Below are 57,671 nucleotides of genomic sequence, written 5' to 3'. Positions count from 1 at the left end.
GATGTCTGATTCAGATTGAGTTAAATTATCTTCTAAGATAATATTTGCAGCATTATGAAGAGTAATAGAAGAGATTTCTTTTGTTTGTACTACAGTATAAATTATAACATGGGGGAATTGTTGAATTAAAAATGGTAGCGAACCAATATGGTCTTGATGAGCATGTGAAATAAAAACAAAATCAACCGGCAATTCATATAGTAGATTAAAATTAGGAAGAGCTTCAATTCCTTTTTTGCGGGGATGCATTCCACAGTCAAGTAAAATTCCTGTGCCATCAATGTTTAAATAAAAGCAGGAAGCTCCAACATCTTCTGCACCACCAAGAGCAATAAATTTAATCATCGGGAAACCTAATTATAAAATTCATATTCATATCTGGCAATAAATGCAGGACGCTCATCATTCGTATATCTTATCTCTTCTTTTTGTAATCCATTATTGTAGTAAGAGAATGTTATTCTAAATTGACGGGAACCATCTGATAAATACAATTTATCTTCAATTAGATTACCATTACTATCATACTTCATTTCTCGTGTTGTCTGGTTATCTTTTATTTCAATTAAATTTCCTCTGGAATCATATTTATAATTTATTACGTTGTTCCCTTGAATTCCTTTTTGAATCTCTTTAATAAGGTATCCATCAGAATCATATTCAAATGTTATTTCTGAAATTTGATTGCTTTCACCGTCTTTAATAACTGATCTGATTAAAAATTCTCCATCATATTCATTTTGCTGTTCAGAAGCAATGGTTCCTTTCTTAGTATAACTAATTGTTTTGATGAGTTTATTTGTTTCATTGTAATAAAATTCTGTTCTTAATTCTCCTGAACTTCTGTCATCGAGAAATTTTCGTAAAACCTCATGATTACTTTCATTATACCGGGACTCTCTTCTTCCTTTTAAATTACCATAACCATCATAAGTGTCCATGTATAACAAATTTCCATTTTCATCGTATTTGAATTCATAGCTCAAGTCAATATCACCTGTACTTTTATATCTAATGTGTTTTGTTCTATATCCTTTTTCGTCGAAAAATAGTTCTTCAACTAAAACCATGTTTTTAGGATAAGCATTATTCCTTCCAAAAAAACCAGCATATCTTCGTCGTACTTTTACTTTTAATTCCTTTGCTTTTTTAAGCTCTTTTGTATTTTGGTCGATTATTTCTTTTTTGTTTTTTGATGGTGTAACTGTATTACTTTTTACTGTTTGATTTTTGTTTTGAGTGTTCCCACATTGAACAATAATTGTAAGTGATATTAATGGAATAAAAATGAAAAATAAAAACAAAAAAATTTTTGTCAGCTTTTTCATATTAAAAAACCTTTTTTAATTTGGAATTTTGGTTGTAAGCTAAGATAGTTTTTCTTCAAGAGCATTCAAAGTTTTATCATCAATTACAGTTTGAATTCTATCAAAAAGTTCACGTTCTTCCATTCTTATATGTTTTTCGAGTGTGTAACCTAATTTATCAAGATAATTTTCATAATTTTCTTCTGATTTTATTTTATCAATAAGAAGCTTAATTTCAACATGTTCATTAATCATTTGTTCAAATAATTTATCTAAAAATGTATCTTTCCCCTGAAGTAATTTCATTAAAATGTTTTCTTCGTCATTAAAATGTTTGATTAGATAATTTTGAAAAAAGTTAATGGTGTAATCTTTCTTGTCAACTAAATTCGAAGGCATACCTTTATAATGAGGAGCACCTTTTTTAATAATTTGTGCAAGTATCAATCCATCGTGATGTTCTCTGGATAATCGAATTAAAGCTTTATGTCTTTTCATTTTCTTTTCTCATTAATCTTTCTCTGTATAATTGACCTATTTCTGCTCCAGCTATAAAAATGCATGATGAGTAAAACAACCATAGAAGAATTACTATAATTAAAATGAAAGCACCATAAAAAGGATTTTTCCCTAAGAAATTTTGAATGTAATACCCAAAAAATTTTCTGGCAACTTCCCATAAAACTGTAGTAGAAAGAGCACTGACTGCAGCCACTCGTTTAGGAAGTTTTTCATAAGGGATAAGATAGTAAAGCATAAAAAACAAAATAAGCAAAATTAGTAACGAACCAATCCACACAATTGTATTCCACATCTCACTTAATCTTACAAATGTTAGAAATGGCGAATTACCTGCAATTTCGAGAAATAGATTTAATGCTGGAAATATTAATGTTGAAAGTGAAATCAAAATAACAAGAAGCAAAACCATTCCAATATCTCTAAGCAATCCAATCAAAAAGTTCTTTTCAATTTTTGTATGAAAAATTTGGTTCAATAAAGTTCGCATGCTGCTAAAAACCCATGTAGAAGTTAGAAGTAATCCGAAAGCACCTATGTAGCCCGCAATATTTTTGTATTCAATAGCTTCTGGCAGACGGTTACTAATAATTTTTTTTGCAAAATTAGAATAATCAGGATAAGGTACAATTGTATCAATAATTTGATTTATCATATTTTGCAATGTTTGAGCATCAAAAATATTTCCCAGTAATGAAAAGATAAAAAGTATTAGAGGAATCAGACTCAATATTAATGAATAAGCTATTCCAGCTCCAGTCAAAAAAATATTATGTTCATCAATTTTATTAAATAAACCAGTTACATAATAACCAATTGTATGAAAGATTTCCTTTATCTTAATTTTTAGAAAAAATTTTTTTGCGGTCATTTTAAACATGAATGCTCATTTTATTTGGTATAGAATCGAAATAAAGATGAGATAAAAGTTGTAATGAAAAATCATATTGATCATTAACAATGAATCTTTGGGGAATAGTTTCTCCGATGAGCATATAAGGCGTAAAACTCTTAGAAGCAACTTTTTCAAAATTGCTTCTGTTTTCGGGACTGACAGTTACAATAACTCTCGATTGACTTTCGGAGAAGAATGAAAAATCTTCTCTGGTTTTTATGTGAATGTTTACTTTTGCGCCTATCATATTTTCAGGATTAAGAATGCAGCATTCAGCAAGAGCAGTAATTAATCCTCCTTCAGAAACATCATGAGCAGAATTAATCAACTTTTGATTAATTAATTGAAGCAATAGTGTATGTAAATCTTTTTCTGCCTGCAAATCAATTTTTGGAATTTTTCCTTTAACCAAACCATGAATTGTTTTTAAATATTCACTTCCTCCTATTTCTTCATAATCTTCTCCGAGGACATAAATTAAATCACCTTGATTTTTAAATTCTGCTGTTGTTACATTTTCTAATTTTTCTATCAATCCAACCATTCCTATAACAGGAGTTGGGTAAACTGCAGTATCTGGACTTTCATTGTAAAAGCTTACATTGCCACCTGTGACTGGAGTGTTAAAAAATCTGCATGCTTCTCCCATTCCTTCAATTGCTTGTTTAAATGTCCAGTACATTTCAGGCTTATAAGGATTTCCAAAATTCAAGCAATTTGTAATTGCAAGCGGAATGGCACCGGAACAGACAACATTTCTTGCAGCTTCTGCAACTGCTATTTTAGTTCCTTCTTTTGGATTTAGATAAACATATCTTCCATTGCAATCTGTTGAAGCAGCTATAGCTTTATTTGTTCCTTTAATCAAAATTACAGCAGCATCTGAACCAGGGCCAACAATAGTATTTGTTCTTACCATTGAATCATACTGTTCATATACCCATCTTTTTGAGGCTATATTTGGTGACGAAAAAATTTGTTCGAAAATTTCTGCAATGCTATCAGGTTCGGGCAGTTCATTACAATTAAAATTTTCTGCTTCTTTTATATATTCGGGTTCTTTTGTTTCGCGTATGTATACTGGAGCTCCTCCTCCAAGCACAAGTTCATAAGGTGGTATTTCAGCTTTCTTTTCACCATGATGATAAATCTTTAATAATTGTTCTTCCGTCACTTCGCCAATTATTTCGCAGTTTAAATCCCACTTTTCAAAAATTTCTTTTACTTTATTTTCATATCCTTTCTTTGCAACTACAAGCATTCTTTCCTGACTTTCCGATAGCATAATTTCATAAGCATTCATATCAGCTTCTCTTAATGGAACTTTATCCAGGTTTATAATCATTCCAGATTTTCCTTTTGCACTCATTTCAGAAGTCGAGCATGAAATTCCAGCAGCACCCATATCTTGAATTCCAACAACGAGATTTTGTTTTATAATTTCAAGTGTTGCTTCAAGAAGAAGTTTTTCGGTGAAAGGGTCACCAACTTGAACAGACGGACGTTTGGATTCGGATTTTTCAGAAATTTCTTCAGAGGCAAAAGTTGCCCCATGAATTCCATCTCTCCCTGTTGAAGAGCCTACAATCATTACTGGATTTCCTGCACCTTTAGCTACAGCAGAAACAATTCTATTAGTATCTACAACACCAATAGCCATTGCGTTCACAAGAGGATTATTTTTATAAGAATCATCAAAATAAACTTCTCCGCCAACTGTTGGAACTCCAAAGCAATTCCCATAATCGGCAATTCCTTTTACAACACCTTCAAATAAATATCTTGTTCTTGCATCTTCGAGTGGACCAAAACGAAGAGAATTTAAGCATGCAATTGGCCGGGCTCCCATTGTAAAAATGTCTCTTAATATCCCACCTACACCGGTTGCAGCTCCTTGATATGGTTCAACTGCAGATGGATGATTATGGCTTTCAATCTTAAATGCAATTGCAAGTCCATCACCAATATCCACAAGTCCAGCATTTTCTTCACCTGCACCTACGAGTAATCTTCCACCAGAACGAGGAAGTGTTTTTAATAATGCTATGGAATTTTTGTAGCTGCAATGTTCACTCCACATTACACTGAATATTCCAAGCTCGGTAAATGTTGGAACTCGTCCTAATCGTTCACAAATCCAATTATATTCTTCTTCTGTTAAGCCATGGTCAAGGGCTAATTGTAGATTTACTTCAGGTTCTCTCATTTTTTATCAAATATTTTTCATTTGTTGAATCTAATATAATATATTTCAAGTTTTTAATCTTGATATGGTTTTATGATTAATAATAAAGTTTTTGAATCAAAAATTTTTTATTGTAATTAGAAATGATGTTATGATAAGCTTTAAAGCATATTAATAATGAACATTACAAGTCATATAAAATTTGCTTTTTGTTGATAAGAAAAATTTTATTAGCTGACTAAAAATTTTCAAATTACTTAATCAGTTTAGGAAAATTATTTTCGTTGCTAAGTTTATATCCAATATCAAACAGCATTTGAACTTCTTCAACCATTCCGCTTAAATCCCAATCATGGTTAAATTCATCTGTTACTTTGTGGTAATTATTTTTATTCCATTCTCTAGCAGCTTTTTGTATATCTTTTTTACCATCAATAGATTCTATTCCATGTCGAATGTAAATTGCTGGTATACCTGCTTTTACAAAATTATAATGGTCAGATCTAAAAAATCCGCCGCTTTCCGGATTGGGGTCTGGTCGAACAATTTTTCCTAATTTCTCTGCTTCTTCTTTTATGTATTTATCAAGTTCAGACATTCCATAACCAAGCACAGCAATATCTTTAGTTCTGCCAAAGATATTTAACCCATCAAGATTTATTGCTGCTATAATTTTATTCAAAGGAATGATGGGATTTTTAACATAATATTCTGAACCCAGTAATCCCTGTTCTTCTGCGGTGAGAGAAAGAATTGCAATGGAACGTTTAGGTTTTTCTTTTAATTTGGAGAAAGCCTCAGCAATTTGAAGAATTCCAGCAACGCCCGAAGCATTATCTCTTGCTCCATTAAAAATACTATCACCTTTCAATGAAGAATCATAACCAAGATGGTCCCAGTGTGCCATATAGAATACAAATTCATCTGCTCTTTCTTTTCCCGGCAAAATTCCAAGTACATTTCGAGTTTTTATGTGTTCAATTTTATTTTTAATTGTCAATGAAGTAGTAAGGCCAAGTGGTTTTGCTTTGAATCCTCTAACAGAAGCTTTTTTTAATTCTTCATCCAAATCTAATTTTGCAAGATTAAAAATTTCTTTTGCTTTATCATAAGTAATCCAGCCTTCAAACTTGCAGCGCGAAAAATTTTTATCTTTTTCTTCTATAAAATACTGTGGCCCTACTCTACCATTCTTTACAACTTCCCAGGGATAACTTGCAGCTTTTGTTTCATGAATTACAAAAACTCCGGCTGCGCCCTGTCTTGCTGCTTCTTCGTATTTATAAGTCCATCTTCCATAATAAGTCATAGCTTTTCCCTTAAATAAAGAAGAATCATTTGTGGCAAAACCAGGATCATTAACCATTACTAAAATTATTTTGTTTTTTACATCTATTCCTTCAAAATCATTCCAGTTGTATTCAGGTGCATTAATTCCATAACCTGCAAAAATTATTTCACAAGGTTTAATTTGAATCTCTTCTGTAACTCTTCTTGTAACTGCAACAAAATCATCACCATAATTAAGCTTTACTTTTCCATTTTTCCCTTTAACAATAATTTCTGAATTTACCAAAGGTGTCAATTCAACAAGATTAATTTCTTGGAGGTAACTTTTGCCATCTGCTGGTTCTAATCCTATTCTTTTATATTGTTCAATTAAATAATTAATTGTTTTTTCTTCTCCCTCGTGACCGAGAGACCTGCCTAAAAATTCGTCGGAGGATAATTTTTTAATATGTGCTGATAAATTTTTTTCATTTATAAAATTTCTTGCATCTTCAAAATTGTTTGATGAACAGGATACTATTAACAAAAAGGTTAAGAAGGCATAATAAATTTTCATTTTATTTTTCATCCATTTTTTTTTGATAATTTAATATATAAGAACCCAATAAGATTTCAAACTATTTTTAATGAATATTAATTATTACTGGATTATTTTCGATAATAAAAACAAAAAGAGGTTTTATAATGAGAGCTAAAATTTATTTTCTTGCATTTATATCAATTCTATTTTTAGAATCTTGTGCAACTGTGATAAATACAACCACACAAAATGTTGAAATAAAAACAAATCCACCAAATGCAAAAATTACAATTGATGGGAAAAAATTTGGCACAACACCTCAATCTGTAAATCTTGAACGAGGTTCGAACCATGTTATTAAACTTGAACTTGATGGATATGACACTTATGAAACCCAGATTACAAGAAAAATTTCAATCTGGTTCTGGGGAAATGCTTTTAATGGTTTTTTACCTGGAATGATAGTAGACATGTTTACTGGCTCTATGTATAATTTGTTGCCGGAATCAATAAATGTAGAACTTCAGCAAGCAAAAGCAGAACCTGCAAAAAAGAAATAAAGAGTTAATAATTATTCCCGAATATTTTTCTATATTTTTCATATAAAGAATCATCTTCCGGGACAGCACCTTCTATCATACAAATTTCGGTAGCAAATTCATTTGCTAATTTATTTATAGTATACAAGTCCAATTGAAATAAATAACCAATACAAAGAATGGCAGCAAAAGCATCGCCAGCACCAACTGTATCAACTACTTTATCTGTTTTAGTTTTATAGTGCGAAAAACTTTTTTTATCATAAAGTATTGCTCCTTTATTTCCAAGAGTTATACTTAATAAATCAATGTTAAATTCATTGCATAAATTTTCTATTGTTAATTCATCACTCATTTCCATATGCAGGATTTTTTTAATCTTGTTAAATTCTTCATAATTTATTTTGATTACATTACTTACTTTTAATGCTTCTTTAATCATTTCGTCAGAGAAAAAATTATGTCGCAAATTCAAGTCGCAAAAATATTTTATGTTTTTTCCGAATAATGATTGAATCGTCTTTCTCGAAATTTTACTTCGTTGTGATAAAGTTCCAAAGTATAAAATATCAGTATTGTTTTCAACAATGTTAATTATTTCATTATTTATAGTTAGAAAATCATAACAGCATTCAGATGAAATTGTAAAATGTGGAATTTTATTTTCATCTAATTCAACTTTAACTGTTCCAGTTGGATGATAATTATCTACAGAAATTAATTTTGTATCAAATCCAATTGAATTTAGATAGCTTAATATTTCTTTTCCATTTTCATCATTGCCCACACTCGATATAAAATTGGCTTTGCCTAAAATTTTCCAGACATGATAAATAAAATTAAATGGTGCCCCTCCCAATCTTTTTCTATTGGGATAGATATCATAAAGAATTTCACCAATTGCAGTAATATTACAGATTTTTGATTTGTCCATTTTACTAATTCTAATTTTTTATTTGATAAATTTAATAGTAATTCCAACAAACTTATTATTGAAAATTTCTTTTATGGCTTTATGTAAATGTATTTTTAAAAATTTATTCTAACTGACTTTCATTGATTTTAAAATTCGAAAAATTACTTTTTGGAAATACCCGCTTACTTTTTCATCATTAATTTTATTTTACAGATGAAATCTTTACCATATGAAACGAGGGTATAAAATTCGTTTTTACGATTCAATATAAAACAATAAATTCTTATAATAATCTGAAAAAAAATACCTCTCGGCATTTTAATTTTATTGATTATATTGCATCAATAAAAAGAACATATCTAATAAAGACATGAAAAAACAAAAAAATAAAATTAATCAATCATCCATTCCCACTGCTTTTAACCCTTGGCATCATGTTGAGTACGGAAGTGATGCACCGGAAATTGTAAATGCAATCATTGAAATACCACAAGGTTCAAAAGGCAAGTATGAGCTTGATAAAAAAAGTGGATTGCTCAAATTAGACAGAGTTCTTTTTTCGGCTGTTTATTATCCAGCTAATTATGGATTTATTCCTCAAACACTAAGTGACGATGGAGACCCTCTAGATATTTTAGTTCTCTCATCAATAGAAGTTGACCCTCTTTGTATTATTGAAGCAAAAGTTATTGGTTTAATGAGAATGGTTGACGACGATGAAAAAGACGATAAAATTATTTCAGTAGCTAAAAATGATATTTCATTAAATTACATAAACGAGTTAAAACATCTCCCTCCTCATACTACTATTCAGCTGAAAAGATTTTTTGAAGATTATAAAAAATTAGAACATAAACATGTTATTGTTGAAAAATTTTTCGGAAAGAAAGAAGCTTACAAGATTGTCAGTGATTCTATTAATCGATATAAAAAAGAATTTGGCATTAAATAAGAAAGCAATACCTTTTGCTCTTTAATAAATTCAATTGTTCCATTTTTTCTATTTTATTGGGTAGAAATTTATTTCTCGCAAAGACGCCAAGTTTATTTTCAGCTTAGCAAGAACTGTTTTTCATTTATTCTTTTAATTACTACGTTCAGAAAGACATACGAAGGAAAGACAATTTAAAAGCTTATATTTCATTAAGTGAAATAATTAATTAACTAACTAACATCTTTCTTTCTATATTTCCAGAAAAAATAAAATGGCAGCCCGCTTGATATAAGAATTAATCCCATCATTGCATCCTGAGTATCGGAAAAGATTGAGTTAATCAGAAATAAAAATGCTGCACAAACAAAAATTAAAGGAGTATAAGGGTAGCCCCAAATTCTGTAAGGTCTCTTTTCGTTTGGCATTTTTTTTCTGAGAATAATTATTCCAAATGCGCCAAGCATGTAAAAAAGCCAAGATGCAAACATTACATAATCAGTAATTGTATCGAAAGTTCCTGAAAGCACAAGAACACAGGACCAGATTCCCTGAACTATTAGAGCAACGTGTGGCGTTCCGAAGTTTGGATGTACTTTACCAAGACTTTTGAAAAATAAGTTAGCTCTTGCCATTGCAAATGGAACTCTTGCTGTTGCAAGTATACTTCCATTTAAGGCACCGAAAGTAGAAATAATAACAATTAGAGAAATTATTGAACCACCTTTAGTACCGAAAACTTTTTCGGCTGCAGAAGCGGCTACTAATGGAGATTTTGCCATTTCATTTATTGGTAAAGCATAAAGGTAAGCTAAATTTATTAATACATAAACAAAAATGACTATCAATACACCGAACAATAAACCAAGCGGAACATTTCTTTGTGCATTTTTTACTTCTCCAGAAACAAAAGTTATATTGTTCCATGCATCGTAGGCCCAAAATGCACCTGCAAATGCTAATCCAATTACACTAAAAAGATTTTTTGCTGTTGAAGGAGGTATATTAAAATTTGTGTAAATATTTGATGTGCTTCCATTTCCAAACAAAAAAAGAATTAATGCAAAGACAATGATTACGGCAATTTTAATGTAAGTCAAAATAGTCTGTACTGTGCCGCCAAATATTACACCAATATAGTTTATGGAAGTCAAAATAATTATAGAAAAAATTGCTACCGTTTTAACTCCAAAATCTACAAATGGATAAATCTTTCCGACAAGTGGAAAATAAAATGAAAAGTTTTGCCAGACATCTGGGAGTTGATATAATTTTATAAAATAGCCAATATATTCTGCAAAGACATAAGCTATAGCTGCTTGACTTCCAGTTTGAATTACGGATAATATTGACCACCCGTAAATATAAGCTGTAAAATCACCATACATTTTTCTAAAATAAACATATTGCCCGCCTGTAGCCTCAATCATTCCAGATATTTCGGCATTTACAAATGCCCCAATAAGTGTAATTAAACCTGCAGCAATCCATATTAAAATTAAGAGTTCGGGGGAGCCTAATTGTTCTGCCATAGTTGATGGTTTTCTAAAAATTCCAGAACCTATCATCGAACCAGTAACTATCATAATAGAAGCAGTTAGACTTAAACCTCGAACTAATTCGGTTTTTCTATTCTTCATAATTTGGATTAACCCTTTAGAATGAATAAAATTTTATCGAATTAGTATTTTATTAAGTTGCTAAGAAAATAAAATTAGGATAGAATTCCAACAGGAAATATTTTTTGTTTATCCATGAGTTTTATTAGATTGTCATTTGAAATTTTTCCATTCATTTTCTTTTTAAAGTTTGTATGAGAATTAATTTATAGGACTAATCTGTGGAAACATATCTAATTGTTCTTATAGTTCTTATAATTTTAGCATTGACTGATTTAGTTGTTGGAGTAGCAAACGACGCCGTAAACTTTTTGAATTCAGCAATTGGTTCAAAAGTTGCTCCACGCCATATTGTTTTAATAGTTGCATCACTTGGTGTTCTTATAGGAACTCTTTTTTCAAGTGGAATGATGGAAATTGCAAGGAAAGGCATTTTTAATCCTGAAATGTTCAATTTTAGCGAAGTCATGGCAATCTTTGTAGCGGTAATGATAACAGATGTACTTTTACTTGATTTTTATAACACTTTTGGAATTCCTACATCTACTACTGTATCTTTAATTTCTTCTCTCTTAGGTGGAAGTGTTGCAATATCATTTATTAAAATTTATCAAGCTAATAAAAACTGGGATTTAATAGGAAGTTATATTAATATAACTCGCGTCTCGGCTATCTTCTCGGCAATTTTGTTTTCTGTTATAATTTCTTTTTTAGTTGGTTCAATAATTCAATTTATATCAAGATTAATTTTCACATTCAATTATGAAAAGCGTTTTAGAAGATATGGTGCAATATGGAGTGCATTAGCTTTTACTTCAATTACTTATTTTATTTTTATAAAAGGCGCGAAGGGTTCCTCATTTTTAAATGATGAAATTATAAATTGGATTACAAATAATTCTTCGATATTGCTTGGGGTGAGTGTAATCTTTTGGACTGTAGTATTTCAATTATTACTCTGGTTTACAAAAATAGATATTCTTAAACCAATTGTTTTAGTAGGAACTTTTTCATTGGCACTGGCTTTTGCAGCAAACGATTTGGTAAATTTTATAGGTGTGCCGCTCGCAGGTTTAAGTGCATATCAAATAGCAGCAAATAGTCTAAATCCGTTTGAAATTAATATGGCAGCCTTAAGAGAATCCGTTAAAGCAAATTCTTTTTTATTAATGCTTGCAGGCTTTGTAATGATAGGCACATTATGGTTTAATAAAAAAGCTCGAACAGTAACAAAAACAGAAATTAATTTAGGCAGACAATTCGAAGGCTACGAAAAATTTGAATCTTCTGCCCTGGCAAGAAGTATTGTAAGAATTGGGCTAAATATTGGCAACTCAATTAAAAAAATGTTTCCGAACAAAATCTGGAAAAAAGTAAATAAAAGATTTGATATTACTAAAGCCGAATACTTGAAGTATAATAAAAAAGATCGCCCCGCATTTGATTATATAAGAGCAACTGTTAATCTTATGGTTGCAAGTAGTTTAATTTCACTTGCAACGGCCTATAAGCTACCTCTTTCAACTACATATGTTACATTTATGGTAGCAATGGCTACTTCGTTTGCTGATAGGTCATGGGGAAGGGATAGTGCTGTTTATAGAGTAAATGGAGTTCTGACAGTAATATCTGGCTGGATTTTTACCGCTTTTATAGCAATAACAATAAGTGCAACTATTTCTTTTATTATCTATCATGGAGGAATTTGGGCAATAATTTTTCTGCTAATCTTTGTAATGTTTATTATAATTCGATCAAATCTTTTGCATAAGAAAAAAGAAAAGAAGATTGCAAAAATCGAAGCATCATTAATCGAAGCTGAAAAATCTTTTGTAGATGGGTCATTTAAAAAAGAAATTGAAGAATATCTTTATAATATAGAAAATATATATTCGGCTATTTATTCAGGTTTATGCAATGAAAAAAGAGGTAAACTGAAAAAGGTTCTTAAAGAAACAAAAGAATTAGAAATTCAAAGCATGACTATTATTAATAAAATGTTGTATAGCTTTCAATCTTTTGATGGTGATAGCTTTTTGAATGAAGAATTAAATTCTGGGAAAGCAGTTATTGCAATTGGTGATATTTCTTCGCTGCTTAAGGACATAGCAAAAACTGCTTTTGATCACATTGACAACAACCATTCTACTCTAACTGATGAACAAAAAGAAGATTTTAAACAGCTAAGAAATTTAGTATCCTCCCAAATTACGCTGATGGTAAATGCTAATAAGAATACATCGGCTGATTATGAAGATTTATCGGAAAAGATTAATGAATTTAAAAAGACACTCAAAAAACTTGATAGAAATCAAGTACAGTATATAAAGAAAGGCTCAGCAAAAATACGAACAAATCTTCTTTTCTTAAGTATATTATTCAAAACAGAAAGTATAATTAATAACCTGAATGAAATTTATTTTTTCTTTAATACATTAAATTATCACAAACTTTCTAATAAGTAATTATAATTTAATACTCAATACAGATATTTTAATGAAGCTAAGATTACCTAAACTTCACAATCAAATTGTAATTGGATTAATATTTGGTGCAATCTTTGGTTCACTTTTCAAAGTTCATACTAACCGACTGGAAATTAAATTACTTGAAAATAATAGCGAAAAATTTTTTGTTGTTGAGAACTGGGAAAAATTTGTTTTTATTGTTGAAAATGATTCTGTTTCATTTAATTCAAATCAACAATTAGAAATTATTTCTTACTTCAATAAAATTAAAGAGAAAAAACCTTCGATAGTTATTCATAATTTTTATAATGATAATAATTTCATTTACAAAAAATATTTAGAAAGCATAATTTCAATTAACAAAGAAAAGACAATAGCTCAATCAATCAAATGGATTGGCGAAATATTTATTAAGCTTTTGAACATGATTGCAGTTCCACTGGTTTTAGCATCTTTAATAGTTGGTGCTGCTAGTCTGGGGGATATAAAAAAATTTGCACGCATCGGAGCCAAGACTTTACTTCTATATGTTACTACATCTGCTATCGCCATTACTCTTGGGTTAATTGTTGCCAATGTTATTCGTCCTGGCGAAATTATGAATATTCAGACAAAAGAAAGATTATCGTCGATTTATGATACAGACATAAAATCAAAAATTCAGACAGAGCTTGATTTCAGTATTTCAAAAATGCTTGTTGATATTGTTCCGCGCAATCCTTTCTATGCAATTGTAAATTCAGAAATGCTTCAGATTGTATTTTTTGCAGTGATGTTTGGAATGGTTTTAACAATTATTAAAAAAGAAAAAGCAGAACCTGTAATTAATTTTTTTGATGGATTAAGCGAAGTGATGATAAAGTTTGTAGATGTAGTAATGATTTTAGCTCCAATAGGAGTATTTGCACTTATTGCAGCAACAGTTTCTGAATTTGGTTTTGATATTCTTCAAACTCTTATCTGGTATTCATTAACAGTTTTGATTGGTCTATTAATTCATGGATTTGGAGTTTATTCACTTATATTGAAATCTTTTTCTAAAATAAATCTAAAAGAATTTTTCAAAAGCATGAAACGTGTTCAAATAGTTGCATTTACTACAAGCTCAAGTGCTGCAACATTACCGGTAAATATTGAGGTATGTCAGAATAACCTGCGAATATCAAAAAGTATAACAAGTTTTGTACTTCCATTGGGAGCGACAATTAACATGGATGGAACAGCTTTGTATCAGGGAGTTGCTTCCGTTTTTATTGCTCAGGTTTTTGGAATGGATTTGAATATTATTCAACAATTAACAATTGTACTTACAGCTATACTTGCTTCAATTGGAACAGCGCCTGTGCCCGGGGTAGGAATTATTATGTTAATTGTAATTTTGAAATCAGTAGGAATTCCTGAAGAAGGTATTGCATTAATTATGGGAGTAGACAGAATTCTGGATATGTGCAGGACTGTTATCAATGTTACAGGGGATGCGGTTGTGACTTCTGTGGTAGCTTCCTCAGAAAATGAAATTAATATATATTAATTTCTTTTTGATTTTAATACACCGGCAAGACCTTCATAGGCAATTAATTCTGCATCAATAGAACCAATTAATACTTTTGTTTTTACCTTAACAGGTATTTTCAATTCATCATCAGTTAGCCAGATAATAATTGAACCTTCGCTTTTAAATAATCCGCCTTCTTTAACTACTGGCTCGAGGATAATACAATTAAATGTTCCAGCTGTTACACTTACTGATTCTTTTCCACGATAAATAACCTCAAGGGGATAAACTTTATCTTTATAGAAATTTTCGAGGTAAATTTTATCATTTATCTTCATTTTTGAATAGTCAAATGTGCGTGCAAGATAAAAAGCTGAAACAATATCATTTACATATTTTGGTATATCATAGGAACCTTCTGTAGTAATTGCTCTTCCTTTTCTCTGGTCAAAAAAAGCTGAAAAATCTCTCGAATATTTTCCTTCACGAATATGCTGTTCAAACCGCCATGGAAAAATTCCTTCAATGTCAATAAAAGTTTCGTAGCGGTCTCTTACTTTGTAAAATAAATCGAATGCAGGAACAGAACTAACTTTGAAAACAACATTAAAAACATCTCTGCCAGCTATTTTGGTAATTTTAGGAATCGAAAACTCTGCGATACCTGCGGTGATAAATCCATATTTAACATCGAATATTAATTTTTCTCCTTGCTTGAAAGCTTTGTTCTCAATTTTTCTGAAATTATCCTTTTGAGAAAATGATGTTGTAGCAGAAATCATAAGAACAAGTAAAATAATTTTATGAGTTAAAGAAAATTTATTTTGAAAAATTTTGATGTAAATAGATTCTGAAAAAAAGTTTTTGAAATGTTCAGTGTATTTTTTTGTTAGATAAAAATTCATGATAATCCTATTGTTTACCGTATAAAATTTTTTTTACTGCTTCGTATACATCTTCAACATCAATTGTATCCATGCAATTAATTTCTTTCTGAAAGTTAATACAACTTATCTTTGGCTTAAAAATTACTTTTTTGTTTGTGTAAGGTCCCCATCTCTCTTCAGAACAAGTAACAATATCTGGATAAAATCCAATCACAAATTTTCCAAGAGCAGCCGCAATATGAATTGGTCCAGTAGAATTTGCAATTAATAATTTGCATTTATCAATTAAGGCAATTAATTCTGATAAATTTAATTCTCCAGCAAAGTTTTTTGTTTTCTCGCTTACAACAAGTGTTTGACATAGTTCCTTTTCATTACTGCTGCCTGTGATTAGAATCTCAACATCAAGTTCATCTGAAATTTTTTTTGCAAGTTCCTTCATTTTGATAATAGGAAAATCAACAGAACTACCACCACTACCAGGATGAAGTATTAATATACTTTTGTTGGTTGAAATATTTCTTAACTCGAGAAGTTCATTTACTTTTTCAATACTTTCTGCTGAAGGAGTAAGTCCAAATTGAACATTGCCGGGACTTACTTTTTCGTCAATGCCAATTTTTCTTAATAGATGAACATTATATTCAAGTTCATGGTATTTTGCATCTTTGCGATGTTCAAAAATTTTTTTGTTAAATAAAAAAGAATACCATCGATAACCAGTTCCAATTCGAATTTTAATCCCGGACAAAAAAAGTATTAATGCTATTCTAAATGTTGGATAAGCAATTATACAAACATCAAACTTTTTTTTGAGTAGTTTTATATTTTCAAAAATTAACGCCTTTCCATTTTTTTCTTTCAAAATTATAATTTCATCAATATAAGAATTGTTTTTTGCAAGAGCACTTGTATAATTTCGTAGTAAAAAACTTACTTTTGATTCTGGAAAATATTTTTTAATTATTGAGCAGAGTGGGAGAGTTAGAACAACGTCACCAATTCTGTCTGTGCGGGCAATTAGAATATTTTTAGGTTTATTCATTTTTTAGATACAAAGGGATTATCTTTAATAAAATACCGCCATGGCAAATCTACTGATTTTTTAATTCCTATTCTTCTTGATGTTTCAATTTGGTTTCTTTCAATATCAGGTTGATATAAGATAAATATTTCATTATCTGTTAAAAGAACCCCATTTTCTTTTCGTGTTATATTAAATGCCTGACAAATTTTTGCTGGACCATTTGTTAAGTTAATTTTTTCTTTTTCAGAAATATTTTTTTTGCCAAATCTATTTAACGCCATAAATTCTATTCCTTTAATTGGCTCCATTGCACGAAGAAGAACAGCAGTTCCTTCATCAACTTTTCCAGTTACAACATTCGAACAGAAATGCATACCATAGGTGAAGTAAACATAAAGTTTTCCACCACCTTGAAACATAATCTCATTGCGTTTAGTTTTTCCATTAAAAGAATGTGCTGCTTCGTCAATTCTACCGTCGTAAGCTTCAACTTCAACAATTTTCCCGATTAAAAAATTATCTTTTATTTTACGAACAAATAATTTACCCAATAATTCTTTAGCAACAGTATGAACATCTCTTGTATAAAATTCGATGGGTAACTTTGCGTGATTAATCATATTGCTTAAGTGATTTAATGAAACTGTACACCATAAGAGTAGTGAAAAATTTATCTAAATTTTGAAAAGTATTTGTCTATTTCCTCTCTCAATTCAATACCTTCCCTTTCAAAACAATTTAATAATTCATTATATGACCCGGGACCTCCTAAAAAGTCCCAGAATTCTTCAGCTACTTTAAGTTCATTTTCGAGGTCAATCATTCCTTTTAATGTCCAGCGTTCATATGGTTTTGGTTCATAAGGATTATAAGGTATAGCAATATAAGAGTGAATTTTCGTATTCGGGTTTTTTGCTAAATATATTGCAATCCATTCTAATAATGTTCTTTTAAAATCTTTGAAATTACTGATGTTTGGTTTTGATGTCTTAATAACAAAAAAATGAATTTCACCGTCATTACTTTCAAGATATAAATCTACTTTTACGGTTTTTAATTTATTAAACTTACCTGATAAACAAACATTTCTTATCCTTTCAATTTCATCTTTTTTATCTGGATTTTTCCCAGTGGATAACTCGTTGATAATTTTTTGTATCTCGACTTGAGCTTTTTCACTTATTTTATTACCAACATAAAATTGTTTTTGTGAATAAGAAAACCTTGACTTTGCAAGTATTTCGGCTACTGGTTCAAATATTGAAGTGCCAAATGTAGTATTTAATGAATGAATAAAGGAATATAAAGCCATTCTATCTTGTCCCAGTAATCTAAAATGAAATGGCATACTGATAGTTTCTGGTTTGTATACTGAAAATTTTTTTCTAAGACTTTCTTTTATAACATTTTCTATTTTTTCTTGAAGTTCATTATCCCAGGACATTATAATTCCTTTAAATGAAAGATTGATTCAATAAAGACAGTATCTCTATCTTTTTCTACTCTATTTAAAACTGGTCTTTTGAATTCATTAACTATTTTCATTCCAGATAATTTTGCAATTTCTGGATAAAGATTGAACTTGTCATTAGCTACTAAAAAAACATCATAATTATTTTGTAAATAATTCTTACAATTAATTAATACCTGTGATATACCTTTTATATATGATTCTCTTGCCTCTTTTCCCTGTCCTTTGAATAGCGGACCAATTTCTAACTCATCTTTTCTTTCGTAGCTAAAAAGTTCATAAGCATAAGCATGTTGTTCATGATAGTCTATGAGCCCAACATATGGAGGACTTGTAAAAATACCTCTAATTTTTTGATTCTTTAGTATTTCAAATAATTGCGGGCTATATTTTTTAATTTCTTCAAAAATATTTATTTCTCTACTATCTCCGGTTAAACATATTTGATATGTATCAGTTCTAACTCTATTAAAAAGTTCAAGGCGATTAATTGTGTCAATAGTATAATGTTCCCACCATTTTAGAATTGAAAATAACGGTTTACATATTTTGCTGTGTTTTTTGCAGTAATATGGAGCTAATACAGGTTCTTTCAATGTAGCAAGATCAGCATGGGTAGTTGCTCTGCAAGATCTTACTGTTCTGCTTAAGATTATGTTTAATACTTTTTTGATTTCATTATTGTTTACTTTTGATATCTCTTCTGATAAATAATTGATTTGTTTTCTGACAGGTTCTACAAACCATTTATCTAAGAAAGTCATATTATTATCTTGTTTTACTTTGATACTATATCTGCTAATTAAATCGTAATAAATTTTTAAAAAATCTTTTTCTTTGATTAAAGAATATTCTTTTTCATTAATAATCCCTTTTTTAATATTTCTTTTGTAATCAGGTGTTTGGAAATATTTTGAGTTATAATTTGATAATTGAGTTGTCAACTCTTCATCAAATTTCAAAATATTTTGAATTGATTCCATATTTTTAATTTTTAATGTAAGATCATCCGTTATTCTTTTTATTTCTTGAAGATTGTGTTTTTCGACTTTAACATTACTTATTGTTGAATTGAAAAAAGAAATGTCTATGCCAATAGCATGAACACCTAACTCGTTTGCTTGAACTAAAGTAGTTCCGCTTCCGCAAAATGGGTCTAGTACAATATCGCCTTTATTAAAATAAATTTCTTTTTTAAACTCATCCGTATGTGAATCCAGAAAATATTCTACTAATTGGGGTATAAATTTCCCTTTGTAAGGATGTAATCTATGAACATGTTTTGTTCTTTCAGCCTCACTGTATTCTTCAAAGGATAAATGCCAATTAATTTTTGTACCTAAAATATTTTCCCATTTTTCTTTTTTATTTTTTGAATCATAATAGTTTTTCAAATCATTAATATCAATTAATGGATTACCGTTATTACCATATTTTTTAATTCTTCCATATTGTAAAAGATAAGAAATGTTCGATGGAGTTATTTTTCGGTTCAAATATTCTGATGCCCAAATGCTGGCTTCTTTAATACTTAGAAAAGTATTTTCGTCGTTATTAAATAAATCTCTCTGGCTCATACTAATAAACTTATTGATTCTACAAACATTAACTTGGGATTATTTTTCATTAACATTCTTATGCTAATCCTGTATCAATTATTTCACTTATCTCTTTTATTTTCGTCTTGTAATATTCAGATTTTTCTGGATAAAGCTTCATAAGTTCTTTATAAATTAAAATTGCCTCTTTAAAATTTTTTTGTGATTCATAAATCCTTGCTAAGGTTTCAGACACAATTTTTTTACCTGTATATTCTGGCACTTCTAATTCTGTTTGCAAATTGTCATCAGGCACATAGCTTATTCTTGCTTTACTTAGCTGCTCGGCTAAAATATCAAGTTGTTCTTCGATTGAATTGTCAATATCAACTTTGCTTTCATGCCATATTGCTTTTTTCTTTACTTCTTTCAATGAATTTCTTTCTTCTACTATTTTTTTAATTTTTGTTGAATAAAACTCTTTTGTCTCATCTGAATTTATAAATGAATTACCACGATTTACTAATTCCAATGCTTCTGTTTCGTTTCCATTGTAAGCTTTTGCAATTGCTAAAATAAAATATGCAGAAGGATATCGAGGAAATTTATCAAGTCCTTTTTCTATAATTTTTACAGCGTCGGCAATATTTCCCTCTTCGATAATTGAAGCTGCTACTCTTGCAAACAGAGGTGAATCGGGATTAAATTCATAAATTAATTTTATCTTATCAATTGAGAAATTTTTTTGATTCACTCAATTTAACTGTTGTTTTTTTATAAATGCTTGTCTAAGTGATAATATTGAAACACTTGCAAAACCAATAAAGAACATTAATTGGAAAGGAAGAGCAGCAATTTCCATAAAATAAATTGAAGCAATAACACCAATAAGGCAGTAAACAGCAAGTAATAATTCTACATAAGTGGATGCCTGAATTTTTATGTTTTTGAGATATTTATTTTTTAGAACAGTATCTTTTTTACTTTCTACTTTGAATTTTGGTGTTCTTACGAATTCACTTTTTCGGTTTAATAATCCTTCAATCACAGCACGCGTATTATTCAATGCAAAACCCATGCTGCCTGCCATGAATAATGGGAAGAGTGCAATTCTTTTTCTCCAATCTGGATGCACATCTTTTTGGGCAAACATATAGAATAAAAACGAACCAATAAATGCTATAACAAAAACAGCCATTATGTTAAAGAAATTCCAATAAGGTCCGGCATTTTTTATAAAGATTAATGGAACATTCAAAATTCCTGCAAGAAGAATAAATGGAAATACAATATTATTTGTTAAATGAAATGTAGAATGAATTTTTAGTTTGAGTGGTAAATTTGATTTCCAGACAAGCGGCAGAATTTTTTTTGCAGTTTCAATTGCTCCTTTTGTCCATCTGAACTGCTGTGCTTTTAACGCATTCATTTCTGCTGGAAGTTCTGCGGGAGTAGTAAAGTCGCGCAAGAAAACAAATTTCCAGCCTTTTAATTGAGCGCGGTAACTTAAATCTAAATCTTCGGTCAATGTATCGCCTTCCCAATTGCCAGCATCTTCAATACAATCTTTGCGCCATACACCACCGGTTCCATTAAAGTTTATAAAGAAGCCAGCTTTATTTCTTACGGTTTGCTCAATTACAAAATGACCATCAAGAGCTAATGCTTGAATTTTTGTTAGAAGTGAATAATCTTCATTTAAATGTTCCCAGCGTGTTTGAACCATTCCAACTTTATCATCATAAAAATATCGAAGTGTATTTTTCAAGAAATCTCTTTTAGGAATAAAATCAGCATCGAAAATTGCAATATATTTTCCTTTTGCAGTTTTAAGGCCTTCCTTCAATGCTCCAGCCTTAAAACCTTCTCGACTTGAACGACGTATATGTTTGATATCAAAACCTTCAGCTTGTTTTTCTTTTACTAATCTTGCAACAACATCAACAGTTTCATCAGTTGAATCATCCAGCACTTGTATTTCCAGTTTATCTTTTGGATAATCAATTTGACAAACAGCATTTATTAATCTTTCTACTACATATACTTCATTATATAACGGTAACTGAATTGTTACCATTTCTTCTGGTATTTCTTCTTTAGCTTGATGACTTTTTCTTCTATACTTCTGATGGTAATAAATCATAATAAATCCATGACTTCCAAAGAAAAGCAATACAGTTAAAGAAAAGATGTATACAAATAATACTATTTCATCAATTGCCATAGTAATTACCTCTTTAATTTTTTACCAATTAGATACGACTCCAATAAGTATATCTTCTGTTATTTTGTCTATTGTTTCCTCAATTGCTGATTTGCGTGCATTTATAATATCTTTTGCATCCATTTTATAATCTGTGTAATTCGAAAAATCTCTTTCAAAAATTATCTGGCGTTTAATTAAATCACGATAAACGACATGAACATTTATTGTTATGCGCTGTGCTGTGATAGTTTCATTTCCAGAAATAACAGCAGGAGCTTCTGATAAAGATGTTACTGTTCCTTCAATAATGCAATCAGAATTCATTCTATCTGTAACTTGAAGTGTGTTATCGTTAATAAATTTTTGAATCAACTGATTGGTGAGTTTATTGCTTAAATCTGGTTCACCGGAACCGCTTCTATCATTAAATGTAGGTATAGCAATAGTTCTTAAATGAGGAGGAACCGAAGCCCCAGTAAAAGAATATCTACAGCTTACTAATCCAATTAATAAAATCAAGATATAACTTATTTTTTTATTGAATACCATATTCTTTCAATTTTCTATAAAGTGTTCGTTCGCTAATATTTAATAATTTTGCAGCTTCTCTTTTATTGTTTCGTGTATATTTCATAGTATTGATAATTGCCCTTTTTTCAATTTCATTAAGAGGTAAAATTTCATCATTCTGAAAATTAATGGGTCTATAATTTACATCTTGATTATGATTCAATGCAATTTGTTTTAAATCCATCAAATCTTTTTTTATCTCAATTAAAGCACGGTAAATCATTTCTCTGTCAAGTGCTTCTGGTGAACGATTTAAATGCACAGGTAGATTACGAATTTCTTCTTCTTTTTTAATTTCAAGCAGGGGATAAAAAGCTTCTGCATCAAGAACCCCATTTTTATTTAATGCCACGGCTGTTTCAACAACATTTTTTAGCTCTCTTATATTGCCAGGCCAGTGATAATTTATTAAAAGTTCTTCTGCATCTTTTGTGAGTTTCGGAATAGGAATATTATTCTTATCCGAAAAGTTCTTTAGAAAATGATATGCTAATTCAATAATATCAATCTTGCGAGTTCTTAAAGGAGGTATATTTAAGGTTACAGCTTTGAGTCTAAAATACAAGTCACTTCTAAATTTTTTGGAATCTACTTCCACTTGAAGGTCTTTGTTTGTTGCAGCAATTATTCTAACATCTACTTTAGTTACAGTTTCGCTCCCAATTCTCATAAATTCCTTTGTTTCAAGAACACGTAAAAGTTTAACTTGTGTGGTTAAAGGCATTTCGGCTATTTCGTCAAGGAATAAAGTTCCACCATCTGCAATTTCAAAGTAACCTTTTCTATCTTCAATTGCACCTGTAAAAGCTCCTTTTTTATGACCAAATAATTCACTTTCAAGAATACCTTCTGGAATTGCTCCACAGTTTACACTGATTAATTCTTTGTTTGCTCGCTTGCTGTATCCGTGTATTGCTCTTGCAAAAACTTCTTTGCCTACACCACTTTCTCCTGTTATAAGAACAGTAATATCAGATTGAGCTACCTGCATAGTAATATCAATTAAATCTCGTATTTCTTTAGATTTGCCAATAATTCCAAATTTTTTTTGAAACTCTTCTATGGTCATATTAAAAAATCTTAAAATATTTTATGTAAAGATAAGCTTTTATGCATTAATATTTGCAGAATCAATTTATCTACTTAACAGCAAATTTTAGAATCATTCCATCATAACATAGAAGAATTTTTCTTTTTTCAGCTTCTGATAATTTTTTGTGCCAGTTTTTTAATTTCCTTTCTAGTGTATCATCAATGTGTGTTAATAATAATTTTTTAGGTTTAATTTTAATAAAAGCTTCATAAATTTCCTCTGGAATTATATGCATTGACTCGATTATCATTAAATCTATTTTTTCATTTTCAAAAAGGTATAAATCATTTTTGCTTCCAACATCTGAACTGTAAAAAATTTTTTTATTTTCTACACTTAAGAGAAAACTTGAAGATATAAATAATTCAGAAGGATAATGATTCAAAAATTCTTTCTGAACAATATGTGAATTTTGTTTTGCGATAAATTTAATTTCTTCATTTATCTGAACAGGTTCATCAAAATTAAATCCAATTATTTTAAGGTCAAAGTCAAGGTTCTCTTTTAACATATAGACAGAATTAATCAGTGAAACAAGTGGATTAATTAAATTTTTATGTGTAAAAATTTTTAATGGTCCACCATGTTCAGGCATATTTGTTCTGTTGTTTAATTTCATTTGAGTTATTAAAGCACCAATTCCAGTGAAATGATCAGCATGATAATGAGTAAATAAAATTGCATTAATTGAATTAAAATTAATGCCTTGTTTCAGTAGAGCTTTTGAAATTCCATCGCCAGCATCAACAAGCAGATTATGCCTTTTTGTTTTTAATAAGAATGAAGAATGGAACCGTTTTACACTTGTTCTGCCTGAACCTGTTCCAATAAAAATTATTTTCATATATGAATCCTTATTTTTATTTAAATTTAATTATAAAATTTGATTACTGAAATATGTTTATTGCTAAATTAATTTTGTTATATAAAAAATTATAAATGCTTTATAGTGAAATATCACTTTTTTATATTGAGATTGAAATAAATGATTAATTAAGTGAGCGAATTAGAAATTAACATATCGAGCGATTATGATGAAGTTGTAAAGGTCAATAATGCTGTTAATGACTTTTTAAGCAAAGAGGGAATTGAAGAATTAATCCGGAATGCCTTCGATATTTGTCTAACCGAAGCCTTAAATAATGTAATTAAACATGCTTACAAGGAAGAGAAAGGTAAATCTATTCAGGTGAGAATAATAAAAGATAAAAATTTTATTGAGGTGAACATTATTGATGAAGGCATGCCAAGAACAAATCTGGAAATAAAAAAACTTGATTATGACCCGGAAGATTTGGACAGTCTTCCTGAAAGTGGAATGGGACTTTTCATCATTCAACAATTGATGGATGAACTTGACTATTTTTCAATTAATGGAAAAAATTATTTCATACTTAAAAAGTGGCTTTATTAACTTAATAAAATCGGATGAAAAAATTTCTTCTTTTGATAAAATTCTTGTTGATTCTTTTTTTATCATCAGAATATATCCATGCACAATATTATAATTCTGATGATACATTAAGAAGTCAAGCTTTTAAATCCAATCAATCAAGAAAAACATACTTTAAAGCAAAATATCCATCATATTCATTGCTTGCAGGATATCTTCTTCTAACAGAAGCCAATAGGGGAGACCCATTTGCTCAGCATGAATTAGGATTAAGATATTTGCTTGGTCAGGGTTTTCCACCAGACACTGTTAAAGCAATTTATTGGATTAGAAAAGCAGTTGACCAAAATTTACCAAGCGCAAAACATAATTATGGGATTTTACTTTACAATGGAATAGGTGTGCCCTGGAATCCTTTTGAAGCTTATCTTAATTTTAAAAGTGCAGCAAATGCTGGATTACCAGAAGCTCAATTTGCTTATGCATTGATGCTAATGGATAATCTTGTAGTAAATAGAAATTATGCAGAAGCTTATAAACTTTTTCAAAGTTCTGCTAAAGCGGGTTTTCAACCAGCTAAAGATGCTTTAGAACAATTTAAGAAAAGTGGTTTTATTCCTCCTTCCGATACAACAGAGAGTGTTGTTAGTCCAGTTAAAGTTGAAGATGTTTCATTGATTAGTTCTGATTGGAATCTTGAATTCTTTGATTTTGAAAATGAAAATAAGAAAGAGGATAATTACGAATTGAATATTTTAACCACCAAAAACAGTAGAGAACTAAAAAAGTATTTTGGTATTGAAGAAGAAAATGAAAATATGAATCTTCCTGATACAAGTGGGAAATCTATTTTGTTGTTTGCAGCAGAAAATGGCAGTCCTGAAGCAATTTTAATTAAGGGACTTGCATACGAAAAAGGAATATTATTTGAAAAGGATTTGATAAAAGCTGCATCAAATTACCTGCATGCATATCGTCTTGGCTCATATAAAGCTGGAGAAATTTTTTATAAAATGATTAGAGATGAAAACTTTATTAATGTTTTGAAAGATAGAGCAAATAAAAATAATGCAGATGCTATGTATGTAATTGCCGGGGCAACAGCACTAGGATTTATAAATATTATAACAAATCAGCAAGCACTTGAACTCTTAATAAATGCTGTCACAAAAAATCATCTGCCTTCAATTATTGAACTTGGCTTATGTTATAGTTCAGGTTCAATTGTAAAGAAAGACATTCAAAAAGCAATTGAATACTGGAGACTTGCAAAAAATCTGGGAAGCAAAGAAGCTCTAATTAGAATAGCATTTGCACAAATTGTTGATTCTACATCGAGAAATAATTTAACAGACCAGATTGAAATTCTTATAAAAGCAGCAAATGAAGGCTCAGTTCTTGCTGAAGCTTATTTAGGTTATTGTTATGAAAAGGGAATTGGTGTAAAAGAGGACAAAGCAACAGCAGTTAAATTTTATCGAAGAGCAGCTCAAAGAGGAAATCAAACTGCATTTAATGCATTAAAAAAAATGTATGATGAGATAAGACCTGCTGACGAGGAATTTCAGGTGCTTGAAACTGAATGATTTCTTTTTATTACGACAAGTGTTAAATCATCGTTTTGAGGTGCATTCCCTCTAAATGAAATTATTGATTTTAATAATGCTTCTTTGATTTCTTCGGCTGATTTATCAACATTTTTCTCAACTACTTTTTTAATGTTTTCTAATCCAAAAAAATTTTTGAAAATATTCATTGTTTCAGTCACACCATCGGAATAAATAATAATAATATCATTAAGGTCAGGATTAATCTGTATTTCTGCCAAGGTTTTCTCAAACAAACCTCTATCGTTCATGCCAATTGCAATACCTGATGGATTAATTTCAATAAATTCTTTTTGATTGTTCTTATAGAGAAGAGCAGGAGGATGTCCACCCTTTACAAAATTTATTTTGCCATCTTTTTCAATTGATAAAATTGAGATTGTAAGAAAAAATTCTTTTCTCAAATTTTTTGAGAAATATTTTTTAAGATTTATAATTATATCTTTAATGTCTGAATAGTAATCAAGTAAAAAATAAATTATTGATTGAACCCGAACCATATAAAGTGCGGCAGCCATTCCTTTACCAGAAATGTCTCCAACTATTATGTAACTTTTTTCTTTTGTTTCGATTACATCAAAATAATCGCCGCCAACTTCTCTTGCAGGTTCGTAGTATGTTGAAATCTGATAATCTTTTATTTGAGGTGAATGCTTTGGTATCAAATCAAATTGTATTTTTCTTGCAATTTCAAGTTCACTTTTTGCAGTTAGTTTATCTGCAAGTTCGAAAGCGAGTAACAAATTTAATATGATGAAGGACAGTAGTAGATAAAGTGAGTTAGGTTCTGAATAACTTACTATGAAGAAAAAGAGTGCTATTAGATAAAAAATTCTTCTTGCAGGTGATAGTCTCAAAATAAATGCATTGAAAAGACTTCTAAGAAAAATTAAACCACGGATAAATTTATTTTTTGATGAGTCGGGTTTAGGAATATCACTTTTGAAAAATTCATATACTTCGCTGGCTTCCTGTTTAATTAATTTTTCAATTTCCTGATAACTTAAGTCACTTGTGTAAAGATCGAATATTCTTTTTATTGGATTTCTGTGAGCCAAATTTTCCTCATTGATTTTTTTATTCTGCACAGTTAGACGAGTTAATGTTTATTTTGTATTAAAATTAATTTTTATGTATTCTGTTTAAATTCATTTAAGTATGATTGAGAAAAATTCTTTACATTAATTGTTGTAGCATTATAATCTTATGTAAACATAATTAAAAAGCTAAATCTTTGGAAATCATAATCTACTTTTATATTTTTCGAGCAACTATGACTTAAATGCTGTCTAAATATCCATATTTATAAATTAAACAAGAAAAATAAAATGGTTTGGAAGATAACTTTATTTGTTTTAATGACATTTGTAATTATTGCGGGCATTACATTTCCAATTGTACCTCAACCGCAGCACTGGTATGAATTTCCAAACATACCGGGTCTTGAAGAAAAAGCAAAAATAATTTTCTTTCATGTTCCAACGGCATGGATTTCTGTAATTGCATTTTTAATGGCAATGATTTATGGAATAAAATATTTAAGAAATAAAAATCTGGATGAAGATGCAAAGTCTGCATCAGCATTGCAGCTTGGAATGGTTTTTTGCATTCTTGCAACTGTTACAGGTTCAATCTGGGCAAAGTTTACCTGGGGTGCATTCTGGCATTGGGACCCACGCGAAACAAGCATTTTTATTTTGCTTTTAATTTATGGCTCTCTTCTGGCTCTTCGTTCTGCAGTTGAAAATGAAGATAAAAGAGCACGACTTTCTGCAGTCTATTCAATAATAGCATTTTTAACTGTTCCATTCTTTATTTTTATTATGCCAAGAATAATGACGGGTTTACATCCAGGCTCTGCAAACGACGATAATGCTGGTCCTATTGTGGATTTTAAGATGAATTTTAATATGATGATGGTATTCTATCTTTCACTTATAGCATTTACAATTTTATACTGGTGGATTTGGAAAATTCGTTATAAAGTTATAATAATGAACGAAAATATTTCTAAAAAATTATAAGAGGTTAAAATTGGAAAACGGATTAATAAATTTTCTTGAGCAAAACTCAATTTATATTGTAATGTTTATTGTTCTTGTTGTATGGATTGGAATTTTTCTGTTCCTACTAAATACGGATAAAAGACTTAAAGAATTAGAGAAAGAAATAAAGGAGAAATAATATTATGAAAAATAAATATCTTTTTGGCGGAATTATCATTGTTGTTTTTCTTGGAATTATGATTTACTTGTTTACGCAAACTAATGTCCAGTATGAAAGCAGCTTTGTAAAAGTAATGCAGTCAGGTAAAACAGTCAAAGCAACAGGCACATGGCTGAAAGAAAGGAGTTATGAATTCGATAAAGAAAATAAAATTTTTTCATTTTATATTAAGGATGAAAATGGAAATATAATGAAAGTTGTTTATCATGGAGTAATACCAAATAATTTTGAATCATCAACAAGCGTGGTTGTTACAGGTAAATACTCTAATGGTGTTTTTCATGCAACAGATATTTTAACAAAATGTCCTTCTAAATATCAAGAACAAACTGTTCAAAAAGCCAAATCTTAATTAAAACGTCAGGAGAAATTATGATTGGGAATATATTTTTAACTCTTGCATTAATTGCAGGAGCTTTTACCATTCTGATGTATTATCTCACTTACAAAGGATATCAGAATACACTTGGGATAGCTCGTATAAGTTTTCATTTTACTGCAGTTATGGTAATGGCTGCAAGCGCATTGCTTCTTCATGCAATATTAACTCATCAATATCAATACAAATATGTTTATGATTACAGCAGCAGCGGATTGCCTACGGGACTTCTTATATCAACATTTTATGCTGGACAGGAAGGCAGTTTTATGCTCTGGGCTTTATTTTCTGTAATTATCGGTTTGATTCTTTTAGATTATACTTCAAAGCGCGGCGATTTAGAACCAAGAGTAATGATGGTCTACTCGCTATCAATTACTTTTCTTTTAATAATGTTGAATCCTCTTCTTAAGTCACCTTTTAATTATATCTGGTCTCAACGCGATTTTGTTGACTTAAAACACATTAACACTGCTTATCTTACTTTGCCATCTTTACAGAATTTTATTTTCAGCGACCCTCAATCAAATAAACATTTTATTCAGGTAAGCAAAGAACTTTATGCTATTCTTACTGCTAACAATATTAATATCGAAAATTTTATCATTCAGGGGAAAGGATTGAATCCACTATTACAAAATTTCTGGATGCAAATTCACCCGCCAATGTTATTTGTTGGATTTGCAATGTCAGCAGTCCCTTTTGCATTTGCCATTGCAGCATTACTTAAAAATGATTATAAAGAATGGATTAAACAAGCGCTGCCATGGGTTCTTTCTGGAACAATGATATTAGGCTTGGCAATTATGCTTGGGGGTTACTGGGCTTATGGTGTTTTAGGATGGGGTGGATATTGGGGCTGGGACCCGGTAGAAAATTCTTCTCTTGTTCCATGGCTCATTGGTGTTGCTTCAATTCATACAATGCTTGTTCAAAAGAAAAGTCAGGATAGGGATGGCAGCAGTAGATTCGTTAAAACAAATTTAATTCTGTGTATTATGACTTATGTACTAGTTCTTTACAGTACTTTTCTTACAAGAAGTGGAATACTCGGCGATGCTTCGGTTCATTCATTTGTTGACCCTGGGATGACAGTATATCTTTTCTTGATTTTATTTTTGATTCTTTTCGCTTTGCTTGGAATAGGAATGATTGTTTACAGATGGAAATATCTTACAGAACATTATACTTTTGAAGAAAATATTTTATCAAGAGAATTAGCATTGTTTACCGGCTCGGTTGCATTAATTGCATCTGCAATTATTATTCTTGCCGGAACAAGTGCTCCAATATTTGGACAAACAGTTGATACAACTTTTTACAACGAGCTTAATCTTCCAATAGCAATTATTATTGGTCTGCTTAATGGATTGAGTATAATCTTAAAATGGAAATACACAGAAAGCAAACAGTTGTGGAAACAATCAAGATTTTCAATTATTGCTGCATTAATTCTTACTTTGTTAATTTTTGTTTTAAGTGGCGTTAATAATTTTATGCTTGTACTTTTAACTTTCTCTTCAGCATTTGCACTTTTTGTGAATGGAGAAATTGCTTATTCAATACTTAGAGGCAGAAAAAGTTTTATTGGAGCTTATGTTGCCCATATTGGAATAGCTCTTTTCCTTGTTGGGGTTGTGGCAACAGGCGGCTACTCAAAACATCAACAAATTGATTTGGTAAAGGGAGAAAAGGTGAATCTCTTTGGCTATGAACTTACTTTTACCGGTTATCAGCCAATTGATGGTGGTAAAAAATATGCATTTAATGTCCTGGTTAAAAAGGGAAACTCCGTTCGTCAGGCTTCTCCTGTAATGTATATTGCAGAATTTAATAATAGCTTAATGCGAGAACCTGATATACTGGTTGGTCTAACAAAAGATTTTTATGTAGCTCCAATTGCTTACGATGAAACAAATTCTACTTCTAATTCCCCAGTTCAAATGAAAAAAGGGGAAACCTACAATTATAAAAACATTGAAATTACATTTATGAATTTTGTTTTGCCCAAAGATATGAGTGCAATGATGAGCGGAGAGAATTTTAGAATTGGTGTTAGCCTTAAACTTAATTATAACGGCAAATCGGAAATTATAGAACCATATATGGATAACACAGGAGAGGGACCACAATTTTATCCAGCAGAATCTAAAGAAGCAGATTTAAAAGTTTATATCAATAACATGAATGCTTCACAAGGTATGGTAGAACTTACTTTCAATTCATTATCAAGTGAATCGGAACAAAAATCAGTACCTAAAGAAATTCTGACTATTGAAGCAAGCATTAAACCATTTATCAGTTTAATCTGGCTGGGTGTTGTTGTAATGGTAATTGGATTTGTGATATCTGCATATAGAAGGTCAAAAGAATCTTTGTTGTAATGAAAAAATTTTTATTGATAATATTTTTAATTAAGATTGATGCATACTCTCAGAATATTGATATAACTGAAGCATTAAATTCTGTTAACTACGGAAACATTCAGAAAGCTGAGAGTATGCTTTTAAAATTCAAATCAGAAAATCCTTCAGACCCTTCAGTGTTATACCTTGATGCAATTCTTACTAAGAATGGGGAAGAAGCAATAAAAAAATATTTATACCTGTATGAAAAATTTCCTGATAGCAAATATTCTGATGCAGCTTTATTTAATATTTTCTCTTATTACTTTTCAATTGGACTTTATAAAACAGCAAATAAATATTTAGATGAACTGAGAAATAAATTTCCAGAATCTGCATTTCTAAAAAATGCAAATCGAAATTTACCTGATACTATCCCTGAAGAAAATCACAATAAAAAATTTACTATTCAGGCAGGAGCTTTTTTAGTTTTTGATAATGCAAAAAGATTGAGTGAGTTATTGAAAAAAGATGGTTATTACACAGAAATAACTACAAAAGAAGTTGGAGGAAGCATTTTAAATGTTGTTAACTGCGGACAATTTATAAGTGAAGAAGAAGCAAATAAAAAATTAATTGAACTTGAAGAGAAGTATAAAATAAAAGGTAGAATTGTTGTTTTAGATAATTGAAGTTATTCTTTTAATTTTTCAATTATGTAATTTGCACAATCATCAATTTCGTCGAAGCATTTTATTAATCCTGTTTTTCTATTTTCTTTTTTAATTTGTTTTTCCATTAGATTAACAATTTCTTTCCACATAGAACCGTGACAGGCAAATGGTTTTTCATTTAGTAAATTTTTATTTATTAATTCCCATACTACTGCGAGTTCGACAAGTGTGCCTGTGCCGCCGTTTAGAACAATGTAAGCATCTCCATATTTTATTAAGTTTTGCAAGCGTTCGAAGAGTGTTTTGCACTTAATTTCTCTGGTAAGATATTTACTTGGAATTGCATTGTAAACTTCAAGAGTTATACCTAATGCTTCAGCACCTTCTTCAAATGCCCCTTTTGAAACAGCATCCATAATTCCCTGAAATCCACCTGTGCAAACATTAAATCCATTTGCAGCTAACTTTTTGCCGAGTTGATATGCAATTTCATACTCATAATCACCGGGACGCGGATTTGAACTGCCGAAAACAGTTACAAATTTTTTCTTCATCAATAATTCACCTTTGGTTTATCAGCCTCAATCCATGCGGAATAGATTAGAGATGCAATTGAAAAAGCTGCTGCTTCAAATTTATTTATTGTCAGATATTTTGTTCGAAACCACAAGATGTTATAATAATCCGATTCATATTTACCATTGCTGATTTTAGCTGCATGCTTATCTGCAGAAAGTAGAATATCAACTTCGAAATTAGATTCAAAAATATAATTGAAAACAAAATCCGTAATATTAGTAACATAAATAGGTGGAATGATTTTCATATTTTTTTCTATATCGTCAAGATGCCGGTCAATCATTTCAATTTCATACCTAAAATGAATTCCTTTTTGAGAAGTAAGCTGTCCATTGTAATTTATTGTTGAATGAAGAGGTTGATGTCCATCTGCCACATAATGAGCAAGATCAGAAGTGTATAATAAAATTTTTTCTTTGTTATTCTCTTTAAATGCATTTACGAGATTTGTGTATGTAGTAACTGTAGCCCATGGTAAGATTCCCTGAGCGGTTACAATGCTGTCGCCGTAAATTTTTTTAAGAGAATCAATCGATAAAATCATATTTCCATTTAGAAATTCTTTGTAATAATCGATATCAATAAAATGTTTTTGAGGTTCTGAAGGGTCATCTTTTTTTCTATAATCCGGATCAATAGAATGTTGAATTATTGCTGATTTAAAATTGTCAGAAAAATTTATTTCCTTTTGTAGAATTAACAATGCTTGTTTTGTAATTAATTTGTGTCCATTATCTCCCCAACCAAAGTTCAGAATGGTCGGGAAAAAAATGAAAAGGTACAGAATTGTTTTTTTCATGATTATTGTCCTATGAATTGAGCAATTATGTTTCTTCTTCTTGGTCTGTTATCAAAATCAATTAAGACAATTTGCTGCCAGGTGCCGAGCAATAATTTTGAATCTAAAAATGGAATTTGAATTGAACCTCCTTGAAGTGAAGCTCTTACATGAGCATGGCCATTTCCGTCATGCCATGTATCATTATGATGATAATTGTGATTTGATGGTGCAATCTTTTCAAAAAACTCAGGATAATCTTTGAGAAGTCCAGGTTCATATTCAATTGTTGTAATTCCCGATGTTGAACCAGGAGCAAAAATTAGTACATTTCCTTCTTTCATACCGGTTTCATTTAATCGGGACTGAACTTCTGAAGTTATATCAACAATATCATTAAATCCATTTGTATTTACTGTGAATGTAAATGTTTTGATATACATATTTCTATACCTATTATAATAATTCTGCTTATAAATTTACAAAAATAATACGGGCAAAAACAGAAAGTGCAAGTAAAATTCTATTGAAGTTGTAATTCAATTATCTTATGAAGTTCAATTTATCACTTTTTCTTTCTTGATAAAGCAAAGCTTCCAAATCCTCCAACGATAGCAATGTAAAAACCAAAGTCGTACCACCAACCGGTATTATTAACTTCATAAACTCTGATATTATTATTAAATAATCCCCAGATGAGAGTAACGGGTGCAATCCATCCATGCCATACACCGGTAAAGAATCCTGCTTTTCTTGATTCATTGTAAGTTCCACTACCCGGTGCGCATGAAGAAAGAAAAATACTCATAGATATTATTGTAGCTAATATTATTTTTTTCATTATTTACTCCAGTAATAAACTAATTTTATAATTATTCTTCTACAGTTATAAATGAACTATTAATGATAAAATTTACTGTACTTCTTCAAGACCTTTAATTAGTAAATATATATGCATATTAATTTTTTGCTGGGAAATTTCTTTTGAAAAATACTTACTAAAAATTTTTTCATAGTCATCAGCATTATAATCATACCAATTATAACTCAACTTTTCTTTATTGAGAATTTTTTTGTTGTAAAATTGGCAAAGAGATTCAACAGCCTTATAAACTTTAGAAGCATTGTATTGAATATATTTTTTTATTTCATCATTAGTCCATACTAATGGAAAAAGTAAATGGGTACCTATTTCGTGACTTACAAAATCAAAAAAGAAATCTTCGTGGAAATTGTAATAAAACATATTTTTATCTACACTCATTGAATTTGCGCTGGGTCCTTTTTTATTTGGATAACACAAAAATATTTGATAATCTTTACTAAACTTTAACCCAGTAAAATTTTCCCATCTCTGAATAAGATTATTATCCTTAAAAACTTTATTCCAGTGTGAAATCTTTTCTTGTATTTCTTTCCTTTGGTGTGGCCATATATATTTTTCATATGAATCAATATTTCTAATAAATACTTCTGCTACGGTCTTGAATTCTTCATTAAGTGGTTTAATAAGTTTCTTATGAAGGGAGTCTGGTAAATTCAAAAAGAATTTAATATTAGACAGAATGAAATCTTCTGTATCAATCTTAAATTTTTGTAAGAACTCATTAAAATTATTCAACTCTAAGGCTTTTATTAAAATTCTATAATATTCGACAAACTCTTTCTTATTACTTAGCTCTAAATATGAAGGCAGAAAAAAACAAAAAAAAGCAAATTCGCCGGCTTTACCATCACCAAAAAATAGCCTTGATTCGAATTTTTTTAATATTGATAAATCATTAGTATCAATATATGAATGATATCGTTCATAGTACTCGGTATTCAATTTATACTCTCCAATACCAGCTAAACAATACATATGCAAAATATAATTGTTAACAAAATTCGTTTTGAAAATAATTTTACCTCTTTCTGAATTTTCTTTTTGTGAAAAAGAAATTGTATTAAGAATTATAACGAAAGTTAACGAATTGAATATTAACTTTTTCATAAATCCTATTTAGTTTGTTCTTCAAAATAATGTTTGATGCTAAAATCTTCATGATTATTTAATGCGTTCAGCACAAACTTAATTTGAAAATAGCCATATAAATTTGGAATATTTCCAATCTTTTTATAATTAGCATTAAAATATTCTGCTTCTGACAAATTGCCAAAGTCAATCTTCGGAAGCATTTCCAGAACTTGCTTTAATGATTTCTCAACATAATCTAATTTTTCGATATTCGCTGAATTTCTTCTAAAGAAAGTTACTGCAACTTCATTCGCTTCTTTCTCACATTGATAGGGATTCAAATCATGAATCATTGGACTAATATAATGACCAAGTTCATGAGCAATAAAAAACCAATTGAACATTAGAGTAAACTGTTCCTCAGCATTATCACCCCACCATGATTTAAAGATTTCTTTTTGTTCATTTGTTAAGTCTTTCCAATAAGGAACTATAATAACATTATTAGGTTTATCCAATTTAATTAAAAACGGCTCTGTTTGAATTTTTACTTTTGGAATATCGGGCATACTATAACCCTTGTTTTTAACAAACTGGCTGAAATCAGCAATAATTTTATTGGCATCTAATTCTAATGCTTCCTTGGTTTCATAATGTTTTAGAAAAAAATATTGACTGAAAACATTGTTAGAAAATAAAAAGACTAAACAAAGGAAGAAAAACGAAATTATTCCTGTTTTCTTACAATTGTGTATAAATTGATTGTAAATTCGAGTAAAAATTCCGTTACCTATTTTTTTTGAGTTTTTCATAATTAATTGACCTTTAATTTTCTTTTTGTAAATATTATTAATACTTAATCCTTTATTTTACAAATTGACCGAATATCACAAATTTATCTAAGAGAATTGATACTCAGTATGTGAATAAATTTTAATAACATACAACAAATAATAATTGCTAAATAAAGTTTTTAATTAAATATGATTTTAATAAACTATAAATTTTATTTTGCTATTGCTTACTATAAATTAAACTACTCAAAAGAACTTCCCGGCTCATTCTGTTATTTTATATATATTGCTTTCAAGAGAAGCCAATTATTAGGATCGATTAAGATATTTATTGGTTTTTCTTTTGATTCAAAAGTAAAAATCATTTGTTTGCCGCTAATGTTCACTCTCTTTATCTCTATTCCCTTTTCAGTTTCAATACCAATTTCTATTGGAATATTGTAAAGATTTTCAACTTGTGTTAGAATACAGCTAATCTTGTAATAATTTTCATCATAACTTACTTCTGCTTTCAAGGATATCACGGGTATACCTTTCCTTTCAAGCCACTCATCCCGCCACCATTTAAATGATTGTTTGCATCCATCTTCCAAAGCAGCAATAAACTCATCAATAGTAAATGTTCGAAATCGAAATTTCTTAAAAATCAATTTCATTGCTTCTCCGAATTTTTCGTCACCTACTATATAACGAATAATATGCATGAGCCAGGGATATTTACCGTGAACAATTTCTTGTGATGTATTCCCATTGAGTTCATAATATAAAACATCTTCCTGTGAGGGTAATGATATATATTTATTTCGGAAATACTGAAAAATTTTGGGAATTGGTTTTTGATATTTTTCATCGTACAGAAATTCTGCATAATCTCCAAAACCTTCCGTCCATTGAAAACTGCCAGGTCCATCACCACGTAATGTATAAAACCACCAAAGGAGTGCAGTTTCATGTGCATCATGTCCGGTAGTTGTAAATTCTTTTTCAAGATAGCTTGGACTGTAACCAATAAAACCTGGAAATGCAAGTCGTGCATAAATTCCTTCAAGGTTAATAAAACTAAATTGGTCAAATGGATAAGGATAATAAGTATCTGAATAGAATTTCAATATCTCAGTGCTTGTACTAAAAATCTGTTCTGAAAATTTTTGACATTCTGGATAAAGAAATGTCTGCATTTGTATTCCATTAATTTTCTTTTTTGTAACAATCCATCTTGAATCTGCAAAAACTGAAAAACAAACCGCTGGGTAAGTGGTTTTAAATATATGCTCAATGTTCTTCCCGAGCTTTCTGGTTCTTATTAATTTACCTGGAGCTATTACATGAAAATTATCAGGGAGAATTATTGTAGTTTTTACTTTGGACCAATGATTGTAATCAATAGGATAAAATTTATCTGACCATAATAAGAATAGACTGGAATCTGTGATTACATCTCTGTTTTCGTTGTTACTTTTTACTTCTACACCTTTTGTTTCAATAACAATTGAGAGATGTTTTTCAGGTTTTTGAAAGACGATAATAATCCATCCATTTTCTCTTTGTACATAAAATGGCGATGAATTAGATTCTATTTTTAATATTTCATAACAATCATTAAGCCCGAAATAAAAAGTATCTTTAAGAGCTAAATTGTTAATATTAATTGTTGTTGATATAAAAAGATTCTTGTTTGCAAAGTCAGGTAGGATATACAAATCATATTGTTTGATATCATACAAATTATTCTGAGCAAAGACTTTAGAATCAATAATTACTAAATAAAATAAGCAAGCGAATAATGTTCTAATGTTGAACTTATTACTTCCCATAATTTATTCACAATATTGATTAATCTTAAGATTGCTTTTATCTAATTAAATAATGTTCGTTAAAATGCTTCTGGAATACATTTTATCAAAAAGATTAATTAAGCTCTGTCATTTAGACTAAAAATTCTCTTAAAAGTTACTGTTCAATAATTAATTGAGAATTCTGAAAAATTCAACGCGTCATTATGTAATAATTTTATTACTTACATCATGGTGAACAAATTAAATGGATAATAATAATTTTTGTTAGAAACAAAACTTGAGTGGCGCTAATAAATTTGAAGTATAGATTTGTAGAAAAATTTATTCTGGTAAATTTATTCTGAACCAGTCAACATCAACAAATCCTCCAGTATTTTTTGTTGCATAATTAAATATACAAAACTTATTTCCTGTAAAAATTGAGAGATTAAACTGCATCAATAAAATATTGCCAATTTTAGAGAATGTGTTATTATCCAGACTATATGCAAAATAAGCTTTGCTTGAACCATATTCTGCCATAGCTCTTAAATAAACCACAGAAGAATTAATTTCAGTTGAATCGATTAAAGAACCATTGTTAACCATAACAACATATTTTTTACCATTATTGTTTTTGATACCGACATAAGCATAAGGGTCTTGAAATACAGCAAGTCCAGCGATATCCCCATCTTTCATGCTATCAACATGCATTTTGATTGTCGCAGTAGTAACAAAAGTTTTTGAGTAATAAGCAAAGATTCTTTGTGTTAAAGTATTGCGTGCTTCTTTCAAATTAGTAACAGTTTTTACAGTTTTTAGTCTTAAAAAACCTGGCCTTTCGTTCAGTGACCAATTTGATGGTTCTGGATTATGATTCCAGCCCCATTGTAATCCTAATTTTGTGCTGTCAAATTCATCGGATGTTGGCAATATTTTGATGGGATAATTCCTTCCAACATTTGGTTTTCTGAAAGTAATTACTCCTTTCCCATTAATGCCAACCATAGGCCAATCATCAATCCATGTTACAGGCTGCAAAGATGGGAAACGCCCAAAGGCGCCCCCATCTTGAAAAATTATTGACCACCATTCTCCAGTTTGTGTTTGAATAAGAGCTCCTTGGTGTAAACCTGTATCTAAATATGAATCATCACTTATTACAATCTTTTGTTCATATGGTCCATAAATATTTTTAGAACGAAGTGCAACCTGAAAACCATCTCTTCCGCCATATGTGCAGTATAGATAATAGTAGCCATTGATTTTATAAACATGTGTTCCTTCAAGACCGGGTCTAATATCACCAGTAAAGACCAAAACATCATCACCTATAGAATGGAAATTTGAGTCAAGTTCTGTAACATAAATTTTATTATAGCCATGAGCTACATAAATTTTACCATCGTCATCAAAAAATAATCCGGGGTCATAAAATCCTCTTGGAAGTTTTTTGATTTCCCATGGACCTTCTGGCTTTTGAGCTGTGCATAAAAAACCACCTTCGTCAAGTGTAATAAATAACAAATAGAATTTTCCATTATGATACTTTAAGCTTGTTGCCCACTGTCCATGTGAATACCTATTACAACCTTCAAGATTATAGCAGGGGCTGAAGTCAAATCTTTCTACTGCATTAGCACAATATTCCCAGTTAACGAGGTCGTTAGATTTAAGAATTGTAACACCAGGGAAAATAAACATCGTAGTTGTAACCATGTAATAAACAGAATCAACTCTTATTACATCAGGGTCAGGAAAATCAGAATAAATTACTGGATTGGTGTATGTTCCATCACCATTATCACTGCAAAGTTTTTGTGCTAATATATTGCTTAGCAGAAAAGTTAAGAATATAATTTTGTATAAAAATATTTTCATCTGAGTATAAAATTCATTCTATTTCATTAATATAAGTTTCTTTGTTGCTACAAATTTGTCGGCAGAAAGTCTGTAGAAATATATTCCAGAACTAAGATTGCTTGCATCAAACTGAACTTTATAATGTCCTGGTTGACGAATACCTTCAAATAAAGTAGCTACTTCCTGTCCAAGTAAATTGTATACTTTTAAGCTGATATAACTTGTGTAAGGTACATCATAGCTAATAGTAGTAGATGGATTAAAAGGATTAGGATAATTATTATAGAGATTAAAAGCTTGAGGAATTTCAAAATTATCATTTACAGATACAACTACTTTAACAGTATCAAGATACTCTCTTAACCATACTAATGCTGGTCTTTCAGTTCCATCAGGATTAATTAAGTAAGCACGTTGTTCATTTCTCCAGAGTCCGGGTCTCCATCCCCAAAGAGTTATTCCTTTAACTCCAGGGTGTTCATATAATACTGGGAATACCCTTTTGTATTCATTTAATTGAACATCATCTGTTGGTCCATCAATATCTAATTCTGTTACATAAACCGGTAAACCCGTAGATGCTAAGGAGTCGAGATTACGTTTCATTAATAAGGCAGTGGCGTTGGCTGTAGTAAATGCGTGTCCCTGCACACCTATAGCATCGATTAAATTTTGAGATTGAAGTAATCTTATAAGTTTAAGATACTGTGAAGTATTTGAAGTGCTATTAATAATGTTAAAATCATTAATCATCAATTTAGTTTTATTGGGGAAAATTTCACGAGCCATCTTAAAGGAATTAACTACCCAATCCCATCCAGTAGTCCCATTGCCTCCTAAAGCTTCTTTATAGTTAGCTCGTCCACTATTACCGTCAGGAGGATTATGACCAGGCAAGGGCTCATTTACAACTTGTAAGACGTCTATATCAGGATACCTATTTGCAACTGCTTGGAACCATTCACGAATTTCACTTAGCTGTTCTTCTTTTGTAAGTGAATTAATCCATGATGGTTGTTGAGCACCCCAGATAAGAACATGGAAGTTAAATGAAAAACCATTATCCTTTGCTAATTTGTATGCAGCATCTAATTCTGTCCAGTTCATGCTATTTCTTATACCTTCAACACTACCCCATTTGCCAGCATTTTCTGGAATTACCTGATTCCAGTAATATGCAAAATTTTCTCTTTGATTTGGACTGTAAATATTTCCAACATATTTAGGTTGTTTATGAGCCAAAGGAGGACCGGTCCAGGGAACAACAGGTTCAATTGGTTTAGATGAACCTGCTTGAAGACTATCAAGATTTTCTACAGTAAATAATAAATTAGCTTTTCCAAATGCAATCTTGTCAAAATCCAATCCATCTTCGCGGCTGGCAATTTGAAATGTTTTAGTAAGGCTGTCTAAGCTAACATGAAAAACATGTCCTTCTGCACCAGAATAAGTATTTTTAGAAACATTTACCCATTTCCAAACACCAGAACCCACAGAGCCAACATCATCAACAACATCAGAAGGATTAGAAAATCCAGCACCTCCGAGTCCATTTACAAATACCCAATCTGCTCTTGATGTGTCGTTTTTAATTCCGAATCCTCTTCCATAGAAAAAGCTGTCATCATTATATCCTCCAGAGCCGACACGAACACGTAAAAATAAATTGTAATGTCCAGAATCTGGAAATGTTACTTGATAAGTTGCTATTCTGTTACTATCACCAGGGGCAGTTTGACCTGTATAATTCACTGTTGTGGTAATGTAGGATATATTTCCTTCTTGTTTAATTACAAAATAGCTACCAAGTTTTCCAGACTCAGCTTCAACTACAACGGGTTTATCGCTTGCTTGAAGATTAGATTTGTTATTATACAAAAAAAGAATTTCGTCGGATGATAATGCTTTGTTGTAAATGTTAAATTCATAAATTTCTCCTCTCCATGTTGGGTCAGCGTCGTATACGCTTTTTGCAAGATAAGCAAAATTATTACTTATGTTTGCAATTTTATTATTTCCTGATAAAGGAGTTTTTGATTGAAGTTGTCCGTCGATATATAAAGTAATATTTTCTGCATCAATTGTACTTATCATTTGATGAACTTTGCCGTCATCTAATTCTGGACCATCCGCACCTGATTCACTTGCCCAGGGAGTTGATTCATCAAGACAGGAGATTGCTGCTCGACTTTTGTCATCACCTCTTGCAGGCGTAATGAAAAAATAATTAACACCAATTGTATTTCTTGTATTACCAAAAGAAGTAATCATATGAAAACCAGTATTACCATTAGGAACGGACTTAAACCATATTTCAAAAGTAAGAGCTTGATATTGATTAATTGAAATTGAATTCGCTGGCAATTCTAACCATGAGTTTGAAGCAGTTGTATTTAGTGCACCATTAGAAATTTTTGCACTGCCTTTTAAAGTTCCTGCAATTCCACTAATATTATCAACTGCGGTTCCATTATCAAATGTCCAAGAGTGAATTAGATTGCCTGTGCCAGGGTTAACCTGTGCAATTGAATCTAAATGAATAATAATTATTAAAAAACTAATTAAGGTAAAAATTTTTTTAACCATTTTTATTCTCCTTATATTATTTGAAGTATCTTCATAAGATTATTTTAATAAAATAAGTTTCTTTGTGTCAATATAGTTATTAGCTTTTAATTGATAAAAATATACACCTCCTGAATAATTACTTGCATCCCATTTGAGTGAATAATTACCTGAAATTAACTTTTCTGATAATAATGTAGTTACTTCTCTTCCAAGCAAATCATAAATTTTTAATGAGACATTTGAATCATAGGGGATAAAGAAACTAATATTAGTGCTATTATTAAATGGATTTGGATAATTTTGATAGAGCTGATAATTTTTGAAAGAACTTTCACCATATTCTTTAACAGATGTTAGAGTATCATAAGCATTTGAAAATCTAAACCAGTTTATTCTAAAAAGCTGGTCTGTACCGGCACCTACAAACTTAAAATATAAATCGTGATTACCACTTATTGTTGAATTAACTTTTGATGTAAAAATTTGATAATTATTCCAGCTTCCAGTGTTCTCAATTTTGCATTCTGCAATTTTTAATCCAGTATCAATTGAATCAAGCCAGACTTCAACTGTTCCACCTGTAGTATAACTCGATGCTGATATTTCAATTGAGTCAGGAGTTTTTTTGTAGTTACTGCTGCCAAATTCTACTCCGGCATACATTGCCCAATCATTATTATGAATACTGCTTAAATAGTTACTCATTGGACTTACACCAAGATAATTTGCAGGATTTTGAGCTGTAATTTTTGTATAAGCATCTCTATAAATGTAAAGGTCAAAATATGCTTCTTTACCTTTTACATAAAGACCCTGTTTATTGCCAGTAAAATTATTGTATTGTGTTTGTTCTCTGTCGATTGCTGTTGCATCAATTCCCTGTCCAATTTGTTTCCAGTTATTACCATCTTCACTGTAATAACCTGACATAAAATGTTCATCACGAATTAATTTCAGCCATACAATATTTCCAATGTTATTTTCAACTTCGTAATAAGTTTTGTCAAAACTAAAGGCTAAAACTTTTTTCCCATTGGAATTTACTGTGCTGTATACTTTAACAGTAAGAGTTTGAGGGCCATTGATTATCCACAAACCTGCTTCGTGAGAAGTTGATGATGGATTAAAATCTAATTTTGTTATTAAAGAATAATTATGTTCTCCATCATTTTTAATAATTGTATTTGGCTTAGTGCTGCTTTTTGGCGAAAGTCTTAACCATCCCGGTCTTTCAGTAAGTGAGTATGTATTTGAAGATGTATAACCTAAGAAAGACCATTCAGGATTAAGTTTTTCAGAATCAAAAAAGTCAGAATGCGGTACTGCCCAAGGGATTCCACTGCTTGGAAGTTTAGGAGCTTCAACACCATTATTAGATGGATATTGAATTACTGGAAATCCTTGCTCGTTATATTTTACCTGACAAAGTAAACCTTGTCTTCCCTGAGCATACCAGAGACTGTTTCCATGATAGCTATGTGCAATAACCCAGCTTGTACTATCATCGAGCAGAACAGCTGGAGAAATATGATTGGGAGTATTATAGAAATATCTTGGACCGGTAAAAATATTTGTACCAATTATTGTCCATTTAGATTTATCATCTGTTAAAGTATCACTGCGCATTACATATTGTGCACCAACAAGATGTTGTGCAAAACTATAGTAATAATAACCTTTGTATTTCCACATAACTGGGCCTTCAGCCCAGCCGTATGGGTATGGAGGTGGATTCAGCCATGTCAAATCAAAAACTTTTCCTGTTGGTTGACCATCATTACCTAATTCTACAATGTGATTATTAGGTTCTCCTGCTTTTGTAAGCAAATACCATTTGCCGGTATCTTCATCAATAAAAATAGAATTATCTACTCCTAAACCTTCAGTCATACCTGAAGGGACTCGCATTCGAGTTGGAGAACTCCATGGACCTTCAGGTTTATCCGCTGTAACAAAATACATACTTCCCCCACCTCTTCCGAAGAAATGCCAGTATTTTCCATTGTAATAAACCATGTGTCCGCCCCAAATTCCTCCGCCTGGACTATCACCATAGTCAGACCATGAAGCAGAAACTGGCTGTGCAATTACTTCCCAATGAACTAAATCCGTTGAACGATAAATTTTTGGTGTTGGATTAAATGAAGAACCAGAAGTATAAAAATATTTTCCAATTTTTGTTAATGTAGGGTCTGGATGATCGCCGGGAATAACAGGATTTATATATGTCTTAAATGAGATTGATTGAGAAATTAACGATGTAACTAAAATAAAATTAACGAATAATAAGAATAATAATTTTTTCATATAACACCTGATTTTTATAGGTGAATGAGTGTATGGGAATATCTAAGTGAATAATTCTAAAATTAATATAGTTAAAGGAATGAAAACAAAGATAGCCAGATATTGCCAAAAACTAACCTGATAGCGTCACTATTATCTAAGTTAATCAAATTTCCAATATTTACTTATACTCATATCTTTTCTATCATTTTGAATTGCTAAAAATATTTTTTCTTTTAATAAATGATGATAATGAAGACTAACCCAAATATTTTTCCACCTTTATCTTTGTTTATAATTTTTCTTTAAAACACCGTAAAAAAATTTATTCTTTCAGATGGATTGAATAATTATTTTTATACCAGATTAATTCAGTTTATTTAAAATATTTTGCTTATAAGATTCTTTGAAAATACTTTCTCCATCATGTTTATAATTTAATATTGTAATGCCCAGGGCTTTTAGTCTATTCTCTGTTGTGTTAATTCTATCCAGTGGGTCAGGATGAGTTGAAAGAAAAGTTGCAATTTTAGAACTTGATTGTGAAACTAATCCATCATCTCTAAGTTTTTCAAAAAAGAATTTTACTGCACCGGGATAAAATCTTGTTGAGCTAAGATATTTAATTGAATATTCATCACTTTCATCTTCATTGGCTCTGCTGTTTGCAAGAAGTGCTAAACCAGAAAATAAATTTGCTGCCAGTTCAGCTAATTGAGATGGATTTTCACCAAGTGCAATACTTAATATAATTGATATTCCATATGAAGCTGTTATTCTTTGTGTTGCATGTCTTCTTTCAACATGTGCAATTTCATGGCCAATTACACCAGCAAGAGCTGCTTCTGAATCAAGATATTTTAATAAACCAGTATATAAGTAAATGTAACCGCCAGGTAGTGCAAATGCATTTAATATACTGTCGTTCTTAATTATTTCTATTTGATAATTATATACATCACGCTTTTTAATTTCAGGTGATTTCAATATTTCACGAAAAATATTTTTATCAATGTATTCTTTTACTTCTTGATTATCATAAATTGGATATTCTTTTGTATTCTTTCGAATTTCTGAATCAAACTGTTTGCCTAAATTAACCTCATCATTGTCTGTGAATATATTAATGCCAGTAGAGCAAGCAGAAATGAAAATTATTGCAAGTATCCAGACTTTTAATTTTTTTATCTTCATAATTTATCCTCACTGATTTGTTGAGTTAAATCTCTTCTTAAGTAGATAAATAAAAACAGGGGCACCTATCAACGCAGTAATAGCTCCGACTGGTAATTCGGCAGGTGAGATAATTGTTCTAGCAATTGTGTCTGCAATTGTTAAGTATGATGCTCCAATAAAAAATGACGAAGTAAATACGATTCTGTTATCATTACCAAAAATTATTCTGCAAATATGTGGAATTAATAATCCTACAAATCCAATAATTCCGCTTACGGAAACAAGCGTTCCAATCATAATGCTGGTTAGAATGTAAGATGAATTTCGAAGAAGTTTTGTATTAATTCCCAGTTGTTTTGCATAATCCGAACCAAGACTTATAACATTAAACTTGTTTGATAAAAGAATTAAAATTCCTGAAGTTAAAATTGTAACAGGGATAACAAAAATGAGATTGTTTTTTTCTGCTAATGATAAATTGCCTATTAACCAGAAAATAGCTGTTCTAAGAGAATCGTTCATTAAAGTCATCATTAATAAAATTGCAGCAGAGAAAAAAGCACCAACCATAATGCCCGAAAGTAAAAGAACATTTGGTTCAAGTTCTCCAAATCTTCTTCCCAATATGAAAACTATTAACATAACAGATAGCGAGCCTGCAAAAGCAAGAAATTGAGTTCCGATAAAAGATAATCCTAAGATGAAAGATAGAATTGCTCCAAATGTTCCGCCACTTGAAATGCCAAGAATGTAAGGTTCGGCCAAAGGATTCATCAATAAAGATTGAAATACAGCACCAGCAATTGATAAACCTCCGCCAACCATAATTGCATAAAGAATTCGGGGTAATCTTATCTCTAAAATTATTTGAGATAAAAAATTATCTTGATTATTAAAAAGAATTGAGAAAATGTCAATAATATTAATCTTTACGCTTCCTATTGATAAACAAATTAATGATGTGATTAACAAAATGAAAGATAAAATTAGGATTCGGAAAATAAATCCGCCTAAAGTTAATCTTGAAGTTGTTTCCATAATTCATCTAAAAGTTCTTGAATGCCAAAACCACTTACAGCAGAAAAAACAACAACAGGAATGTTATCATCAATTTTTTTCTTTTTAATTTTTCTAATAGTTGAATCATCAGCTAAGTCTGCTTTAGAAAATCCGATTATGCGCTTCTTTTTGCTTAAGACTTTAGAATATTTTTCAAGTTCACTTATCAAGGTTTTATAATCTTTTTGATAATTTTCAGAAGTAATGTCAATCATTATTAACAAAATTTTTGTTCTTTCGATATGACGCAAAAATTTTAATCCAAGACCTTTACCTTTGTGAGCTCCTTCAATTATTCCAGGTATATCGGCTACAGTAAAACTTTGAAAATCTTTATAACGAACGATTCCAAGATTTGGTTCGAGTGTGGTGAAGGGATAATCTGCTATTTTTGGTTTTGCTTCTGATATAACAGAAATCAAGGTTGATTTGCCAACATTTGGAAATCCAACCAAACCTACATCAGCAATTAATTTTAATTCGAGTATTAAATTTTTTTCTTCTCCTTCTTTGCCAGGTTCTGCATATCTTGGTGTTTGATTTGTAGGGGTTGCAAAGTTTGCATTTCCTTTTCCACCTTTACCACCTTTAGCTGCAAGGAAAGTTTTTCCATCTTTGTCGAGGTCGCAAAGAACTTCTTCAGTTTCAGCGTCTTTAATTACAGTTCCAACGGGAACTTTAATAAAAATATCTTTACCATTTTTTCCATCTTTAAGAGATGAGCCACCGGGTTGACCATTCTGTGCGATATATTTTCTTTTGTATCTAACATCAAGAAGTGTGTTTAAATTTTTATCGGCAACAAAAATTACATTGCCGCCATTACCGCCATTACCACCGGCTGGTCCTCCTTTTGGTACATATTTTTCTCTTCTAAATGCAACTGCTCCATTGCCCCCTTTACCGGCTTTTACATAAATTTTTGCGTAATCTATAAACATATTATTGTGAGCTCTTAAAATATTCCGAGATAATTGATTTGAATTGTTCAGCTTCTTTTGAATTGGAACTGAGATTACGATTTAAAAGTGCATTGTCAATAATTTGATTAGCTTCTTCAATTGAATTGCTATTTGAAATTAATTCAAGAATGTTTGAAAAATCTTCAATGTCATAATCAAATATGGTTTCAATTATTTTTGTTATTTCTTTGTCTTCTAAGAGTTCGTTTATATTAATTGATTTAGTTTTTTTCTTGTTTTCCTCAGATAAATTTTTTTTTATGGTTTCATTTAAATCAGGCTCATAACTTTTTTCTTCTGAATAAATTGTTTCATCAGCAATTTTAAAAATAGATTCAAGTGTATCGTGATTATCAGCTTCTTCTTCAATTTTATTTTTTTCTTTTTCGAATTCATCTTCTTCATTTGACAATTCTTCTGGTTCATCTTTTATCAAATTTTTATTATCAAAAAATTTAGTTGAGATTGTAACTTCTTCTTCTTGTGCAGTAGATTCATCTTGTTGTTCCTCATCTCCTTCTTGATTTTCTATTTCTTCTTCTGATTCGTCAATAGGTTCAATCTCGTTGTCTTTGTCAACTCTTATTCTAAATTTTTGTGGTTTATAAGTGATTTGTATTTCCTCTTCATTTTTTTCAGCTTCAGATAAATTTTCACTTTCTAATTCTTCAGATTTCTGGATATCCTCACTTTCTTGGTTTAATTCTTCTTCGATATTAACTTCAGTATTTTCTAATTCAATTATATCTTCTTCAAAAGAATCTTCTTCATAAATATTTTCTTCGGGTTCTTTAATTTTAATTTCGTCTATAGATTCGATTGGTTCTTCAATAGTTTCAGGCTTTGGTCGCTCAGCTTCTTCAAGTTGTTTTTCTTCAGTTAAAATAGCATTAAATTCTTTTTGTATATCATTTATGCTGCATTTAATTGTTGAATCTTCACCAAATGCAATTCGGAGTCTTCTTAAATGCTGTTCTAAATTTTTTTCTTCAAGAAAAAGCTCTATTGCCTGAAGTGGAATTTTATTTTTTTGAAGTTCGCCGATATTGAAAAAATCTGCCATCGAGTTAAGAGCAGTTGATAAAATATTATTGAGATTTGTTTCAACACCTATTTTATCAATTTTGTCAAGAAGTTCTTCGAATTCTTGAAGATTCAAAGAAAGGATTTTTTTTGAATTGATGTATGAAATCAAAATTTTTTTTAGATAATTATAGTAATAAACATAATTTAAGATTTGTTTGATTTCTCCAGAGGTTCTGTGTTCACCCTCATCGTAAATAAATTTTTTAAGTGTCCATTTAGGTCGAACCAGATAATTGATTGTGAAGGAAGAAGCATGCAGAATTAATTTTGAGATATATTCAAAGGAAAGTCTTTTTGTTTTTTTTATTTCATCATTGATAAGAGAAAAGTAATAAGCGATTTTTTCTCCCGAGTAATCGAATATTGAATCTCTTAGAAGTTTTTGTCTATCTTCAAAAATAATATAATCAATTTCAGCCGAGATATAATTTAATATTGCCGGATGCAAATCCAATTTGGATAATTGTTCGAAAGTAAAATATGGGCCAAGCTTGCTCACCTTGTTAAGATTAAAGTCATAAATAAATTTTATTTCTCGTTCGAACATGATTGAGTTGAGTTCCCCAGAAATAATTTCACAATAAAGCTTCTCAATAATACCAAAAAGGTTAAAAAAAATCCCGACAAAATTTGTCGGGATTTATAAGTATCTAAGCTTCCACTTCTTCCGATTTTAATTTAGCCTTAACATATTCACGATTCATGCGAGCAATATTTCTAATTGAAATTCCTTTTGGGCATTCAGCTTCGCAGGCATAAGTATTTGAACAAGCCCCAAATCCTAATTCATCCATTTTCTTTACCATTGCTTGAACTCTTCTATACCGTTCAGGTTGACCTTGAGGCAGTAATGCAAGATGAGAAACTTTGGCACTTACAAACAACATTGCCGAAGCGTTTTTACATGCAGCTACGCAAGCACCGCAGCCAATACAAGTTGCAGAATCCATTGCTTCTGAAGCTACATCTTTTGGGATTGGAATTGCATTTCCATCAGGGGCACTTCCTGTATTAATCGAAATAAATCCACCAGCTTCCATAATTCTATCTAAAGCTGAACGGTCAACTATTAAATCTTTTATTACTGGAAATGCTTTGGCTCTGTATGGTTCAACCCAAATTGTATCCCCATCTTTAAAATTCCTCATATGCAATTGACATGTAGCAATTCGAGGTATCGGTCCATGGGGATGACCATTAATAACAATTCCACAAGTTCCGCATATTCCTTCACGACAATCACTTTCAAATGCAATTGGTTCTAGATTTTTGCTTTCGAGTTCGTTATTCAATTCATCAAGCATTTCAAGGAATGAAGAATCGGGTGAAACAGAAACTTTATATTCAACAAAACTTCCGGCAGCATGTGGTCCTGCTTGACGCCAGATTTTTAATGTTAGGTTTAATTTTTTCTCGTTCATTTTTTTACCCCTTAATTCCAAACTTTTATTTAATTACTTATAACTTCTTGTTGCTAATTGTACTGTTTCAAATATTAATGGCTCTTTGTTCAATTCCCATTTACCGACTTCTTTGAATTCCCATGCAGCTACATAGGCAAATTCTTCATCATTTCTTTTAGCTTCACCTTCTTCTGTTTGATATTCTACTCTAAAGTGTGCACCACAAGATTCATTTCGATGTAAAGCATCAATTGCCATCAATTCTGCTAATTCAAGATAATCTGCAACTCTGCCTGCTCTTTCCAAACATTGGTTAAGATCATTTGCACTTCCCACAACGTTAACATTTTTCCAGAATTCTTCTCTAAGCTCTCTAATTTCTTTAATTGCTTCTTTCAAACCTTGTTCACTTCTTGCCATTCCAACTTTATCCCACATTATTCTGCCTAATTGTTTATGAATGCTATCAACAGTTCTTTTTCCTTTAATAGATAAAAGTTTATGAACAAAATCTTCTATTTCATTTTTGACTTTATCAAATTCAGGGTGGTCAGTTTTAATAAGTGAAGGTTTTTCGCTTGCTAAATAGTTTCCAATTGTATAAGGGAGAATAAAATAACCATCAGCTAAACCTTGCATAAGAGCACTTGCACCGAGTCGATTTGCTCCATGGTCAGAAAAATTTGCTTCGCCTGCAACAAACAAACCAGGAATTGTACTCATTAAATTATAATCTACCCAGAGTCCACCCATAGTATAATGTGGTGCTGGATAAATTTTCATTGGTACTTCATAAGGGTTTTCCCCGGTTATAGTTTGATATATTTCGAATAAATTTCCATAACGTTCTTCAATAACTTTTTTTCCGAGTCTATTTATAGCATCTCTGAAATCAAGATAGACTGCTTCTTGTCCTTGAGCGCCACGACCTTCATCTACAACTTCTTTAGCAGCTCTTGATGAAATATCGCGGGGTGCAAGATTTCCATAGGTTGGATATTTTCTTTCAAGGAAATAGTCACGTTCTTCTTCAGGAATATCATTTGGATGACGCATATCTCCTTTAAATTTTGAAACCCAGATTCTGCCATCATTTCGTAAGCTTTCGCTCATTAAAGTCAATTTTGATTGAATATCACCATGCAAAGGCAAACAGGTTGGATGAATCTGAGTAAAGCATGGGTTAGCGAAAGCCGCACCTCTTTTATGTGCACGCCATATTGCTGTTGCATTACAATTCATAGCATTAGTAGATAAGAAGAAGACATTTGAATAACCACCTGTGGCAAGAATTACAGCATGAGCAGAATATTTTTCAATTTCGCCGGTTAAAAGATTTCTAACAACAATTCCTCTTGCAACTCCATCAATTACAACAATGTCAAGCATTTCGCGGCGTGTGTAAAGTTTAACATTCCCTAAATTGATTTGTCTATTCATTGCTGAATAAGCACCGAGGAGAAGCTGCTGACCTGTTTGACCTTTTGCATAAAAAGTTCTTGATACCAATGCACCGCCAAAAGAACGATTATCGAGCATACCGCCATATTCACGAGCAAAAGGAACACCTTGAGCTACACACTGGTCAATAATATTTCCACTAACTTCTGCCAGTCTATAAACATTTGCTTCGCGAGCACGAAAGTCACCACCTTTAATTGTATCATAAAAAAGTCTATAAACAGAATCACCATCGTTTTGATAATTTTTAGCTGCGTTAATACCGCCCTGTGCTGCAATACTATGCGCTCTTCTGGCACTATCATGGAATGTAAATACTTTTACATTGTAACCAAGTTCTCCTAACGAAGCAGCTGCTGAGGCACCCGCAAGTCCTGTCCCTACAACTATAATTTCATATTTACGTTTGTTTGCAGGACTGACAAGTTTCATATTAAATTTATGATTTTCCCATTTATCCTGAATAGGACCTTCCGGAACTTTTGAATCTAATTTTATCATTAGTTACCTCCGTAAAAAAATAAAAAGTAAATTGGTATTGAAGAAAATCCAATTACCATAATCAAAGTATAAATCAACCCTAACTTCTGAATAATTGGAAAATATTTTCTATTGTTCCAACCGAAAGTTTGAAATGCACTTTGAAAACCATGCATAAGATGAAATCCCAATAAAATCATTGCAATAACATAAAACAATGAATAAACCGGATTGCTAAAGGCTTCTACTAAAATTTGATAATAATTATGACTTAATGCTAAAGGGTGACCAAAATTAAATGCTATCCAGAATGTTTTTAAATGAATAATTAGAAAAATAAAAATTATGCTTCCGCTCCAAATCATTGTGCGCGAAAAAATATTTGTATTTTCTGAAGAAGCATTAATCTTATATTTCACCGGACGAGCTTTTTTATTTTCATACCATAATCTTATTCCATCATAAATATGAAATACAAAGATTAAGAGTAAAATTACTTCAATGACTCGCACTAATGGTTTTATTGTATCAAGATTTTTTACGACTGTATTAAAAATCTGGGGCCCACCAAAAAGTGAGAGGTTATTGATTAAATGGATAATTAAAAATAACATAAGACAAACCCCGGTCACAGCCATAAGAATTTTTTTACCAATTGAGGAGTTTAATGCATTTAAAAACCAGCCCATTAATATTCTCCTATATTTTGAATAATGTTATAAAGTAATTTTGTTTGGTAAGAGTCGAAATGAAATATTCCGTACGAGTTAGAGGAGCCACAGTTTTACACCAAAAATTATATAAGCACTATTTAAGATAAGTTTATTAAGTATCTTTTTCAAAGAGAAAATATTTAATAACAAAGGGAAAATTATATAAAGATTATACTGATTATGAGTATTGAGTTTATAAAAATTTTATTTAGAAAGAAAATTTTGAATTGATTAAATAATTATAGAATTATGAATGGAACTGAAAAAGTAAATGAATAAAGTTGAGAAATAGTAAATTCATTTAAAAATTCGAAATCAATCTTTGTTAATAGGCTTTTAGATTAGTTTTGTAAGTACAAAAAATTGTCATCAAAAAATTTTTTTAGATAAACGAAAATATTTTATATCTTAGAAATGTCGTTCTATAAAGTTTGCGGTGTCCGTTAGGACTTAATAGGGAAACCGGTGAAAGTCCGGTGCTGCCCCGCAACTGTGAGAGATGTAAAAGTCGTTTAACATTATGCCACTGCCTGCAGAGGAAGGTGGGAAGGCGTTAAACGATATCTCAAGCCAGGAGACCTGCCGCAAGTTCCAGTTTAATAAATCAACCTTCGCGGGTGAGGTTTGATTTACGAGTTAACATATCGTAATATCATTCAAACTTATCAACCCACGAAGTTACAACTTTTTAACAACTAAAATTTGTTTAACAAAAAAGGAGTAACTTCTATGAAAAATTTTTTATTCATCATTCTATTTTTTTATAGTCTTTTTGTATTTGCACAAACTGATACTCTTAAAACAACTTTATCGGAAGTTGTAGTTACAGCCAACAGAACTGAAACACCTTATTACTCAATTGCAACTTCAGTTACAGTTATAACATCAGAAGAAATCTCTCAAAAACATTATAACACAGTTGTTGATGTTTTAAGAGAAGTTCCTGGATTATCAATAATTCAGCAGGGTGGTCAGGGAAAAATTGCTAATCTTTTTATGAGAGGAGCAAATTCTAATCATACTCTTGTATTTATTGATGGAGTTAAAGTTAACGATGCTTCTTCTCCAAATAATGCTTTTGACTTTTCAATATTAAATACATCTGATATTGAGAAAATTGAAATTGTTAGAGGTCCACAAAGTACACTTTATGGCTCAGATGCCATCGCAGGTGTAATTAATATTATTACAAAAGGATTAAATAAAAATAAAAATTATTCTCTTTCACTTGAAGGAGGCTCAAATTCATTTTATAAAGGAAATGCTTCGTTAAATGGAAATTATGGAATTATTGATTATTATATTTCTGCTGCTAAAATAGGAAGCAAAGGAATTTCTGCAAGCAATTCAAAATATGGAAATTCTGAAAGCGATGGATTCGATAATAATTCTCTAACATCAAAACTCAATTTTAACTTCCTCGAAAATTTGGGAATAAATCTTCTTTATAAATACTCGAAGTTAAAAACTGACTTGGACCACAACGAAAAAAATGGCGATGACCCGAATTATAATTACAATGTTGAAGAACAGTTATATAAAGCTGAACTGAAAAATTATTTGTTCGATAAAATGTGGGAACAGTTTATTTCTGCCGCATTTGTTAAAAGAACAGCCAAAACAAAAGATGATGTTGATGAGATAAGACCTAATTCTTCATCTAATAGCTATAATCACTCAGAGAGAATAAGATTTGGCTGGCAAAATAATTTTTATTTTATCAAAAATAATTTGATAACAATTGGAATTGAATCAGAATTAGAAAAAGCAAACACAAGTTATTTTAGCACATCGGATTGGGGACCTTATGAGAGTGTATTCCCTGAAAAATCAATACGCACAACTGGAATTTATTTTCAAAACCAATTTAATCTTGCAAATTCTTTATTCACATCAATAGGAATTCGCATTGATAAGAATGAAAAATATGGAACTATCACTACTTTCAGATTTGCACCTGCTTATTATTTTCATTCAACAAATACAAAATTGAAGATGAGTTATGGTTCTGGTTTTAAAGCTCCTTCGTTGTATTATTTGTTTGACCCTCTTTTTGGTAATCCAGATTTAAAACCTGAGAAAAGCAGAGGCTGGGAGTTCGGTATTGAACAATTTTTAATGAATAGTAAATTTTCTTTTGGTATAACATATTTCAATCTAAATTTAACCGACATGTTTGGATATGATGCGAATTTTAAAACTGTTAATATTGCAAAAGCTTCTTCAAAGGGATTAGAAATTTATTCAACTTTATCAGATTTAAATGGAATTTCATTTAATGTAAATTATACTTATAACGAAACTAAAGATGAATACAAAAACAGCAGTGATTATAATCAGCAATTGCTGAGACGACCAAAACATCAGTTTTATTTGAGCATTGGATATCGATTGAATGATAAAATTTTATTGAGTTCATCATTAAAATATGTCGGTAAACGAGATGACAAAGATTTTTCGTTCTATCCTGCAAAAAGAGTAACAATGAGTGATTATTCTGTTGTAAATGTTTCGGCAACATATAAATTGTTAAATAATGTTGATATTTATGGAAAAATAGAAAATTTATTTAATAAAGATTATGAAGAAGTATTGTATTACGGAACATTGGGCAGAACCTTTTATCTGGGATGTAATTTCAGGTTATAAATTTTTTTCTTGAAAAGATTTATAAAATCTTGGGGTTGTTTCAAAAGTTCAGAATATGAAAATGTTATAGCTAAAATTGATAACTGCATTTAAGATTTTGTTTTTCCTTTACTAATAACATATATAATTGAACTGATGAGACAGCCTCAAGATTATTTGAACAACCCTTCAATTTCGTTTTTAGTTAATTCTCTTACTTCACCAAATTTTAAGTCTCCAAGCAAAATATTTTTTATTCTAACTCGAACAAGACGCAATGTAGGAAATCCAACAGCAGCAGTCATTTTTCTAACCTGTCTATTTCTGCCTTCAATTAATGTAATGCTAATCCATGATGTTGGAATATTTTTTCTTTCTCTAATTGGAGGAATTCTTGGAGGGAAGTCAGGTTCTTCTATTATTTTTACTTTTGCAGGAAGAGTTTTTTTGCCTTCTATTTCTACACCATCTCTAAGTTTTTGAAGTGATTCTGATGTTGGAATTCCCTCGACCTGAACAAAATATTCTTTTTCGTGTTTGTTTTTGGGATTTAATAAGTAATTGGTTAAAAATTTATCATTAGTTAAAAGCAATAATCCTTCACTGTCCATATCTAATCTTCCAACGGGATAAACATCTTTAGGGAAATTATAAAGCGATTTTAATGTTCTTCTTCCATGTTTGTCTGTAAACTGTGAAAGGACACCATAAGGTTTGTTAAGTGCAAAATATTTCAGAGTTTTTTTCATTTTTGGTTAAAATCAATTTTTATTTTTTTGGGAAGAAGACTTTAAATATACTTCCCTCATTTAATTTGCTTTCAACAGAAATATTGCCGCCATGTTTCTCAATCATTTCTTTGCATAAGAGTAAACCCAGACCTGTTCCACTTTCAGAATAAGTCCCTTTTGTTGAGAAATGAGTATCAGGTTTGAATAATTTTTGAATGTCATCAGAAGAAATTCCAATTCCTGTATCCTGCACAGTAATTTCAACTCCATCAGAACTGAAAAGAGAATTGATGGTTACAGTTCCTCCTTCTTCTGTAAATTTAATGGCATTGCTGATTAAATTGTTCAAAACAGTATTTAAAATGTATTCATCAACAAAAATAATAGCATTTGAATCTATTTCATTTTTCAATTTAATATTTTTTATTGTAGCACTTGCACCATGAAGATTAAGTATTTCATTAACTTTATTGCGAAGATTAATTTTTATTGGTTCAATTATAATTTTATCCGATTGCAATTTTGTCCATTCAAGCAGATTTATTAATAGTTCATAAATTTTTTTTGATTGATTTCTTATTCCTTTAACAATTTCTTTTTTTGTGTCATCTGGGAGCGAATCAAATTCTTCGTAGAGTAAATCAGCATAACTTAGTAGTCCTTGAAAAGGATTTTTCAAATCGTGAGAAATAACTGAGTAAAATCTATCCTTTGCAGCATTAATATTTTTTAGTTCTACAGTATATTTAATTAATTTCTCTTCTGCTTCTTTTCTCATACGAATTTCTTCCATCAAATTTTCATTTAAAATGTTCAATTGCTCAAGTCTGATGCTCAAATCCTGCTCAATTTTTTTTCTTCGTTTTACAACGTTAAATGCTATGAATAAAAAGACAGTAAGAAATACAGAAACAAGGGCTATAATTATTTCATAATTATTATTCAAAAAGTATTTTCCCATCAGTGAAGTTTTTAATCTCTTTTAATTATACAATTTAGCAACTTTATTTTTAATAAAATATTTTTCTTATGATAATATCATTTCTTAATTTAACAGTATATTAAGATTATAAATCGAGAGAAAAATATGAAAATAAAATTACCACACTCAACGCAAAACTGGATATCTTTGGTTGGAGCTACAATTGCTCTTATAAGTTTTTTTATGATAGTATTTTTATTTGTAGTTAGTTCGATTTTTGGGAAGGATAATTCATATCTTGGTCTGGTAATATATATTGCCTTGCCTGCAGTTTTAATTTTTGGTTT

51 protein-coding genes and 1 riboswitch (2 of these 52 cut by a window edge) are annotated in these 57,671 nt (G+C 30.4%); of the genes, 13 read left to right on the top strand and 38 right to left on the bottom strand.

Annotated features, from left to right (window positions below):
• The 6 genes from VJY32_RS12165 to VJY32_RS12140 form a co-directional block, all read right to left on the bottom strand.
• On the bottom strand, positions 1 to 345 hold the 5' end (the start) of the coding sequence (locus VJY32_RS12165; protein ID WP_353678190.1) for an MBL fold metallo-hydrolase. Its footprint begins 1,038 nt before the window's first position; only the first 345 of its 1,383 coding nucleotides appear in the window; it begins with the start codon at positions 343 to 345; its stop codon lies beyond the left edge, outside the window.
• Between the two features lie 8 nt (positions 346 to 353).
• A complete protein-coding gene (locus VJY32_RS12160; RefSeq protein ID WP_353678189.1) occupies positions 354 to 1,328 on the bottom strand; it encodes an RHS repeat domain-containing protein in 975 nt (324 codons plus the stop codon).
• Positions 1,329 to 1,367: 39 nt separating this feature from the next.
• Positions 1,368 to 1,805 carry a hemerythrin domain-containing protein gene (locus VJY32_RS12155; RefSeq protein ID WP_353678188.1) on the bottom strand — a complete coding sequence of 146 codons (438 nt, stop codon included), beginning with the start codon at positions 1,803 to 1,805 and terminating at the stop codon, positions 1,368 to 1,370.
• Complete coding sequence (locus tag VJY32_RS12150) at positions 1,792 to 2,706, bottom strand: YihY/virulence factor BrkB family protein (RefSeq protein WP_353678187.1); 915 nt, start codon at positions 2,704 to 2,706, stop codon at positions 1,792 to 1,794. Before VJY32_RS12150 ends, VJY32_RS12155 begins: the two co-directional genes overlap by 14 nt.
• Positions 2,699 to 4,927: a phosphoribosylformylglycinamidine synthase subunit PurL gene (gene purL, locus VJY32_RS12145; protein WP_353678186.1), complete on the bottom strand. Its 2,229-nt coding sequence runs from the start codon at positions 4,925 to 4,927 to the stop codon at positions 2,699 to 2,701. The genes VJY32_RS12150 and purL overlap by 8 nt, the downstream gene beginning before the upstream one ends.
• A gap of 232 nt (positions 4,928 to 5,159) precedes the next feature.
• The gene (locus VJY32_RS12140) at positions 5,160 to 6,752 is read right to left on the bottom strand and encodes a M28 family metallopeptidase (RefSeq protein ID WP_353678185.1); all 1,593 of its coding nucleotides are present in this window, start codon (positions 6,750 to 6,752) and stop codon (positions 5,160 to 5,162) included.
• Positions 6,753 to 6,880: 128 nt separating this feature from the next.
• On the opposite strand from VJY32_RS12140, the gene VJY32_RS12135 reads away from it, so the two are divergent.
• A complete protein-coding gene (locus VJY32_RS12135; protein ID WP_353678184.1) occupies positions 6,881 to 7,276 on the top strand; it encodes a PEGA domain-containing protein in 396 nt (131 codons plus the stop codon).
• A 4-nt stretch (positions 7,277 to 7,280) separates the two neighbouring features.
• Here the strand turns inward: VJY32_RS12135 and VJY32_RS12130 are convergent, their stop codons facing one another.
• Positions 7,281 to 8,189 carry a carbohydrate kinase family protein gene (locus VJY32_RS12130; RefSeq protein WP_353678183.1) on the bottom strand — a complete coding sequence of 303 codons (909 nt, stop codon included), beginning with the start codon at positions 8,187 to 8,189 and terminating at the stop codon, positions 7,281 to 7,283.
• A gap of 352 nt (positions 8,190 to 8,541) precedes the next feature.
• Between VJY32_RS12130 and VJY32_RS12125 the strand changes: the two genes are divergently transcribed.
• A complete protein-coding gene (locus VJY32_RS12125; protein ID WP_353678182.1) occupies positions 8,542 to 9,123 on the top strand; it encodes an inorganic diphosphatase in 582 nt (193 codons plus the stop codon).
• 212 nt (positions 9,124 to 9,335) lie between these two features.
• Here VJY32_RS12125 and VJY32_RS12120 read toward each other — a convergent pair whose 3' ends face one another.
• A complete protein-coding gene (locus VJY32_RS12120; RefSeq protein WP_353678181.1) occupies positions 9,336 to 10,742 on the bottom strand; it encodes an APC family permease in 1,407 nt (468 codons plus the stop codon).
• Between the two features lie 200 nt (positions 10,743 to 10,942).
• Between VJY32_RS12120 and VJY32_RS12115 the strand changes: the two genes are divergently transcribed.
• Together VJY32_RS12115 and VJY32_RS12110 are read left to right on the top strand one after the other, a co-directional pair.
• Positions 10,943 to 13,186, top strand: a complete 2,244-nt coding sequence (locus VJY32_RS12115) for an inorganic phosphate transporter (RefSeq protein ID WP_353678180.1) — start codon at positions 10,943 to 10,945, stop codon at positions 13,184 to 13,186.
• A 31-nt stretch (positions 13,187 to 13,217) separates the two neighbouring features.
• Positions 13,218 to 14,720, top strand: coding sequence for a dicarboxylate/amino acid:cation symporter (locus VJY32_RS12110; RefSeq protein ID WP_353678179.1), 1,503 nt, complete (start codon positions 13,218 to 13,220; stop codon positions 14,718 to 14,720).
• On the opposite strand, the gene VJY32_RS12105 is transcribed toward VJY32_RS12110, so the two are convergent.
• From VJY32_RS12105 to VJY32_RS12060, 10 genes are all read right to left on the bottom strand, one after another.
• Positions 14,717 to 15,589 carry a DUF3108 domain-containing protein gene (locus tag VJY32_RS12105; RefSeq protein ID WP_353678178.1) on the bottom strand — a complete coding sequence of 291 codons (873 nt, stop codon included), beginning with the start codon at positions 15,587 to 15,589 and terminating at the stop codon, positions 14,717 to 14,719. The two genes, VJY32_RS12110 and VJY32_RS12105, sit on opposite strands and share 4 nt — an antisense overlap.
• 7 nt (positions 15,590 to 15,596) lie before the next feature.
• The gene (locus VJY32_RS12100; protein WP_353678177.1) at positions 15,597 to 16,616 is read right to left on the bottom strand and encodes a glycosyltransferase family 9 protein; all 1,020 of its coding nucleotides are present in this window, start codon (positions 16,614 to 16,616) and stop codon (positions 15,597 to 15,599) included.
• On the bottom strand, positions 16,613 to 17,218 hold the full coding sequence (locus VJY32_RS12095; protein ID WP_353678176.1) for a DNA-3-methyladenine glycosylase: 606 nt from the start codon (positions 17,216 to 17,218) through the stop codon (positions 16,613 to 16,615). Before VJY32_RS12095 ends, VJY32_RS12100 begins: the two co-directional genes overlap by 4 nt.
• Before the next feature lie 50 nt (positions 17,219 to 17,268).
• The gene (locus VJY32_RS12090; protein ID WP_353678175.1) at positions 17,269 to 18,042 is read right to left on the bottom strand and encodes a TdeIII family type II restriction endonuclease; all 774 of its coding nucleotides are present in this window, start codon (positions 18,040 to 18,042) and stop codon (positions 17,269 to 17,271) included.
• Positions 18,042 to 19,646, bottom strand: coding sequence for a DNA methyltransferase (locus VJY32_RS12085; RefSeq protein WP_353678174.1), 1,605 nt, complete (start codon positions 19,644 to 19,646; stop codon positions 18,042 to 18,044). The genes VJY32_RS12090 and VJY32_RS12085 overlap by 1 nt, the downstream gene beginning before the upstream one ends.
• Before the next feature lie 58 nt (positions 19,647 to 19,704).
• Positions 19,705 to 20,361, bottom strand: a complete 657-nt coding sequence (locus VJY32_RS12080) for a tetratricopeptide repeat protein (RefSeq protein ID WP_353678173.1) — start codon at positions 20,359 to 20,361, stop codon at positions 19,705 to 19,707.
• A complete protein-coding gene (locus tag VJY32_RS12075; protein ID WP_353678172.1) occupies positions 20,362 to 21,831 on the bottom strand; it encodes a cellulose synthase family protein in 1,470 nt (489 codons plus the stop codon).
• A 21-nt stretch (positions 21,832 to 21,852) separates the two neighbouring features.
• Positions 21,853 to 22,362: an LptE family protein gene (locus VJY32_RS12070; protein WP_353678171.1), complete on the bottom strand. Its 510-nt coding sequence runs from the start codon at positions 22,360 to 22,362 to the stop codon at positions 21,853 to 21,855.
• The gene (locus VJY32_RS12065; RefSeq protein WP_353678170.1) at positions 22,349 to 23,452 is read right to left on the bottom strand and encodes a sigma-54 interaction domain-containing protein; all 1,104 of its coding nucleotides are present in this window, start codon (positions 23,450 to 23,452) and stop codon (positions 22,349 to 22,351) included. Before VJY32_RS12065 ends, VJY32_RS12070 begins: the two co-directional genes overlap by 14 nt.
• Positions 23,453 to 23,522: 70 nt before the next feature.
• The gene (locus VJY32_RS12060; protein WP_353678169.1) at positions 23,523 to 24,320 is read right to left on the bottom strand and encodes an MBL fold metallo-hydrolase; all 798 of its coding nucleotides are present in this window, start codon (positions 24,318 to 24,320) and stop codon (positions 23,523 to 23,525) included.
• Positions 24,321 to 24,473: 153 nt separating this feature from the next.
• On the opposite strand from VJY32_RS12060, the gene VJY32_RS12055 reads away from it, so the two are divergent.
• Positions 24,474 to 24,890: an ATP-binding protein gene (locus VJY32_RS12055; protein ID WP_353678168.1), complete on the top strand. Its 417-nt coding sequence runs from the start codon at positions 24,474 to 24,476 to the stop codon at positions 24,888 to 24,890.
• 14 nt (positions 24,891 to 24,904) lie between these two features.
• A complete protein-coding gene (locus tag VJY32_RS12050) occupies positions 24,905 to 26,455 on the top strand; it encodes a tetratricopeptide repeat protein (protein WP_353678167.1) in 1,551 nt (516 codons plus the stop codon).
• Here the strand turns inward: VJY32_RS12050 and VJY32_RS12045 are convergent.
• Positions 26,434 to 27,534: a PP2C family protein-serine/threonine phosphatase gene (locus VJY32_RS12045; protein WP_353678166.1), complete on the bottom strand. Its 1,101-nt coding sequence runs from the start codon at positions 27,532 to 27,534 to the stop codon at positions 26,434 to 26,436. The genes VJY32_RS12050 and VJY32_RS12045 overlap by 22 nt on opposite strands.
• 237 nt (positions 27,535 to 27,771) lie before the next feature.
• On the opposite strand from VJY32_RS12045, the gene VJY32_RS12040 reads away from it, so the two are divergent.
• The 5 genes from VJY32_RS12040 to VJY32_RS12020 are packed head-to-tail and all read left to right on the top strand — an operon-like array spanning position 27,772 to position 32,118.
• The gene (locus VJY32_RS12040; protein WP_353678196.1) at positions 27,772 to 28,500 is read left to right on the top strand and encodes a cytochrome c biogenesis protein; all 729 of its coding nucleotides are present in this window, start codon (positions 27,772 to 27,774) and stop codon (positions 28,498 to 28,500) included.
• A gap of 10 nt (positions 28,501 to 28,510) precedes the next feature.
• Complete coding sequence (locus VJY32_RS12035; RefSeq protein WP_353678165.1) at positions 28,511 to 28,660, top strand: CcmD family protein; 150 nt, start codon at positions 28,511 to 28,513, stop codon at positions 28,658 to 28,660.
• A gap of 4 nt (positions 28,661 to 28,664) precedes the next feature.
• A complete protein-coding gene (locus VJY32_RS12030) occupies positions 28,665 to 29,054 on the top strand; it encodes a cytochrome c maturation protein CcmE domain-containing protein (protein ID WP_353678164.1) in 390 nt (129 codons plus the stop codon).
• A 20-nt stretch (positions 29,055 to 29,074) separates the two neighbouring features.
• Positions 29,075 to 31,465, top strand: coding sequence for a heme lyase CcmF/NrfE family subunit (locus VJY32_RS12025; protein WP_353678163.1), 2,391 nt, complete (start codon positions 29,075 to 29,077; stop codon positions 31,463 to 31,465).
• On the top strand, positions 31,465 to 32,118 hold the full coding sequence (locus VJY32_RS12020) for an SPOR domain-containing protein (protein WP_353678162.1): 654 nt from the start codon (positions 31,465 to 31,467) through the stop codon (positions 32,116 to 32,118). The genes VJY32_RS12025 and VJY32_RS12020 overlap by 1 nt, the downstream gene beginning before the upstream one ends.
• Positions 32,119 to 32,120: 2 nt before the next feature.
• Here VJY32_RS12020 and VJY32_RS12015 read toward each other — a convergent pair whose 3' ends face one another.
• From VJY32_RS12015 to VJY32_RS11935, 17 genes are all read right to left on the bottom strand, one after another.
• Complete coding sequence (locus VJY32_RS12015) at positions 32,121 to 32,654, bottom strand: LOG family protein (RefSeq protein ID WP_353678161.1); 534 nt, start codon at positions 32,652 to 32,654, stop codon at positions 32,121 to 32,123.
• Positions 32,654 to 33,478, bottom strand: a complete 825-nt coding sequence (locus VJY32_RS12010; protein WP_353678160.1) for a phospholipase C/P1 nuclease family protein — start codon at positions 33,476 to 33,478, stop codon at positions 32,654 to 32,656. Before VJY32_RS12010 ends, VJY32_RS12015 begins: the two co-directional genes overlap by 1 nt.
• A 2-nt stretch (positions 33,479 to 33,480) precedes the next feature.
• Positions 33,481 to 33,900, bottom strand: coding sequence for a secondary thiamine-phosphate synthase enzyme YjbQ (locus tag VJY32_RS12005; protein ID WP_353678159.1), 420 nt, complete (start codon positions 33,898 to 33,900; stop codon positions 33,481 to 33,483).
• Positions 33,901 to 34,022: 122 nt separating this feature from the next.
• Complete coding sequence (locus tag VJY32_RS12000) at positions 34,023 to 34,298, bottom strand: hypothetical protein (RefSeq protein ID WP_353678158.1); 276 nt, start codon at positions 34,296 to 34,298, stop codon at positions 34,023 to 34,025.
• A 72-nt stretch (positions 34,299 to 34,370) separates the two neighbouring features.
• Entirely contained in the window at positions 34,371 to 35,450 is a 1,080-nt protein-coding gene (locus VJY32_RS11995) for a ferritin family protein (protein ID WP_353678157.1), read from the bottom strand.
• A gap of 5 nt (positions 35,451 to 35,455) precedes the next feature.
• On the bottom strand, positions 35,456 to 36,226 hold the full coding sequence (locus VJY32_RS11990) for an ImmA/IrrE family metallo-endopeptidase (RefSeq protein WP_353678156.1): 771 nt from the start codon (positions 36,224 to 36,226) through the stop codon (positions 35,456 to 35,458).
• 254 nt (positions 36,227 to 36,480) lie between these two features.
• On the bottom strand, positions 36,481 to 38,022 hold the full coding sequence (locus VJY32_RS11985) for a M1 family metallopeptidase (RefSeq protein ID WP_353678155.1): 1,542 nt from the start codon (positions 38,020 to 38,022) through the stop codon (positions 36,481 to 36,483).
• Positions 38,023 to 38,325: 303 nt separating this feature from the next.
• Positions 38,326 to 39,867, bottom strand: a complete 1,542-nt coding sequence (locus tag VJY32_RS11980) for a glycoside hydrolase family 43 protein (protein ID WP_353678154.1) — start codon at positions 39,865 to 39,867, stop codon at positions 38,326 to 38,328.
• An 18-nt stretch (positions 39,868 to 39,885) separates the two neighbouring features.
• Positions 39,886 to 42,435 carry an endo-1,4-beta-xylanase gene (locus VJY32_RS11975; RefSeq protein ID WP_353678153.1) on the bottom strand — a complete coding sequence of 850 codons (2,550 nt, stop codon included), beginning with the start codon at positions 42,433 to 42,435 and terminating at the stop codon, positions 39,886 to 39,888.
• Positions 42,436 to 42,474: 39 nt separating this feature from the next.
• Positions 42,475 to 44,724: a family 43 glycosylhydrolase gene (locus VJY32_RS11970; protein ID WP_353678152.1), complete on the bottom strand. Its 2,250-nt coding sequence runs from the start codon at positions 44,722 to 44,724 to the stop codon at positions 42,475 to 42,477.
• Positions 44,725 to 45,069: 345 nt separating this feature from the next.
• On the bottom strand, positions 45,070 to 45,897 hold the full coding sequence (locus tag VJY32_RS11965) for a M48 family metalloprotease (RefSeq protein WP_353678151.1): 828 nt from the start codon (positions 45,895 to 45,897) through the stop codon (positions 45,070 to 45,072).
• 9 nt (positions 45,898 to 45,906) lie between these two features.
• Positions 45,907 to 46,917 (bottom strand): FecCD family ABC transporter permease, encoded by a 1,011-nt coding sequence (locus VJY32_RS11960; RefSeq protein ID WP_353678150.1) that lies wholly within the window; start codon positions 46,915 to 46,917, stop codon positions 45,907 to 45,909.
• A complete protein-coding gene (obgE, locus tag VJY32_RS11955; protein WP_353678149.1) occupies positions 46,896 to 47,879 on the bottom strand; it encodes a GTPase ObgE in 984 nt (327 codons plus the stop codon). Before obgE ends, VJY32_RS11960 begins: the two co-directional genes overlap by 22 nt.
• A gap of 1 nt (position 47,880) precedes the next feature.
• On the bottom strand, positions 47,881 to 49,533 hold the full coding sequence (locus VJY32_RS11950; protein ID WP_353678148.1) for a ring-infected erythrocyte surface antigen domain-containing protein: 1,653 nt from the start codon (positions 49,531 to 49,533) through the stop codon (positions 47,881 to 47,883).
• A gap of 103 nt (positions 49,534 to 49,636) precedes the next feature.
• On the bottom strand, positions 49,637 to 50,407 hold the full coding sequence (locus VJY32_RS11945; RefSeq protein WP_353678147.1) for a succinate dehydrogenase/fumarate reductase iron-sulfur subunit: 771 nt from the start codon (positions 50,405 to 50,407) through the stop codon (positions 49,637 to 49,639).
• 33 nt (positions 50,408 to 50,440) lie between these two features.
• Positions 50,441 to 52,348, bottom strand: coding sequence for a fumarate reductase/succinate dehydrogenase flavoprotein subunit (locus tag VJY32_RS11940; RefSeq protein ID WP_353678195.1), 1,908 nt, complete (start codon positions 52,346 to 52,348; stop codon positions 50,441 to 50,443).
• Between the two features lie 2 nt (positions 52,349 to 52,350).
• Positions 52,351 to 53,019 (bottom strand): succinate dehydrogenase cytochrome b subunit, encoded by a 669-nt coding sequence (locus VJY32_RS11935; protein WP_353678146.1) that lies wholly within the window; start codon positions 53,017 to 53,019, stop codon positions 52,351 to 52,353.
• Positions 53,020 to 53,460: 441 nt separating this feature from the next.
• Positions 53,461 to 53,644, top strand: a riboswitch (cobalamin riboswitch).
• A gap of 128 nt (positions 53,645 to 53,772) precedes the next feature.
• On the opposite strand from VJY32_RS11935, the gene VJY32_RS11930 reads away from it, so the two are divergent.
• A complete protein-coding gene (locus VJY32_RS11930; RefSeq protein ID WP_353678145.1) occupies positions 53,773 to 55,692 on the top strand; it encodes a TonB-dependent receptor plug domain-containing protein in 1,920 nt (639 codons plus the stop codon).
• A 152-nt stretch (positions 55,693 to 55,844) separates the two neighbouring features.
• Here the strand turns inward: VJY32_RS11930 and VJY32_RS11925 are convergent, their stop codons facing one another.
• On the bottom strand, positions 55,845 to 56,420 hold the full coding sequence (locus VJY32_RS11925; protein WP_353678144.1) for a pseudouridine synthase: 576 nt from the start codon (positions 56,418 to 56,420) through the stop codon (positions 55,845 to 55,847).
• 19 nt (positions 56,421 to 56,439) lie between these two features.
• Positions 56,440 to 57,363: a sensor histidine kinase gene (locus tag VJY32_RS11920; protein ID WP_353678143.1), complete on the bottom strand. Its 924-nt coding sequence runs from the start codon at positions 57,361 to 57,363 to the stop codon at positions 56,440 to 56,442.
• A gap of 126 nt (positions 57,364 to 57,489) precedes the next feature.
• On the opposite strand from VJY32_RS11920, the gene VJY32_RS11915 reads away from it, so the two are divergent.
• Positions 57,490 to 57,671 carry the 5' end (the start) of a cytochrome c3 family protein gene (locus VJY32_RS11915; protein ID WP_353678142.1) on the top strand. Its footprint extends 1,330 nt past the window's final position, so only the first 182 of its 1,512 coding nucleotides appear in the window; it begins with the start codon at positions 57,490 to 57,492; its stop codon lies beyond the right edge, outside the window.

This window comes from Rosettibacter primus (assembly GCF_036860675.1).
Classification (GTDB): Bacteria; Bacteroidota; Ignavibacteria; order Ignavibacteriales; family Melioribacteraceae; genus Rosettibacter; species Rosettibacter primus.
The sequence above is the reverse complement of the archived record's forward strand: the minus strand, read 5'-3'. Positions and strand labels throughout refer to the sequence as shown.

Coding starts and splice junctions, on each gene's coding strand:
- VJY32_RS11935 (WP_353678146.1), bottom strand. CDS start 53,019: ATGGGCTGGTTTTTAAATGCATTAAACTCCTCAATTGGTAAAAAAATT.
- VJY32_RS12120 (WP_353678181.1), bottom strand. CDS start 10,742: ATGAAGAATAGAAAAACCGAATTAGTTCGAGGTTTAAGTCTAACTGCT.
- VJY32_RS11970 (WP_353678152.1), bottom strand. CDS start 44,724: ATGAAAAAATTATTATTCTTATTATTCGTTAATTTTATTTTAGTTACA.
- VJY32_RS12140 (WP_353678185.1), bottom strand. CDS start 6,752: ATGAAAATTTATTATGCCTTCTTAACCTTTTTGTTAATAGTATCCTGT.
- VJY32_RS12150 (WP_353678187.1), bottom strand. CDS start 2,706: ATGTTTAAAATGACCGCAAAAAAATTTTTTCTAAAAATTAAGATAAAG.
- VJY32_RS11960 (WP_353678150.1), bottom strand. CDS start 46,917: ATGGAAACAACTTCAAGATTAACTTTAGGCGGATTTATTTTCCGAATC.
- obgE (WP_353678149.1), bottom strand. CDS start 47,879: ATGTTTATAGATTACGCAAAAATTTATGTAAAAGCCGGTAAAGGGGGC.
- VJY32_RS11965 (WP_353678151.1), bottom strand. CDS start 45,897: ATGAAGATAAAAAAATTAAAAGTCTGGATACTTGCAATAATTTTCATT.
- purL (WP_353678186.1), bottom strand. CDS start 4,927: ATGAGAGAACCTGAAGTAAATCTACAATTAGCCCTTGACCATGGCTTA.
- VJY32_RS12130 (WP_353678183.1), bottom strand. CDS start 8,189: ATGGACAAATCAAAAATCTGTAATATTACTGCAATTGGTGAAATTCTT.
- VJY32_RS11945 (WP_353678147.1), bottom strand. CDS start 50,407: ATGAACGAGAAAAAATTAAACCTAACATTAAAAATCTGGCGTCAAGCA.
- VJY32_RS12030 (WP_353678164.1), top strand. CDS start 28,665: ATGAAAAATAAATATCTTTTTGGCGGAATTATCATTGTTGTTTTTCTT.
- VJY32_RS12015 (WP_353678161.1), bottom strand. CDS start 32,654: ATGAAGAAAAAATTTGTAACTGTTTTCGGCAGTTCAAATCCGCGTCCC.
- VJY32_RS12155 (WP_353678188.1), bottom strand. CDS start 1,805: ATGAAAAGACATAAAGCTTTAATTCGATTATCCAGAGAACATCACGAT.
- VJY32_RS11975 (WP_353678153.1), bottom strand. CDS start 42,435: ATGGTTAAAAAAATTTTTACCTTAATTAGTTTTTTAATAATTATTATT.
- VJY32_RS11985 (WP_353678155.1), bottom strand. CDS start 38,022: ATGGGAAGTAATAAGTTCAACATTAGAACATTATTCGCTTGCTTATTT.
- VJY32_RS11950 (WP_353678148.1), bottom strand. CDS start 49,533: ATGTTCGAACGAGAAATAAAATTTATTTATGACTTTAATCTTAACAAG.
- VJY32_RS12050 (WP_353678167.1), top strand. CDS start 24,905: ATGAAAAAATTTCTTCTTTTGATAAAATTCTTGTTGATTCTTTTTTTA.
- VJY32_RS12100 (WP_353678177.1), bottom strand. CDS start 16,616: ATGAATAAACCTAAAAATATTCTAATTGCCCGCACAGACAGAATTGGT.
- VJY32_RS11980 (WP_353678154.1), bottom strand. CDS start 39,867: ATGAAAATATTTTTATACAAAATTATATTCTTAACTTTTCTGCTAAGC.
- VJY32_RS11990 (WP_353678156.1), bottom strand. CDS start 36,226: ATGAAAAACTCAAAAAAAATAGGTAACGGAATTTTTACTCGAATTTAC.
- VJY32_RS12135 (WP_353678184.1), top strand. CDS start 6,881: ATGAGAGCTAAAATTTATTTTCTTGCATTTATATCAATTCTATTTTTA.
- VJY32_RS12010 (WP_353678160.1), bottom strand. CDS start 33,478: ATGAAAAAAACAATTCTGTACCTTTTCATTTTTTTCCCGACCATTCTG.
- VJY32_RS12025 (WP_353678163.1), top strand. CDS start 29,075: ATGATTGGGAATATATTTTTAACTCTTGCATTAATTGCAGGAGCTTTT.
- VJY32_RS12105 (WP_353678178.1), bottom strand. CDS start 15,589: ATGAATTTTTATCTAACAAAAAAATACACTGAACATTTCAAAAACTTT.
- VJY32_RS12160 (WP_353678189.1), bottom strand. CDS start 1,328: ATGAAAAAGCTGACAAAAATTTTTTTGTTTTTATTTTTCATTTTTATT.
- VJY32_RS11925 (WP_353678144.1), bottom strand. CDS start 56,420: ATGAAAAAAACTCTGAAATATTTTGCACTTAACAAACCTTATGGTGTC.
- VJY32_RS12000 (WP_353678158.1), bottom strand. CDS start 34,298: ATGAAAAAAATAATATTAGCTACAATAATATCTATGAGTATTTTTCTT.
- VJY32_RS12095 (WP_353678176.1), bottom strand. CDS start 17,218: ATGATTAATCACGCAAAGTTACCCATCGAATTTTATACAAGAGATGTT.
- VJY32_RS12060 (WP_353678169.1), bottom strand. CDS start 24,320: ATGAAAATAATTTTTATTGGAACAGGTTCAGGCAGAACAAGTGTAAAA.
- VJY32_RS12005 (WP_353678159.1), bottom strand. CDS start 33,900: ATGTATATCAAAACATTTACATTCACAGTAAATACAAATGGATTTAAT.
- VJY32_RS12110 (WP_353678179.1), top strand. CDS start 13,218: ATGAAGCTAAGATTACCTAAACTTCACAATCAAATTGTAATTGGATTA.
- VJY32_RS12075 (WP_353678172.1), bottom strand. CDS start 21,831: ATGGCAATTGATGAAATAGTATTATTTGTATACATCTTTTCTTTAACT.
- VJY32_RS12085 (WP_353678174.1), bottom strand. CDS start 19,646: ATGAGCCAGAGAGATTTATTTAATAACGACGAAAATACTTTTCTAAGT.
- VJY32_RS12070 (WP_353678171.1), bottom strand. CDS start 22,362: ATGGTATTCAATAAAAAAATAAGTTATATCTTGATTTTATTAATTGGA.
- VJY32_RS12125 (WP_353678182.1), top strand. CDS start 8,542: ATGAAAAAACAAAAAAATAAAATTAATCAATCATCCATTCCCACTGCT.
- VJY32_RS12090 (WP_353678175.1), bottom strand. CDS start 18,042: ATGTCCTGGGATAATGAACTTCAAGAAAAAATAGAAAATGTTATAAAA.
- VJY32_RS11920 (WP_353678143.1), bottom strand. CDS start 57,363: ATGGGAAAATACTTTTTGAATAATAATTATGAAATAATTATAGCCCTT.
- VJY32_RS12020 (WP_353678162.1), top strand. CDS start 31,465: ATGAAAAAATTTTTATTGATAATATTTTTAATTAAGATTGATGCATAC.
- VJY32_RS11930 (WP_353678145.1), top strand. CDS start 53,773: ATGAAAAATTTTTTATTCATCATTCTATTTTTTTATAGTCTTTTTGTA.
- VJY32_RS11995 (WP_353678157.1), bottom strand. CDS start 35,450: ATGAAAAAGTTAATATTCAATTCGTTAACTTTCGTTATAATTCTTAAT.
- VJY32_RS12065 (WP_353678170.1), bottom strand. CDS start 23,452: ATGACCATAGAAGAGTTTCAAAAAAAATTTGGAATTATTGGCAAATCT.